The organism is Rhodohalobacter sp. SW132, from assembly GCF_003390325.1.
GTDB lineage: Bacteria > Bacteroidota > Rhodothermia > Balneolales > Balneolaceae > SW132.
In genome coordinates this window covers 1-57,671 of record NZ_QUOK01000006.1, presented here as the reverse complement: position 1 = coordinate 57,671, position 57,671 = coordinate 1, and the positions used below count along the sequence as shown (strand labels likewise).

At 45.5% G+C, this 57,671-nt stretch carries 42 protein-coding genes (1 of these 42 running past the window's edge); 24 read left to right on the top strand and 18 right to left on the bottom strand.

What is annotated here, in order from left to right; all coding sequences use genetic code 11:
* On the top strand, window positions 1-753 hold the 3' portion of the coding sequence (locus DYD21_RS12430; protein WP_116037258.1) for a CRTAC1 family protein. It extends 987 nt beyond the left edge of the window; the window shows 753 of its 1,740 coding nt (coding positions 988-1,740); its start codon lies beyond the left edge, outside the window; its stop codon occupies window positions 751-753.
* Window positions 754-1,033: 280 nt separating this feature from the next.
* On the opposite strand, the gene DYD21_RS12425 is transcribed toward DYD21_RS12430, so the two are convergent.
* The 3 genes from DYD21_RS12425 to DYD21_RS12415 form a co-directional block, all read right to left on the bottom strand.
* Window positions 1,034-4,708, bottom strand: coding sequence for an FG-GAP-like repeat-containing protein (locus DYD21_RS12425; RefSeq protein ID WP_116037255.1), 3,675 nt, complete (start codon window positions 4,706-4,708; stop codon window positions 1,034-1,036).
* 241 nt (window positions 4,709-4,949) lie between these two features.
* Window positions 4,950-6,764 (bottom strand): RagB/SusD family nutrient uptake outer membrane protein, encoded by a 1,815-nt coding sequence (locus tag DYD21_RS12420; protein ID WP_158551623.1) that lies wholly within the window; start codon window positions 6,762-6,764, stop codon window positions 4,950-4,952.
* 105 nt (window positions 6,765-6,869) lie between these two features.
* A complete protein-coding gene (locus DYD21_RS12415) occupies window positions 6,870-9,986 on the bottom strand; it encodes a TonB-dependent receptor (RefSeq protein WP_116037250.1) in 3,117 nt (1,038 codons plus the stop codon).
* Window positions 9,987-10,801: 815 nt separating this feature from the next.
* On the opposite strand from DYD21_RS12415, the gene DYD21_RS12410 reads away from it, so the two are divergent.
* The 9 genes from DYD21_RS12410 (at window position 10,802) to DYD21_RS12370 (ending at window position 24,264) form a co-directional block, all read left to right on the top strand.
* Window positions 10,802-11,836, top strand: coding sequence for an SUMF1/EgtB/PvdO family nonheme iron enzyme (locus DYD21_RS12410; RefSeq protein ID WP_116037247.1), 1,035 nt, complete (start codon window positions 10,802-10,804; stop codon window positions 11,834-11,836).
* 123 nt (window positions 11,837-11,959) lie between these two features.
* A complete protein-coding gene (locus tag DYD21_RS12405) occupies window positions 11,960-13,300 on the top strand; it encodes a Gfo/Idh/MocA family protein (protein ID WP_116037245.1) in 1,341 nt (446 codons plus the stop codon).
* Window positions 13,301-13,533: 233 nt separating this feature from the next.
* Window positions 13,534-14,556 carry a LacI family DNA-binding transcriptional regulator gene (locus DYD21_RS12400; protein ID WP_116037242.1) on the top strand — a complete coding sequence of 341 codons (1,023 nt, stop codon included), beginning with the start codon at window positions 13,534-13,536 and terminating at the stop codon, window positions 14,554-14,556.
* 423 nt (window positions 14,557-14,979) lie between these two features.
* Window positions 14,980-17,118, top strand: coding sequence for a glycosyl hydrolase 53 family protein (locus DYD21_RS12395; protein ID WP_116037239.1), 2,139 nt, complete (start codon window positions 14,980-14,982; stop codon window positions 17,116-17,118).
* Between the two features lie 27 nt (window positions 17,119-17,145).
* Window positions 17,146-19,248, top strand: coding sequence for a right-handed parallel beta-helix repeat-containing protein (locus DYD21_RS12390; protein ID WP_116037237.1), 2,103 nt, complete (start codon window positions 17,146-17,148; stop codon window positions 19,246-19,248).
* A 208-nt stretch (window positions 19,249-19,456) separates the two neighbouring features.
* Window positions 19,457-21,076: a solute:sodium symporter family transporter gene (locus DYD21_RS12385; protein ID WP_116037234.1), complete on the top strand. Its 1,620-nt coding sequence runs from the start codon at window positions 19,457-19,459 to the stop codon at window positions 21,074-21,076.
* A gap of 70 nt (window positions 21,077-21,146) precedes the next feature.
* Window positions 21,147-22,325, top strand: a complete 1,179-nt coding sequence (galK, locus tag DYD21_RS12380) for a galactokinase (protein WP_116037232.1) — start codon at window positions 21,147-21,149, stop codon at window positions 22,323-22,325.
* Between the two features lie 5 nt (window positions 22,326-22,330).
* Window positions 22,331-23,389 carry a UDP-glucose--hexose-1-phosphate uridylyltransferase gene (locus tag DYD21_RS12375; RefSeq protein WP_370051360.1) on the top strand — a complete coding sequence of 353 codons (1,059 nt, stop codon included), beginning with the start codon at window positions 22,331-22,333 and terminating at the stop codon, window positions 23,387-23,389.
* Window positions 23,390-23,400: 11 nt separating this feature from the next.
* The gene (locus DYD21_RS12370) at window positions 23,401-24,264 is read left to right on the top strand and encodes a DUF1080 domain-containing protein (protein WP_116037226.1); all 864 of its coding nucleotides are present in this window, start codon (window positions 23,401-23,403) and stop codon (window positions 24,262-24,264) included.
* Between the two features lie 572 nt (window positions 24,265-24,836).
* Here the strand turns inward: DYD21_RS12370 and DYD21_RS12365 are convergent.
* The 8 genes from DYD21_RS12365 to DYD21_RS12330 all read right to left on the bottom strand — a co-directional run bounded on the left by DYD21_RS12365 (window position 24,837) and on the right by DYD21_RS12330 (window position 35,725).
* A complete protein-coding gene (locus DYD21_RS12365; RefSeq protein ID WP_158551620.1) occupies window positions 24,837-27,629 on the bottom strand; it encodes a TonB-dependent receptor in 2,793 nt (930 codons plus the stop codon).
* Between the two features lie 441 nt (window positions 27,630-28,070).
* Window positions 28,071-28,589: a hypothetical protein gene (locus tag DYD21_RS12360; protein WP_116037220.1), complete on the bottom strand. Its 519-nt coding sequence runs from the start codon at window positions 28,587-28,589 to the stop codon at window positions 28,071-28,073.
* A 33-nt stretch (window positions 28,590-28,622) separates the two neighbouring features.
* Window positions 28,623-29,036, bottom strand: a complete 414-nt coding sequence (locus DYD21_RS12355) for a DUF1761 domain-containing protein (RefSeq protein ID WP_116037218.1) — start codon at window positions 29,034-29,036, stop codon at window positions 28,623-28,625.
* An 82-nt stretch (window positions 29,037-29,118) separates the two neighbouring features.
* Window positions 29,119-30,225 (bottom strand): aminopeptidase, encoded by a 1,107-nt coding sequence (locus tag DYD21_RS12350; RefSeq protein WP_116037216.1) that lies wholly within the window; start codon window positions 30,223-30,225, stop codon window positions 29,119-29,121.
* A 171-nt stretch (window positions 30,226-30,396) separates the two neighbouring features.
* Complete coding sequence (locus DYD21_RS12345; protein WP_158551617.1) at window positions 30,397-31,566, bottom strand: porin; 1,170 nt, start codon at window positions 31,564-31,566, stop codon at window positions 30,397-30,399.
* A 180-nt stretch (window positions 31,567-31,746) separates the two neighbouring features.
* Window positions 31,747-32,514, bottom strand: coding sequence for an MIP/aquaporin family protein (locus DYD21_RS12340; RefSeq protein WP_116037211.1), 768 nt, complete (start codon window positions 32,512-32,514; stop codon window positions 31,747-31,749).
* A 91-nt stretch (window positions 32,515-32,605) separates the two neighbouring features.
* The gene (glpK, locus tag DYD21_RS12335; protein WP_116037208.1) at window positions 32,606-34,102 is read right to left on the bottom strand and encodes a glycerol kinase GlpK; all 1,497 of its coding nucleotides are present in this window, start codon (window positions 34,100-34,102) and stop codon (window positions 32,606-32,608) included.
* A gap of 45 nt (window positions 34,103-34,147) precedes the next feature.
* Window positions 34,148-35,725, bottom strand: coding sequence for a glycerol-3-phosphate dehydrogenase/oxidase (locus DYD21_RS12330; RefSeq protein ID WP_199535534.1), 1,578 nt, complete (start codon window positions 35,723-35,725; stop codon window positions 34,148-34,150).
* Between the two features lie 239 nt (window positions 35,726-35,964).
* On the opposite strand from DYD21_RS12330, the gene DYD21_RS12325 reads away from it, so the two are divergent.
* Window positions 35,965-36,732 (top strand): DeoR/GlpR family DNA-binding transcription regulator, encoded by a 768-nt coding sequence (locus DYD21_RS12325; RefSeq protein ID WP_116037203.1) that lies wholly within the window; start codon window positions 35,965-35,967, stop codon window positions 36,730-36,732.
* 65 nt (window positions 36,733-36,797) lie between these two features.
* Here DYD21_RS12325 and DYD21_RS12320 read toward each other — a convergent pair whose 3' ends face one another.
* Window positions 36,798-37,505, bottom strand: a complete 708-nt coding sequence (locus tag DYD21_RS12320; protein WP_116037201.1) for a metal-dependent hydrolase — start codon at window positions 37,503-37,505, stop codon at window positions 36,798-36,800.
* A 179-nt stretch (window positions 37,506-37,684) separates the two neighbouring features.
* Here DYD21_RS12320 and DYD21_RS12315 point away from each other — a divergent pair, with 179 nt between their 5' ends.
* From DYD21_RS12315 to mtnA, 4 genes are all read left to right on the top strand, one after another.
* Window positions 37,685-38,362, top strand: coding sequence for an L-threonylcarbamoyladenylate synthase (locus DYD21_RS12315; protein ID WP_116037198.1), 678 nt, complete (start codon window positions 37,685-37,687; stop codon window positions 38,360-38,362).
* 59 nt (window positions 38,363-38,421) lie between these two features.
* Entirely contained in the window at window positions 38,422-38,811 is a 390-nt protein-coding gene (gene ytxJ, locus DYD21_RS12310; RefSeq protein WP_116037196.1) for a bacillithiol system redox-active protein YtxJ, read from the top strand.
* Window positions 38,812-38,923: 112 nt separating this feature from the next.
* The gene (locus DYD21_RS12305) at window positions 38,924-39,472 is read left to right on the top strand and encodes a PH domain-containing protein (RefSeq protein ID WP_116037193.1); all 549 of its coding nucleotides are present in this window, start codon (window positions 38,924-38,926) and stop codon (window positions 39,470-39,472) included.
* 19 nt (window positions 39,473-39,491) lie between these two features.
* Window positions 39,492-40,562, top strand: a complete 1,071-nt coding sequence (gene mtnA / locus DYD21_RS12300; protein WP_116037190.1) for an S-methyl-5-thioribose-1-phosphate isomerase — start codon at window positions 39,492-39,494, stop codon at window positions 40,560-40,562.
* Between the two features lie 676 nt (window positions 40,563-41,238).
* Here mtnA and glmM read toward each other — a convergent pair.
* Window positions 41,239-42,585, bottom strand: a complete 1,347-nt coding sequence (gene glmM / locus DYD21_RS12295; protein WP_116037187.1) for a phosphoglucosamine mutase — start codon at window positions 42,583-42,585, stop codon at window positions 41,239-41,241.
* Window positions 42,586-42,858: 273 nt separating this feature from the next.
* On the opposite strand from glmM, the gene ccsA reads away from it, so the two are divergent.
* From ccsA to DYD21_RS12255, 8 genes are all read left to right on the top strand, one after another.
* Complete coding sequence (ccsA, locus tag DYD21_RS12290; protein ID WP_233505540.1) at window positions 42,859-43,518, top strand: cytochrome c biogenesis protein CcsA; 660 nt, start codon at window positions 42,859-42,861, stop codon at window positions 43,516-43,518.
* Entirely contained in the window at window positions 43,515-43,778 is a 264-nt protein-coding gene (locus DYD21_RS12285) for a CcmD family protein (RefSeq protein WP_116037184.1), read from the top strand. The genes ccsA and DYD21_RS12285 overlap by 4 nt, the downstream gene beginning before the upstream one ends.
* Entirely contained in the window at window positions 43,775-44,170 is a 396-nt protein-coding gene (locus DYD21_RS12280; protein ID WP_116037181.1) for a cytochrome c maturation protein CcmE, read from the top strand. The genes DYD21_RS12285 and DYD21_RS12280 overlap by 4 nt, the downstream gene beginning before the upstream one ends.
* Window positions 44,171-44,175: 5 nt before the next feature.
* Window positions 44,176-46,686: a heme lyase CcmF/NrfE family subunit gene (locus DYD21_RS12275; protein ID WP_116037179.1), complete on the top strand. Its 2,511-nt coding sequence runs from the start codon at window positions 44,176-44,178 to the stop codon at window positions 46,684-46,686.
* A 53-nt stretch (window positions 46,687-46,739) separates the two neighbouring features.
* Window positions 46,740-47,408 (top strand): hypothetical protein, encoded by a 669-nt coding sequence (locus DYD21_RS12270; RefSeq protein ID WP_147303578.1) that lies wholly within the window; start codon window positions 46,740-46,742, stop codon window positions 47,406-47,408.
* 1 nt (window position 47,409) lies between these two features.
* On the top strand, window positions 47,410-48,159 hold the full coding sequence (truA, locus tag DYD21_RS12265) for a tRNA pseudouridine(38-40) synthase TruA (protein WP_116037173.1): 750 nt from the start codon (window positions 47,410-47,412) through the stop codon (window positions 48,157-48,159).
* A gap of 6 nt (window positions 48,160-48,165) precedes the next feature.
* Window positions 48,166-48,873, top strand: coding sequence for an alpha/beta hydrolase (locus DYD21_RS12260; protein ID WP_116037170.1), 708 nt, complete (start codon window positions 48,166-48,168; stop codon window positions 48,871-48,873).
* A 73-nt stretch (window positions 48,874-48,946) separates the two neighbouring features.
* Window positions 48,947-49,681: a response regulator transcription factor gene (locus tag DYD21_RS12255; protein WP_233505539.1), complete on the top strand. Its 735-nt coding sequence runs from the start codon at window positions 48,947-48,949 to the stop codon at window positions 49,679-49,681.
* 1,034 nt (window positions 49,682-50,715) lie between these two features.
* Here the strand turns inward: DYD21_RS12255 and DYD21_RS12250 are convergent.
* The 5 genes from DYD21_RS12250 to DYD21_RS12230 all read right to left on the bottom strand — a co-directional run bounded on the left by DYD21_RS12250 (window position 50,716) and on the right by DYD21_RS12230 (window position 55,359).
* Window positions 50,716-51,690, bottom strand: coding sequence for a M23 family metallopeptidase (locus DYD21_RS12250; RefSeq protein ID WP_116037168.1), 975 nt, complete (start codon window positions 51,688-51,690; stop codon window positions 50,716-50,718).
* 96 nt (window positions 51,691-51,786) lie between these two features.
* Window positions 51,787-52,815 (bottom strand): HPr(Ser) kinase/phosphatase, encoded by a 1,029-nt coding sequence (gene hprK, locus DYD21_RS12245; RefSeq protein WP_116037165.1) that lies wholly within the window; start codon window positions 52,813-52,815, stop codon window positions 51,787-51,789.
* An 8-nt stretch (window positions 52,816-52,823) separates the two neighbouring features.
* On the bottom strand, window positions 52,824-53,123 hold the full coding sequence (gene hpf / locus DYD21_RS12240; protein ID WP_116037162.1) for a ribosome hibernation-promoting factor, HPF/YfiA family: 300 nt from the start codon (window positions 53,121-53,123) through the stop codon (window positions 52,824-52,826).
* A gap of 18 nt (window positions 53,124-53,141) precedes the next feature.
* Window positions 53,142-54,059, bottom strand: a complete 918-nt coding sequence (locus tag DYD21_RS12235) for a tyrosine recombinase (protein ID WP_116037160.1) — start codon at window positions 54,057-54,059, stop codon at window positions 53,142-53,144.
* A gap of 112 nt (window positions 54,060-54,171) precedes the next feature.
* Entirely contained in the window at window positions 54,172-55,359 is a 1,188-nt protein-coding gene (locus DYD21_RS12230; protein ID WP_158551614.1) for a glycosyltransferase family 2 protein, read from the bottom strand.
* Between the two features lie 86 nt (window positions 55,360-55,445).
* Between DYD21_RS12230 and DYD21_RS12225 the strand changes: the two genes are divergently transcribed.
* The gene (locus DYD21_RS12225; protein ID WP_116037155.1) at window positions 55,446-56,513 is read left to right on the top strand and encodes a hypothetical protein; all 1,068 of its coding nucleotides are present in this window, start codon (window positions 55,446-55,448) and stop codon (window positions 56,511-56,513) included.
* The last annotated feature ends 1,158 nt before the right edge of the window (window positions 56,514-57,671 follow it).

Genomic DNA, 57,671 nt, shown 5'->3' with positions numbered 1-57,671 from the left:
TTCAATAATAACGGTCTTTTAGACCTTGTAACAACAAATCTGGAAGGCGATATGGTTTCGCTGTTTCGAAATTATGGTTACTACCGTTTCGACCATGTAACCACATCAACCGGACTAATACCAAGTGGCTGGGGATCCGGATGGGGGGTGCTTTTTGCGGATCTCGACTTTGACGGCCATCAGGACCTGGTAATCGCAAATGGAGCTTTACTTGAAGCCATTCATAAAGAGAAAGAGAATGAAAATATTTTTTTCCGAAATGATGGAAACGGAAGGTTCAGAAATGTAAGCGATGAAGTTGTACAATTTTCCAACAATGAATATTCCCGTGGAATGGCACTGATTGATGTAAAAAATAATGGGCTACCTGACCTTGTTATTTCTAATATCAATGGTTCAAAACCTCAGCTGCTCATCAATAGAACAGAAAACAGCAATAACAGAATCAGGCTAAATCTGGAGGGCGGGAAATCTAACAGAGATGCGATTGGAACCAGGGTTTATGTGGAAAGAGAGGATGGATTGATTATGAATCAGATTGTGAAAGCCGGGAACTCGTATCAGAGTACAAGCAGCAAATCACTTTTTTTCGGGTTGGGAGAAACAGGCATCAGCGAATTACGAATTCAGTGGCCATCCGGCCGAACGGATGTATTTTCAGATGTGCCAGTGAACCGGATTATTCACATTACAGAGGCAGCTGAAGACGATGAACAATCAACTTTAGATATTCGGGATTTTAATGTGATGTGAACTCATCTGAAGTCATGCCGTGCCCCGACACGGCATCTCCCATTTGAGTTCGGCCGGTGGATTTTGCCACTGGCTGAATGGATTCTGTGTGCTGAGATGGAAGATCGCGGATCGGTGTCCGTGATGACCGTGGATGGCTGGGTGCTATTTGAAGTCATACCGAGCCCCGACACGGTATCTCCCATTTGAGTCCGGCCTGTGGATTCTCCTATCGGTTGAACGTTCTGCGTGCTGAGATGGAAAATCGCGGATCGGGGTCCGTGATGACGGTCATCAAAACCTACTCATCATACCGAATTTCATACTCAAGCACACCGCGCTCGATGATAATCGTCTCACTTCTTCCATCAAACCAGTTCACCTCAAGAGATTCGGGCATTCCGCCGATTCCCATCACCTGAGTAAAGCTGTTTTGGGATCTGTACCCGGACCCGGCCTGTAAAGTTCTAAGCGGTCCTTTTGACCCGTTTTCGTAGGTGATGCGGATTGAGGAACCAACCGCATCCCTGTTTGTGTCCGGACCGATGAGGGTTACCCGAATCCCTGATGAAGGAGTCCGGTTTTCGAATAGCCGGGTTTCACCGCTGTTTTGGGTTACCACAAGATCGGTCTTACCGTTTCTGTTAAAGTCGGAAATGGCGGCACCACGCTGTTCACCATATACTTTTATTCCGCTTTCCCGGCCCGGCTTGGGAATAAATTGTCCCTCTCCATTACCCATCAGAATAAGCCCGCGGCCTGCATCCTGTCGCGCGATCTCAGGGGGGTATTCGAACGAGTTCTGACTGATAAACAGATCTTCATTTCCATCGTTATCAAAATCGGCAACAATAACGGAATAACCGTTGGAGAATTGAGCTTTTGACGGAAGGGGATGAGCTTCAAATCCATCACCGGTATTGATAAATACCATATGTTCAACCGTGTTGATTTCCTTATAGGGTACATTGGCAAAATCCATATCAAAAATTTTATCAACCGTGGATTCTGAGAACTCGGTGTGGCTTTGTACATTTTGCAGAATGGTTCGTACCGAACGAAAATCGAGTAGTTTCCGCCGCGGCACGTATCCGTTCATCTCTTCGTGATAGTAAGCATCCACGATATCAAGTTGGTTGTTGAGGTTTAAATCTTCATAGTAGAGCCGGATCGGGTGATCGGTATTTGTTCTGTAAGGAGTATTCCGTCCGATATTCACAGCTACAAAATCGGTCAGACCGTTATTTGTGAAATCTCCCGATGCGATTCCATTCCACCAGCCTGTGTAACGATTGAGCCCCATTGCGTTTGTGATCTCTCTGAATTGTCCGTTTCGGTTTTCATATAGTTTGATGGAGCCCCATTCCGTGCTTACTAACAGGTCCTGGTATCCATTTTGGGTGAAATCAGCGAACAGTGCGCTGCTAACCAGGCCGGCATCCGCTAAACGTTCCGAATTGGCTTCATCCAGCGTCAGTTCACCGTTTCGGTTTGTAAACAACCTGGAGGATGCGTTTCTGGGGTATCCGCCAGGCAGAAAACTTCCGCCCACAAAAAGATCTACATATCCGTTTCCGGAATAATCTGCGGCGGCAAGAGGGCCGGTAGTGGAGAGGACTCCGGGAATGGAATCTGTGACGGCTTCCCCACCATCCCGGAATTGAAAACGGTAAGCAGATGGCACACCGGGATTTCCCTGTTCATAATTTGCACTCCCAACCATCACATTCCGCTGATCATTTTCACTCCACGCAATCACAGCGGTTTGATCACCGGGAGCTTCCCGGGAGGTTGGATCTGTTTGAATGGGTGAAAAATCTCCATCCCCGCTGTTTTCAAACACAGAGAGTGAACCGCCGCGACCGCTTGTGATCAGCAGATCATCAAACCCATTTCCGGTGACATCAAACCACGCGGCACCGGGACCCTGGCGGCTGAGCTGTTTTGGCAGCAATGGCTGAACTCTCTGAAAATCGTTATAGGAGCTTTCATGATGAATGTGATTAATCCGGTCGGATATATCGGCAAAAAGCGGCGTAGCAGGTTGATAAGTGTTTTCCGGCTCCGTAGTCTCCACGGCGGTTGCCTCCTGATCAATTTCATACAAACGGTTTGGCTGAACATTGTTGATGATACTCTGAGTCCCATCCCGCCAGGTAACCGTAATCGTGTGATCGGGGTTTGATTCATCTGCGGCAAAGACCACCTGTTTTTGAGAATCAGAGAGGTAAATGCTGCCTGATACCATCTCTTTTTGCTGGATGACGGGACCGCCCGATAGCTCTATCTTGGCGCCGATTCCAGCCGTATTTGGACTTTTTCCCGCCAGACGAACGGCAATTCTGGGATTGTTTGTCCGGTTTTCGTAGATCACGGCTTCATTATTAAACCGGTTAAAAATCAGGTCGAGTGTTCCGTTGTTGTTCAGATCCGCCGCAGCCATTCCCATGGAGATATCATCTATAGTGAATCCCCAATCCCGGCTGACGTCCGAAAAGGTCATATCACCATTATTCTGAAAGAGCTGATTGCCCAGGTTCAGCACCGGGAACTGCATAAATTCACCCTCTTCGAACAATCTGTCGCCCATCTGCTGGTATCGCTGATGAATCTCCTGTTGGGCATCCATATCAAGATAATCGCGGTAGAAGCCGGTTGCCACGATGAGGTCTTCATACCCGTTCAGGTTTACATCCATAAAAAGGGTAGCCCACGACCATTCCGTCGCTTCCAGCCCGCTGTAGTAGGGGATCTGGGCGAATGTTGTGTCTCCGCGATTCAGGTAGACAGAGTTGTGGTTGTGATGTGTGCTGCCGTGGTATTCGCCCATGTAATCGGAATATTGACGAATTCTCCTGGAGTGATCGCCGCTGAGCATTTCAGTTACAACAAAATCGGGGAGTCCGTTTTTATTCAGATCGGTAAAATCCATACCCATGGATGAATAACTTTGGTTTTTAATCGCATCAGGCGGCACTGTCTGAAAGGTGCCATCGCCGTTATTCAGCCAGAAGCGGTCAGGAGTCCAGAAATCGTTGGTGATATAGAGATCCGGGGCGCCGTTTCCGGTGATGTCGCGAAAAGCGGGGGTGAATCCCCAATCCTGGAGCAAGCCGGCTTCACCTTCATCATTCAGGATGAAGTACTCATCAGGGTTTGCTTTTTCAAATGAGCCATCTCCGCGATTGATATAGAGTTCATCATAAGCGCCTGATTCCTGGCGAAATTCCTGGCCATCGATTTCAATAAACTGGTAGAATTCTTCAAATTCCGGCAGGACGGTCATCCGGCCATCTTGCTCAATGGCGGTGTTTTCCATGGAAAGATCATCCGGTCCATAGAGATCGCGGACTGATTCAAGCCTGTAATTTGCGATATATAGATCCAGCAGGCCGTTACCGTTGATGTCCGCCAGGGCCATGGAGTGGGCACCATTACTTTCGCCCAATCCGCTGTTTTCATTTATTTCAAATCGTCCTTCACCATTATTCAGATAGAGAACGTTACCGTCAGACAGCGAAGTGATCAGAATATCGAGGAAGCCGTTACCGTTTACATCAGCCATGGCGACTCCGGTGGAATTAAATCCTTCATGTGCAACGCCAGCTTGTTCTGTGATGTCTTCAAATGAATATCCACCCCGGTTTTCAAACAGCCTGTTCGAACCGGTCAGGCTTGCAAAATAAATATCGGGATAACCGTTCCCTGTCACATCACCTACAGCGACTCCGGAACCGTTGGAGTAGTGGCGGTTTTGCTGTATAAGATCGTCGGGTACATCCAGCCGGAAATTAATGCCTGTTTTGCCGGACGAGAGTTCTCTGAAGCCTGTATCCCCGAAAAATGAGGTTTGAAGTTCAGCCCACCTGTATCCCTCTTCTTCAACCCAGTTCAATTCTCCGTCTGATGAACAGGCGGATAAGATCAAAAGCATCAGAAGTGATAAAATGGATATTGCAATGTGTCTTAGAGGCATAGATCAGTTTCGGTTCGTATGTCAGGTAAAACAGATATCACCAGCACCAATATGGTAAGGAGATAAGATTCCGGTATTGAGAATATGAAATCGTACGCAAGGATAGGAAAAAATTTGTAAATCCATCTCATAAAAAAAGGTGATTCTGAGTATGCAGAACATACCCAAAATCACCCATATTTTCATTGATTTGAATCGCTGAACAGATCTGCTCTATTCAACGAATTTCAATCGGTTGCTATTAATAGTTTGGATTTTGTATCAGTGCCGGGTTTCGGTTCATTTCATCCCGCTGAATGGGCAGCAGGTAGGTTGCCGGATTCCAGCTGCGAGTCCAAACCGGGCGAACGCCAATGTTTGGGTTCCCCGCTGCAAATTCAACTTCTGATGGTACATCTTCACCGGATGGTGGTTGAACATATTCATAGTTGTACATACCATTTCGCGGTGCGTCAGGATCATATTGATACTCGGCGTGCAGGTAGATTCCGTACGCATCCCGGTCTTCCACTTCTGGTGCAATCATCCAGCGCCGTACGTCGAAGAAGCGGTGATCCTCAAAAGCGAGTTCCACGCGCCGTTCGTTTCTGTACCGCTGTACCAGGTCTTCACCGGAATCGGTGATGTCCGGCATTCCTGCCCGCTGACGAATCTGGTTTATTGCCCAGCGTGCCTCTGCTTCATCATTCAGGTTCATCTGAGCTTCCGCATAATTCAGCAGAACTTCTGCGTACCGGATGAAATGCCATGGAACTTCCTGTTCATTGTTCCAGTGTTCCACATTTGGATCGATGAACTTGTTCAGCAGGTAACCTGTACGTGATCCGTTCCAGTCTTCAATCGAACTGCGACGTGAGTCGAGGCCTGCACGCTGATCGGGACATTGGTCAGAACCGGTGCAGCGAATCGTCAGGAAGGTTTCAATTCTTCCCTGCGGATCCGTAGAACGCGGTCCTTCAGGGCGTTCTCTCCACTGGTATCCGTTGTACATTACGGTTGCTTCAAATCGCGGATCACGATTTACATATGGATCTTCTGCATGGTCAGGGTTTGACCAGTCGAACTGCTCCCCATCGATAGTTTCAAAATCATCAACAAGTGCCTGCTGCGGAGTACTGCCGCCCCAGAGGAAATAACCGTTGGGACCAGCCCACTGCCCTACATTAATCCATGCCCAGTTACCGTCAGGTGCTATAGGATCATATTCTTCCAAGTGATAAAACGTGAGTATCGCTTCAGAGCCACCGCCCTGCAGCCAGATATCCTGGAAGTTCTGGGTTGGATCGGGATTCTGATCATAGAGGCTGTATGGGCCTTCGTTAATGATCTCTTGCGCAACATCTCTGGCTTGTTCCCAAAGCTGTTGCTGACGTCCTGCATCTGTAAATCCAATCAGTTCGGGATTACTGTAACCGCCGGCCCATTCGCCTGTGTTGTGAAACTGGTCACTGGCGGCGTGGGTAAGAACCCTTAATCTAAGTGCTTCTGCAGCACCTCTGCTGGCGCGGCCTTGCTGGCGGGGTTGCCAATCCAGCCGGCTGGCGGCTTCATCTAAATCTGAAAGGATAAAATTGAGAACATCATCGTAAGAATCTCTTGGGAGTTCCATGTCGGAATCAAGTCCAAAGACTTCATCCACAATAGGGACTCCGCCGAAGAGCCTTAGAAGATCAACGTACTTGTATGCCCGGAGAAAATGCACTTCCCCGATCAATTGCTCTGCAAGCTGCTGATCTTCAAACAGGTCTGGATCGAAATTCTGGAAAAACAGGTTGGCTTTTCTAACAGCCCCGTATGCATGTTCCCACATGTAGTTACCGGATCCCGGAGGTCCAGTACCCCATGCAGTACCCCAGGTAGTATTATAAACGTTAGATGGATTTATGATTCCCTGGGCTGCATCAGAAGACCCAATATGAGTATACACGGCTTCATCCGTATTTACGGCCATCATCACTTCACTATACCCGTGTGGAAGGGTACTGTACATGTCGTTGATAAATGCCTGGGTCATTCCGGGATCTTCCCATACAGCGGCATCAGAAGGTTGATCCAAAGGATCGAGGTTTAAGACAGAATCGCATGCTGTGTACATAAACAACATGACAATTATGACAAGTGGATATAACGTATGTCTATTCATCTTCATAATTTCTATTGTTTAAAATGTTACCGATAAACCGGCACGAAGTGACCGTCGTTGCGGGTAATACTGTCCGGCACCGGAGGCGGCCTCGGGATCAAGATCTTCAAGCCCGGTGAACGTAAGCAGATTTAAGCCGGTAATGCTGAACTTGGTTCGCTGCAGTCCCAGTCTCGACGAGAGTGAAGCAGGCAGAGTATAGGCAACTTCAAGCGATTTCAGACGAATGTAGTCTGTATTTCGCAGGAAGTACGTATTGCTGTTTGATGACCAATACTCATCACTTCGGTTCCATGTTCTTGGATGATCGTTGGTGGGATTATCCGGTGTCCACCGGTTTTCAGCAAAACTTTGCCGGAAGTTTCCGATTTCACCCGATTCGGTCTGGGTATACACCGCAGCCCCTGCAGCTCCCTGCCAGAAAGTTGAAATATCCCAGTTGCGATAGTTCAGAGCGAGATTCAGGCCCCCGGTCCATTTTGGAAAGGGTGTGCGGTCTGAGCGAATCATGTCGTCGGAATTGATTACGCCGTCTCCGTTCACATCTTCAAAGATCAGATCTCCTGGCTGAGCGCCATCCCAGCTTGGGTAGTCTTCGATTTCCTGTTCATCCTGGAATACACCGATCACCTGGTAATAGAGCCCGGTATTCATCGGCATTCCTTCGTTTCGCTGCCAGTCTGGAACTCCATCCGGTTCATCAAAAAACAGGATTTCATTTTCTGCATAACTGAGTGTAAATGATGCGGTCAGGAATGTGTTATCTGTGATATCCTGCAGGTACGTCATCGTACCGTCGAAGCCGTAGCTTTTCACTTCACCGATGTTTTCATCGGGCAGGTCAAAACCGGCCATGAGTGGAAGGGCGGCATCTCGCTGCCACAAGATTCCTTCTCTTCGATAATCGAAGTAGTCAAGTTCAAACTCTAACCGGTTATCAAAAATGGTCATATTAATACCGGTATTGAACTGGTTTGCAACCTCCCACGTGATATTCGGATTTGGGATTCGCGCTTCGCTGAGTGAAGACTCAATCGATCCGTCAAAGATGTATCCGTTTCCAAATGAATACGTTCCGAGGAATTGGTACGGATCTACCTGGTCGTTACCAGTTTGTCCATAAGACGCACGAATGGTGAGGTTATCGAAGAAGTTGGACGTCAGATCCTGGAAGAAGTCTTCGTTCGATAATCTCCAACCCAGTGATACCGATGGGAAGAAACCATAACGATCGCCCTCGGGAAAGATATAGGATCCGTCTAAGCGGCCAACAACTTCCAGCAGGTAGGTTTCATCATAATCGTAGTTCAAACGACTAAAGAAGTTTTGTCGCGCACCGTGCCAGGAGTTCCCCCAGTTGTTGCGGTTTTCAGATGCGCCAAGATCAAGTTGCGGGAATTCTGGGGAGAGATACCCTTCTCTGTAAGCTCCCACATTCTGCCCGTTAAAGGTCTCGCGCTCTGTACCCAGCATAAATGCAAAATTATGTGCTGCAATATTTTGCTGATAATTCCCAACAAGGTTGAAGGTAATATCCTGCTGATTTTGTCTTTGCCGTGTAAGCTCAGGAGTTCCGGGCCCACGCTGACCAGGACTCAAAACAGGATCTCCGTTTTCGTCACGAGTACCATCCCATGTATTCAAAATCCAGGGAGTTGCCCATTGTTCATTCTCATTGAAGTGTCTGTCAAAAGTGAAATTACTTCTGAAAGATAAGCCTTCAATTGCGGGGATCTCGGCGTTAACGTAAACGCTGCTCTGCAGGTAATAATCATCAATATCGTGATAACCGGTTGCATTGGTTGCCGATACTACGGGATTTGTTCCGTTTTCAACATCCGGACCGGGACTGCCGTCAGGCCATCGTGCCGGTTCGTGAGGTTTTCCGCGCATCAGGAAGCGGAACTGGGCACCGGCTGACTGGGTTGGGAAGTTTCTGTCCTCATATCGCCCTGCAAGATCGGCACCAATTCGAATATGATCCGTTACGTCAATATCGAGATTACTGCGGAATTCACCCTGGTTATAGCGGGTGGCGCTGTTTCGATAGTAAGCATCTTCGGTAAGGCCCCTGGCCGATACACGGTATCGAACCGATTCGGTACCGCCGCTAACGGCAATGGTTGCCTCTGTTTCATTTGAAAAACGTTTCAGGCCTTCATCAAACCAGTCTGTATCGTGATATTCCCATGGATCCTGATCTCCAATGTTTCTGTATCGGTCAATCTCTGCCTCTGAACGCCGAGGTGAATCACCGCGGTACATGTCGATCTCGTTCAGCATGGTAAGGTAGGTTGGTGCATTTGCCATGTTTGGGATAACCGTTGGCTGGTTAAATCCCTGGGTTGCATTAACCGTAACCTGCGGGGCACCGGATCGGCCTCTTTTTGTGGTAATCAGAATAACCCCGTTAGCAGCCCTGGATCCGTAAATTGCTGCCGAAGCATCCTTCAGAATACTGATATTTTCCACATCATTAGGGTTGATTCTGTCAAGACCACCCTGTCGCGCGGGAACTCCGTCGATCACAATCAGCGGATCATTATTACCGAGTGTGGCGTTACCCCGAATACGGATTTGAGATCCATCAAAACCCGGTTCACCAGCTGTGTTAAGTCCGGCCAGGCCAGATACTCGTCCTGCGAGCGTATTAGACAAGTTTGACGTTGGGACAGCTTCAATCTGATCGCCGGATACAGCACTAACAGATCCACTGATGGTTTCGCGTTGGCGCACGGTTCCATAACCGGTAACGACAACTTCCTGTCCAACCACCTCTTCGGTAAGCAGTTCAACATCGATTTCCGTTCTGCCATCGATATCCACGGTCTGTGTCTGATAGCCGATATAGGAAAAACGCAGAGATTCATCCAGATTTGGAACCGTGATGGTGTAGTCCCCTTCCAGATTAGTTGTGGTTCCAACATCGCTTCCTACAAGAAGGATATTCACACTTGGTAGTGTCTCGCCGGTGGCTGCATCTGTGACAGTTCCGGTAATTTCGTATTGTTGTTCCTGGGCATATACCATGCCGGTGAACATCAGAAGACCAAGCGCTATTACTGATAAGCGAAAAGCCCGGAAGGCAAAGCGCTTACATCGTATGTGTTTGGTTTGATAGTCTAAATGTTGCATAAATCTATCTTCGGGTTTTTGTTATGATGAAAACATAAAAGAGTGCAGTGGTTCGAGAGCTAATTAATGATGGATTCAACAAGCGCTTCCATCCCGAACAAGTACACTGTGTTTAGTTCAGAATTGCATACGCGAAAATATTAGCTTGATATCGATAACATTTGCGGGCATGCATTCCATAAGCGGATTAATGGGAATCTGATGATATAAAATTGCAGTTTATAAATAAAAATTCAATAAGCTGATAATCAATATCTAAAATCATGATTCGACAGAAAGCTAAAAAGAACAGAGTTAATTTCAAGTATTAAATCTGAAACCTGGGCATTGGGCATCAATCATTCCTGTTAATTATACCACTAAATTAATGAGTATGAGGTTGGATTAAACAGGCGATTCATGCTTAAAAATACAGTATTTCTCCTATTTTCAATTCTTTAAGAGCCACACAGATTTAGATCCTACTGATGAATCTTGTCCTTTTGTAAAAACATATTTACTGTTAACGGATTTTAAAGAGTTTCCTTAATTAATAAATTATATTTACTGTAACATGTTTTATATGTTTGTTCTGGCCGCGGATGATTGAAGAAACCATGTTTTTCATTTTATGGCACCGATTACATTGAGTGCCGTCCGTGAAATAGCTTCATATTGTAATGTAATGAATGGTATGCCGCTGCGTATTGATTGTTTTTTTCAGTAAAATCAGACTGATCAGTTGCAATAGGTTTTATTATTATTTTTATTGATTAGGGCAAAATTATCCCTTCGGCAGAACTGCAAGAATTAGAAATACAGAAGTAACAAGCACTTTGGAGTATCCGGTTATCAAAAAAATATATGTTCCCGTATCGTCAGTTATTGTTGTTTTTACGCTCTTTATTGTCGGGTTTTATCCTTTTCAAACCGATGATTTAAACTCATTTACTGACTACACTATCGAAATACCGGGTTCTGAAGTTGAACTCAACATGGTAGCGGTTCCGGGTGGAACATTTTCGATGGGGAGCCCTCAAGACGAACCCGGGCGATCCGAAAACGAAGGACCTCGTCGTGAGATAACGGTTGATTCTTTCTGGATGGGAAAACATGAAATTAGCTGGAGTCAGTACGATCTGTTTGCCAATGAGGTGATCAGCCGGCTTGAAGAGGAACTTGCAGATGGATCGGGCAGAGGCATCGAAATCGAGGCAGATGCAATCTCCACACCAACACCGCCTTATGTGGATATGACATTCGGTATGGGCCGGGATGGGTATCCCGCAATCAGTATGACACACTATGCGGCGATTATGTACGCTAAATGGCTGACAGCAAAAACCGGAGACTTTTACCGGCTGCCAACAGAGGCCGAATGGGAATATGCCTGCAGGGCCGGCACCGAGACGGCATATCACTTTGGGAATTCAACGGATGAAATAGACCGCTATGTGTGGCACTCGGGTAACAGCGACCGCAGTTATAACCGGGTGGCTACAAAGGAATCGAATGCTTTTGGTTTGTATGATATGTCAGGCAACCTGGCCGAGTGGACCATGGATCAATATTATGAAGATTATTTTGAACGACTGGAAGAAGACCCCGCAGATAATCCCTGGTTCAGACCAACTGAACTTTATCCGCGATCTGTACGGGGCGGTTCCTGGCAGGATGATGTGGAAGATCAGCGATGCGCCAAACGGAGGGGATCGCAGGAGCGGTGGAAAATGCTTGATCCACAGATGCCTAAAAGTTTATGGTGGCACACAAGTGCACAATTTGTAGGGTTTCGGCTGGTACGACCGGTGGAAACTCCTCCGGCTGAAGTTATTGAACAGTACTGGATTGAAGAAATGCAGGATTTTTAAAACTGCGTAAGGAAAAATAAAATCTGCTATAATATAAATGGTATATAATTGGCACAGATCGCCAAATCCATCTAATAGATTTTTTAAATAACGTTACTCACAACACTGAATCGGAACACGATTATGAATAAACCAGACAAACCAATAAAAACAGCTATATCTCGCAGAGAATTCTGCAAAAATGCGTCAATGGCGGTAGGAGGAGGGCTGATATTGGGCTCGCTACCGGTTGGAGCGAGTGCATTTGCGGCTGCAAGCAGTGAATTAAAAGTAGCTGTTATAGGTTGCGGTGGACGCGGAACCGGAGCGGCTAACCAGGCACTTCAGGCTGATGAAGGCGTGAAAATCGTTGCACTCGCGGATGCATTCAGAAACCGTGTGGACGATTGCTACAACACACTTTCTCAGCGATACGGTGATACGGGCCGGCTTGATGTACCCGAAGAGCATAAGTTCACTGGGTTTGATGCCTATCAGAATGCAATAGATCTGGCTGACGTGGTGATTCTGGCAGCACCTCCCGGTTTTCGGCCTAAACATTTTGAAGCTGCTGTAAAGGCAGGAAAACATGTATTTATGGAGAAACCGGTTGCTACTGATGTGCCGGGAGTCCACCAAGTTCTGGATGCCGGCCGCGAAGCAAAGCGGAAAAACCTGAACGTGGTTGTGGGTCTTCAGCGAAGGTATCAAACCAACTACCACGAAGCGCTGAAGCGGATTCAAAACCAGGAGATCGGCCGGATTATATCAGGTCAGGTTTACTGGAACAGTGGCGGTGTATGGGTAAATGAAAGAGAAGCCGATCAATCTGAGATAGAGTACCAAATGCGAAACTGGTACTATTTTAACTGGCTCTGCGGAGATCATATCCTCGAACAGCATATTCACAATATTGATGTGGCAAACTGGTTTATTGGTGAATACCCCGTAAAAGCACAGGGAATGGGCGGCCGGGAAGTGCGAACCGGCAAAGATCATGGTGAAATCTTTGATCACCATTTTGTTGAGTATACGTATCCCAGTGGTGCGGTTATATCCAGCCAGTGCCGGCATAAGCCCAACTGCATGAACCGTGTGGATGAAGTTTTCCAGGGGACAACCGGAACCATTCACACCGATGGCAGCCATAAAACGGTGATCCGGGATTGGAATGGAAATATTCATTACGATCACGATGGCAGCAACGATCCCAATCCATATCAGCAGGAACACGATGACCTTTTCGCAGCAATTCGCAATGGAAATGTTATCGATGACACTGATTTTGGTGCAAAAAGTACACTGGCTGCAATTATGGGCCGAATGGCAACCTACTCAGGTCAGGAGATTGGGTGGGATGAAGCCTTTCAATCAGACCTCAAAATTGTACCGGACGAACAGGGCTGGGACATGACACCCCCGGTACTTCCGAATGATGACGGGTATTATCCCGTGCCGGTTCCGGGAGAAACAAGAGTAATTTGATTTCAAAATATAAAGCAGACTGCAGTACGGGTGGCGTTCATCCGTGCTGCAGCATTTTATTTTGATATAGCGAACGCGGGTGCGCGTCGCCGGGTTTGAGACATCATATTTTATAAGACTATTTTTTAATTGGACCCATACGTTGTGGTTTCAATCTGGAGGGGAGCTGCAACACTTTATTCTGCCCACAGGATTGTAGTTAATGAACGCACTGAAATGAATCGGAGGACGAATTGGGGTCAAATGTTACGTTAAAACAGATCGCTGAAGTACTTGGCATTTCCGCAATGACGGTGTCTCGTGCACTCAATAATCACAATAATGTGGATGAGCGCACACGAAAGCGGGTAGTTGAAACGGCTCGCAGTATGGGCTACACGCCAAACCATGTAGCTAAGAGCCTGGTTTCGCAGAAGACATTCACCATCGGTGTGATTATCCCCGAAATATCGCATGTATTTTTTGCTCAGGTTATCAGCGGAATTGATGACATTACTTTTCAGCAGGATTATCAGCTGATTTTAACCAATTCAGCCGAAACGTTTGAGAGGGAAAAGAAAGCACTGCACACTCTTCGATCAAAACGGGTTGATGGCATCTTAGTCTCCTGTTCTGAAACCACCGGGGATTTTTCCCACTTCCAGGAAGTGATTGACAGCGGTTTGCCCCTTGTTTTTTTTGACCGGTGTATTGACGGAATCGGGGCGAGTACCGTAAGTGTGAATGACAGAGCTGCATCTAAACGAATGACGCAACATTTGATTGATCACGGATACAAGCGAATTGCATGTTTACATGGCCCGGATGTATCCATCGGGAAAGAAAGGCTTGAAGGGTATCTCGAAGCACTGGCTGATAATGATTTTCCTGTATATGAAAGCCTGATGGCCGAAAGTGGTTATCTTGAAAAAGGCGGTTACCGGGCAATGGAAAAACTGCTGCAGCTACCAAAAGATCAATGGCCGGATGCCATTGTTGCCGTAAACGACCCTGTAGCCATTGGAGCGCTGGAGTGCATGAAAGAACATTCGATCTCCGTTCCGGATGAGATTGCAATTACAGGTTTTTCTGACGATATCCGGTCCCGCCTGCTGGAGTGTCCTCTTACTTCCGTTAAACAGCCGGCGGAAGAGATTGGGCGAGAAGCGGCAAAAAAACTTATCAAAACGATTCAAAACAGCGATGAACGGCCGGAAAAAATTGAGCTCAAAACGGAATTGATGATCCGGAAATCGTGTGGCTGTAATTCAAATTAGATTCAATCATAAATGGTTTAATTCCCGGCCCGCTAAGTCGGAAAGGGTGAAAGTCCCCCTTCGAAGGGGGAAGCGAACGGAGAGAGCTGGGGGATAACTCTCTGAGTTCGGAAGTGTCCATTTGTAGTTGTTAAGCATAAAAGGTCATCCCCCATTGGCCCCTTATCGAGGGGGGCACTTCAAAATAAACTCCATATTGATCAAAAAGTTAAAGGATCCAAGTTGATACCTCGTAGGCTCTGTCCCAGGGTAGTTCAATTAAAACAGGAAGTTGAAGGGATACATTTGGAAGTTATTCAATCAGTACCTACATTTTTGATGTTAACGATAACACACTGATTGTCGCATTCGCATGAAAATCCATCAGAAAAACTACATCTGAAGTGTGAAAAATCACACAGAACAGAGCTGAGGATAAATTCTATGAATACACTGTTACGCTACGCCGGACTTTTACTGCTGTTCAAACTGCTGATGCTGAATTCGATTTCTGCACAGGATCAGCCTTTCTATTTCGGAGCCGATCTCTCCTATGTAAACCAGATGGAAGATTGTGGGGCAGAATATCAATTCCAGGGTGAGCCAACCGACCCTTTTAAAATATTTGCCGATGAAGGCACAAATCTTGTTCGTGTTCGGTTGTGGGTTGATCCATCCCGGTGGCAGGAGCCGCTAGATCAGCCGGAAGGAGTAAAACCGTACTACAGCGATCTCGAAGATGTGAAAAAAACAATTGAAAGGGCTCAGGCTGAAGGGATGGAGGTGATGCTTGGTTTTCACTATTCCGATTTCTGGGCCGATCCCGGCCGTCAGCTCATTCCGCGCAGATGGCTTGACGTTGCTGAAAATCCGGAAGCGCTTACGGATTCAGTGTATCACTACACAAAGCGTGTTCTGGAAGAGCTCGACAGCAACGGCCTGATGCCGGAATTCGTCAAAGTTGGAAATGAGAACAATCCCGGGATCATGATTCATATCCCGGAAGAGGATAGCTTCGAAACCGCCGGTACAGTTTCTTCAGCCGACGACTGGCAGCGTCATGCCGATATTTTCAACGCAGGAATTTCGGCCGTTCGTGAAGTGGGTGAAACGGCATCTATCAACCCGAAAATTACTCTGCATTGGTCGAATTTAGATGGACTTGAATGGTGGTACAAAAACCTAATCTCTCACGGTGTTACTGATTTTGATGTGATGGGTTTCTCCTATTACTATGCATGGCATGAAGGTAGCATCGCGGAGCTCGAGTCTGCCGTTGAAACGATGGTTGAAGAGTTCCCCGGTTACGATGTGATGGCTGTTGAAACAGGTTATTTGTGGTCTGACCAATACGGAGGAATTATCAACGAGGCCGATCCGGAATACCTGCCTGTGATTCCGGAAAAACAGCTGGAATATATGGTTGACTACTCGCGCGCCGTGATGCGTGCCGGCGGAACCGGGGTGGTTTTCTGGGAGCCGGCCTGGGTGGATACTCCCTGCCGCACACCCTGGGGTATAGGTTCCTCACATACGCACGTTGCGTTTTTTGATCCTGAAACCACAAATTTCATGGAGAATGGGGCCGGTAAATGGCCCAACAGCCGATTTTATGAAAACCCGCATGACCCCAAAGTTACGTTTATAGTTAATATGTCAGGCGTGGACGTTTCGGATGAAGGAGTGTTTGTAACCGGTGATTTTACGGGGGGTGACGATTGGGAACTTGTCCAAATGGCGGATGAAGGTGAAGGCATCTACAGCTACTTCACTTATCTGCCCGAAGGGAGTGAAGGCGCTTTCTATTTTCTGAATGGTGAGGATTGGGATTCCCGCGAAACCGTACCTGATGCGTGCGCTGACCGGTGGGATACCGATCGGGAGTATATCGTCGGTGATTCAGATATGGTTTTCGATTATAAATGGGCAAGCTGCGATCCGGCGTATGCCACCACAGAAGTGAACGTCACGTTTCGGGTAGATATGGCCGACTCAGGTGTCGATTTTTCTGGCGGTGTGTACATAACCGGCGATCTGACCGATTGGGATATCATGCAGATGAACAGTGATGGTGAAGATATTTATTCGTACGACCTGGAGATGAGCTCCGGCGATGAAGGAGCCTATTATTACCTGACGACAGATACATGGGATAATTATATGGATTACCGGGAAACCGTACCCGAGGAGTGTGCTGACTGGTATGGATCCGACAGGGGATATGTAATTCCGGATGAAGATGTGGAGTTTGCCTACAAATGGGGAACCTGCCAGGAGATTCAGCTGGAGACGAATTTGGCTGAAAGAACGGAGAAACCCGGAGACTTTGAACTCTTCCAAAACTATCCTAATCCGTTTAATCCCACAACTCAGATCTCCTTCCGGATTCCAGAATCGGCGGTTGTTTCACTCAGACTTTTTGATATGACCGGACGCGAAGTAAAAGAAATTACGACTGGTTTAAAGTCCGGCGGCTATCACCACATAGAGCTGGATGCGGGGAATTTATCGAGCGGTATCTACCTCTACCAACTTCAGGCAGGTGAACAGACTCAAACCAGGAAATTAACGCTGATCAAATAACAATAATAAAAATAACAGGAGCATAACATGTCTAAAATGATACAAATAATGATCGTTGCATTATGGTTCTTAGGATTTAACAGCGCTCTGCTTGCACTCGATGTTGCAGGGGCAGATGACGCGATCGTGGAAGACCAGGTTGAAGTTGAGACAATTGCTGAGCTGAAAGCATATGAAAACCCTGAAGACCAGTTGAGGGTAGAAGTAAAAGGATACTGGGAATCCGATGATGGCGGCGGCGGTTTTTTTACGTTTGAGGCTGAAAATACACAAGATGGTGATGGCGGGATGATCATCGCCTCCGATGTTACCAACGAGGGAAGATGGATCCGGGATATGGAAGATGATACCATAGATATACGGTGGTACGGCGCCCGGAGTGAAATTGAAGAGGATCAGGCAGATTATATATTAGATGCCATTGGATACTTTTTTGATCTTGAACAAATGGGTACAGTATTCATCCCGGAAGGGACGTTCTATATCTCTCAGCAACTGGGTTTCTGGGAAGGGGTCAGCATCAAAGGCGAGGGGATGGACAGATCGGTGATCATAAATACCGGTCATGAGGGATATACCCGCAGTTCGCTGTTTGCCCATTCTCACCATTATTCCGATGACCGGACCTTAGGTATGGAGCTGTCAGATCTAAAAATTGATGTTAATATGTATGAACTCGGTGAATGGATCGGAGCGATATGGATAGAAGAGCCTTTCAGAGATCTTACCATTGATCACGTTCATGTGACCAATTCCGGGGGCAACATCATTCGTCTTGCCAAAAGCTCCCGCATTTCCAACTCCATTTTTGATAACATGGATGGCCGGGGACTTTCCACAGGCTGGGAAAATATGCCGGATCTGAGATTCCGCGATAATGTAATCATAGATAATAAATTTATACGGTCGGCCGATTCACCTACCGGACCCGGTATCAATCTTTCCAGGGCTGTGGATAACGTGTTCAGTGGAAATGAGTTGATTAATGAAAATCCACCGGGAGATACGTATGGGGGCATCCGTCTGCCTAATGACAGCCAGAATAACCTGGTAGAAAATAATTATGTGAAAAATTTCCCGCGGGGCATCTGGCTTTTGAGCGGATCACAGAATAATGAGGTGAAGGGTAATACTGTTGTTGATTCCTGGATCGTCGGGATGTTTATCAACAGCAGTCATGAAAGCCAGATCCCCACCAGTGGGAACATCCTGGCTGATAATATTGTCCGTCAGGAAAATCCACAGATCAGTCATACCACGGATTTGATTCGTATCCATGAGGATTTTGAAGAGACAATCATCGATAATGTGATATCAGGCAATGAAGTTGCCATATCTGAAACCTATGAACAGACTTATCGTGCGCATGTTGAATCAGAATATCCAGGTAACAGTTCACTTGAGGAAGGACTGGTCTGGCTCACAAACGGCGCCCAAATTGAAGGACGTAATGATGTCTATGATAATTTTGTAACTACGATAACTACGGCGGAACCTGAAGAAGGAGTACAGGCTACCTTCAAAGTGGATATGGCCGATTCCGGAGTAGATTATGAAGGTGGAGTTTATATTACCGGGCACCTGAACGACTGGGAAATTGCGGAAATGGAGCACCTTCGTGATGAGATATACACTTACGAAATAACCTTATTTCCCGGCGATGAAGGAGCCTATTATTATCTGACGACAGATACATGGGACAACTACATGGATTACCGGGAAACCGTACCGGAAGAGTGTGCTGACTGGTACGATTCAGACCGCGGATATGTAATTCCCGACGAAGATGTAGTGTTTGCCTACATTTGGGGAACCTGCCAGGAGATCGGGCTTGAAACGTCTTTGAATCAACCGGCGGAATCACCGCGGCAATTTACACTTCATCAAAATTTCCCCAACCCATTTAATCCGACGACACAGATCTCCTACCAGATCCCTGAATCAGAATTTATAACGCTCACAGTATTTGATATGGCAGGCAGAGAGGTAAAGGAGCTGGTGAATCAGCGACAGGCGGCAGGATTATACCAGGTTGAATTCAACGCAAGCAGCCTGTCTAGCGGGATATATTTTTACCGGTTGCAGGCGGGTGCTTTCTCACAAACTAAAAAACTGACCCTGATAAAGTAGAAATCATCACTATTTCAACTTTTTTGAATTGGAAACATGAACCGTATGTAGTATTCTGCTCCGTGAAAACAGGTCGCTTTGCTATATATTTTCCAGGTAAGATCAGCTAACAGATCTATCAATAAAAAGTGTGGTTCAATGGAAATTTCCGGTTAAATAAATATCCAGACCCTATGAAAACTAACTTCTTACTACATTCATAAAAAGCATGGAAAATTTTATCATTATCAGCAGTTTTCTGTTCTTTATTCTGTTTGTTGCTGTATTTACCTGGTGGTGGGTGCGTGATCAGGATATCTCAAGCCTCGATGGTTATTATCTTGCGGGCCGAAGACTCAGTTTTCCATTTATTGCCGGTTCACTGCTTTTAACCAACTTGTCTACCGAGCAGATGGTTGGCCTGAACGGCTCTGCGTTTATTGATGGCTTGAGCGTGATGGCATGGGAGGTTCTTGCTGTTTTGGCTCTCGTATTGATGGCGCTCTATTTTCTGCCCCGGTTCTTAAAAAGCGGTATCGCCACCGTTCCTCAGTTTCTGGGGATTCGTTTTGATCACGGTACACAGGTGATCTCAAACCTAATATTCCTGGGTGCATATGTTGCCATACTGCTCCCGATTATTTTATATACCGGCGCAACTGCTCTCGTTGGAATGCTTGATATACAAGCGTTAACCGGAATTGACTCATATACAGGCGTAATCTGGGTAACGGTGTGGGTTGTAGGGCTGATCGGTACGGCTTACGCTCTTTTTGGCGGGCTCAGCTCCATTGCGGTATCCGACCTACTGAACGGTATCGGGTTGTTGATTGGCGGTTTGGCCATTACCTATTTTGGGCTCCAGGCGGTCAGTGGCGGTGAAGGCGTGTTTCAGGGATGGCAAACACTGAATGAAGCAAACCCGGAACGTTTCAACTCGATCGGCGGACCGGAGCAACAGGTTCCGTTTTCAACACTGTTTACCGGTGTGCTCCTCTTGAATGTTTTCTATTGGTGTACCAATCAGCAGATTATTCAGCGAACATTTGGTGCCAGCAGCCTGGAAGAAGGGCAAAAAGGTGTACTTCTCACCGGTTTGCTAAAGCTGTTAGGCCCGCTCTACCTTGTTATTCCCGGAATCATCGCTTTTTATCTTTACGCTGACACAGGAATTGATGCGGATAGCGCCTACGGCGTGCTTGTACGGGATGTGCTGCCGTCACCGATGACCGGATTATTTGCGGGAGTGATGGTGGGTGCAATACTCAGTTCATTTAACTCTGCACTTAATGCCAGCTCAACCCTTTTTGGATATGGTTTCTATAAAGCTGTGTGGAAAAAAGACGCTTCGGATGCGCAGATTGTGAAAGCCGGAAAAGGATTTGGATGGATCGTCGCATTTTCTGCAATGATCATCGCGCCGATGCTGATCGGACAGGAAAGCATTTTCCAATATCTGCAGCAGATGAACGGGATTTACTTTATTCCCATACTGGCAGTGATTTTTGTCGGGATGGTCGGAAAAAGAATCCCGCCGGTTGCGGCAAAATGGGCACTGGTTCTTGGCTGCAGCACAATAGCAATAGGATATTTCGTTCCGCCGTTCAGCGGCTGGGTGGCCCAGATTACCGAATTTCATTTCCTCGGTCTTGCATTTGTGCTGCTGGTTGGACTGATGGTTGGCATCGGTTACTTCAAACCGCTGGATGAAAAGTGGGAGCAAGAATACACAGAGGATGTGGATATGACGCCCTGGAAATATTCCGTACACGCCAGCGTGTTTCTGGTGATCGTCGTTCTGCTGATCTACGCTTATTTCGCAGATTTTTCAATTTTATATGATTCATAACCCAGCTGAAAAATGGCTTAACCCAAATCACCCCAAGCAGCCGGGGACAATCCAGCCCTGAGATTTTCAGATGCATTTAAACTCAAAAAACATAGAAGAAGAGTTCAGAAACCGGTTCGACAGTGAGCCGGTTGTAGTAGAATCACCGGCCCGTGTAAACCTGATAGGTGAGCATACCGATTACAACGACGGTTTTGTACTCCCCGCTGCAATCGACAAGAAAATTATCCTTGCAATGGCACCAAACGGGCTCAACTCTATCCGGATGTTCGCTGTGGATATGGATCACCCTTATTTTGAAGCCAAATTCCCGGGACCGTTCCAGAAATCGGGCAGGGGATGGCCTGATTATATTCTTGGCGTTGTTGATCAGCTTGAAAAAAGATCTTTTTCTATAGGCGGATTCGACTGCCTTTTTGGAGGTGATATTCCCATCGGGGCGGGACTCTCATCCTCCGCTGCATTGGAAGGCGGTATTTTAACCGGTTTGAATGAACTCTTCAGTCTTGATTTGTCGACCCTGGAGATGGCAAAAGTGGGTCAGCAGGCTGAAAATCAATTTGTTGGAGTTCAATGCGGGATTATGGATCAGTTTGCAAATCTTCACGGGATGGAAAACAGTGTTATCCGCCTCGATTGCAGATCGCTTGAATATTCCCATTATCCATTCAAGCGGGAGGATATCTGTATTCTGTTGTGCGATACCAAAATCCGGCGCGAACTGGCCTCATCAGAATATAATGTGCGGCGGCAGCAATGCGAGGAGGGCGCAAGTATACTGCGTGAATTTGACCCTTCCATCAGAAATCTAAGAGATGTGAGCCACTCACTTCTCGAAAACTATCGCGACAAATTATCCGGCGTGGTTTACAACCGGTGCCGATATGTTCTGGATGAAAACCAAAGAGTTCTGGACGCCTGCAACCATCTTCTTGCGGATGAAATTGAACCGTTCGGCGAACTGATGTACCGTTCCCATGAAGGTCTGAGAGATCTATATGAAGTGAGCTGCAGGGAACTCGATTTGCTTGTAGAATCGACAATTGAACTGGACGAAGTGTACGGCAGCCGGATGATGGGCGGCGGCTTTGGCGGATGTACCATCAACCTTGTAGATGAGCACGCTCTCGATCGGGTGAAAGAGCATATCAGAAAAGAGTATAAAAAGAAGGTTGAAACCACTGTAGAGTTTTATGTGGCAAAAATCGGTGAGGGAGCAGCCCTGATCGGTAAAAAACAAATGGGGTGAGCTAAATAATGTCGATTAATTTTAACGAACAACCGCACCGGCGGCGAAACATCCTGACCGGGGAGTGGGTCCAGGTTTCTGCAAAGCGAAATCAACGTCCGTGGCAGGGGCAGCAGGAAGATATCGCCTTTCCCGATAAACCGAAATATGATGAGACGTGTTATCTCTGTCCCGGCAACGAAAGGGCGGGGGGAGTAAAAAATCCTGAGTACAGCACCACGTTTGCATTTACCAACGATTTCAGCGCTCTTCTCCCTGAAACAGATTCCGTGGAGATGAACGAGAAGGACCTGCTGGTAGCAAGCACTGAAAAAGGAATCTGCAGGGTGATCTGTTTCTCCCCCCGGCATGATAAAACCTTGCCGGAAATGGAGGTCGATCACATCCGAAAAGTTGTGGATCTTTGGGTGGATGAATACCACGAGCTGGGCTCAAAACCATTTATCAACTACGTTCAGATTTTTGAGAATAAAGGGGAAATGATGGGATGCAGTAATCCGCATCCCCACGGTCAGATTTGGGCGCAGGAAACGATTCCTGAAGAGCCTGCCAAAGAGTTGCGCCAGCAGTCATACTACTATCAAAAACATGGCACTACACTGCTGGGTGATTACCTGGAGCTTGAACTGGAGGAGAAAGATCGGATCGTCACACAAAATGATCATTTCGTGGTCGTCGTGCCATTTTGGGCGTTCTGGCCATTTGAAACGCTGCTGGTGAGCCGCCGGCCGTTCGGCAGGTTTACAGATATGACCGATGATGAAAAGTCATCCCTGGCAGATATCATCAAAAAAATTACCACCAAATACGATAATATTTTTAATATTTCATTCCCTTATTCGGCCGGTTTTCACCCTGCGCCAACGGATGGAGAGGAGCATCCGGAGTGGCATTTTCACATGCACTTTTATCCGCCGCTGCTTCGATCTGCCACGGTGAAAAAATTCAGGGTCGGCTACGAAATGCTCGGCAATTCACAGCGTGATATTACTGCGGAAACGGCAGCAGAGCTTCTTCGTCAAAAATCGTATACTCACTACATAGAAACCAATCACAACCACTAAATAAGAATGTTATGTTTATATCTACCAGCAAATTACAACTGAAATTTCTGCTTTTTGCGGGCCTGATTTTGTCATTGATGGTCTCCTGTACTGATACGTCATCCAACAATTTATCAGATAACAGCAATGCCGATTCAGAGGAATGGGTAGAGCTCTTTAACGGTGAAAATCTCGACGGATGGGATTTTAAAATTACCGGATATGAGCTAAATGAAAATTACGCGAATACCTTCCGGGTTGAAGACGGTCTGATGAAGGTTCGTTATGACGAATATGATCAGTTTGAGGGGCAGTTTGGCCACATCTTTTATGAAGAACCGTTTTCATACTACAGGCTTATCGTGGAATACCGGTTTGTGGGAGAACAGGCGCCAAATGGGCCCGGTTGGGCGTTTATGAATAATGGAATTATGTTTCATTCACAGTCTGCGGAGAGTATGGAATTAGACCAGGACTTTCCCGACTCTATTGAGTTTCAGTTACTGGGTGGTGACGGGGAAGAAGATCGACCAAACGGAAGTATCTGCACTCCGGGAACTCATGTTGTGGTGGATGGTGAACTGGTAACGGATCACTGCATTGGAGCAGACGGCCCAACACAACATGGAGATCAGTGGGTTACAGCCGAACTTGTGGCACACGGAAGTGAGAAAATCCAGCATATTGTAAATGATGAAGTGATTTTTGAATACTCGAGACCACAGCTTGATAACGGTCAGCGAATCAGCGGCGGTTATTTTGCACTGCAGGGTGAGAGCCATCCCACCGATATCCGGTCAGTCCGTGTACTGAACCTGGAAGGGTGTATGGATGAGAACGCATCCAACTACAAAGATTACTACGTGAAGCATGATCCGTATAGTTGCGAGGATTGAAATCTGTATGTAACGCGGAGTTGCTGACCCGCGCATCAATTTGATTAGTATGAAGTTCCCTTGCTGGTATATGGAGCGGTTGAGTATCACGAACTGCGTGATGATGAACTGTAGAATTATTGAGGGTTCCGGCATTTGCCGGTACCGTTTCACCAACTGGCAGGTACGTGTAGCGCGTCGTCGCTGCCTCGCGTATCAAGATGTGCAACTCTGGCTTGTTTGTTCAGCAACAAATTTCATCCATAAAAAAAGCCCCGGGAGTGATCCGCGGGGCTTTTTAATTCATAAGTTGTTTAATTCCCCGACCCTCTGGGTCGGAAAAAGATAAAAGTCCCCCTTTGAAGGGGGGAAGCGAACGGAGTGAGCTGGGGGATGATCCAGTAGGCGTTGATTCAAGTAAATTAACAATTTTTATGGTCTCAAAACTCTACAAATCATCCCCCATTGCCCCCTTCAAAGGGGGACACTCCAAAAGTAAGCTTTGTATTGACCAAAAAGTTAAGGGTTCTTATTTGATACCTCGCGGGCTCTGCCCCGAGGTAGTTCAATGTAATTTGTAATGGATTTTATGATCAGAAATTCAGCGTTACTCTCGAATAGAGATAGCGTCCGCCAAATCCTGAAGGGGAGAAACCTGAGTACTGAAAGATTCCGTTAAAGCTACTTCCCTGGAACGTTTTATCGGGATATTGGTCAAGTATATTATTGGCGCCAAGTGTGAGTCGGACGTTTTCGGAAAAGCTATATCCAAATTCAACATCCGTTGAAAAAAGGCTGCTGTACACTTGATCTTCATTCGGATCTGTTCTTCGAACTTCAATCTCACCATACCGGACTGCCCGGACCATCAATCCCCAGGGACCGGTTGTGTAATTAGCCATAAAATTGATGTTTGAACTCGGCTGTCCAACTTCAAACCGTCCAATCTCAACTCTGCCAAACAGGGGCTCATCAGTGAGGCCTTCAAGATTTGCAGGCGTTTCAATTTCATCCGGGTTGGTGATTTCAGTCTCGTTGTAGTTTAATCCTACCGTAAATCTAAGCTGAGAATCAGGATTGATGTTAAATCCATAACGTGCCGTAACATCAATACCATTGGTTTCGGTATCTACAGCATTCGTGAAGAAACGTCCACCGGTTGCGTTGATGCCCTGTCCCTGCAGGAAATTGGCAATTCCCTCACCAGTAAAGTTCTCCGTGAATACCACACGGTCTTCAATCGTAATTCTGTAGGCATCGGCTGACAGCGAAAAGTTGCCGCGCTCGAATGTAAATCCACCACTGAGGTTCACAGATGTCTCTGCTTCCAGGTCTTCCGCACCCAGCGCACGTGCAGCCGGAGAGGTTACCGGGAAAGTTCCAACCTCGAACGGTGTGCCATCAATAAATACCGTGGCAATAGATGAGAAATACGATTGGGCAAGAGATGGAGCCCTGAATCCTGTGCTGGCTGCACCCCGGAGAGCAAAACCGTCAAACAGTTCATAGCGGGTAGCTATCTTCCCGGTGGCCACATTTCCAAAATCACTGTAGCTTTCGAGGCGGCCGGCAATTCCGAGTGTCCAGGGTGTGGTAATATTGGTCTCCAGGTCGATATACAGAGCACCGGAGTATCGGGCTTCGTTTTGTTCATTTGCAGGTGAGAACCCCGGAAATACCTGGGAACCGGTTGCTGCCGGACTTCCTTCATTCGGACCATCCTGGATCGGTACACCGCCATCGGTATAGGATTCGGCATCGCCCCGGATCAACCGATAGAGTTCATACCGATACTCGGCACCCATGGCGATACTCAATTCCTCGGCAAACCCGATATCTACGGTTCGTACCAAATCGAAATTGGTAGTAGCCTGATCAAAAGAAAGTGTTCCGGCATGGAAACGAGTCGGGCTTCCAACCCCCATGGATGTATTCACCGTATTTTTTACACCGTATCGAATTGCGTTGTGGCCGTAGGTTTGGCTCAAATCGTAATTCCATGAGCCTGTGCGTCCTTTAAAACCGGCTCCAACAGATCCGTCATATATATCGGAACTGATGAGAGGTAAAAATCCGTCCGGGTAGTAGGCTCGAAGTGTCCGGTCATCCAGGCCTCGTCTGTAGAATCCGCCGGTTTCACCTTCACGGAAACTGGCACCGCCAAAAGCATAAAAGCGGGAATTGTCAGTGATGTCCATTTCGCCATTAAAGAATCCGCTAATATCGAGCAATTCGCCCTGGCCGTATCTGTGGTTGTTACGGTCGAAAGTTTCCTCTCGCGGATCAGGGCTTCCATCAGCGAGTTCAAAATAGTTCGGTCTTGGATCCAATCCTGAACGGTTTGTACGCCCGCGGTCGCGATACTGACCTGCAACGTAAAGTGACCCGTTGTTGGGCAGTTCAAATCCATATCCGACATGCAGATTTGTGGTTTTACCATCAAGTCTCCACACATCTTCAACTCCGGGATAGTAAGGCGAATCCTGAAAACCAGCCGTTGATTCACCGGGAGCCAGCGCCTGGTTTGGGGCATATCCGCGCTCTTCATAGCTGACATGCTGACCATAACTCAGTGATGCATCAAGACCCTGCCTGTCTTTCAAAATAATGTTGATTACTCCGGCTATAGCGTCCGATCCATATTGTGCAGCCGCTCCATCCCGCAGGACTTCAATTCTTTCGATCATATTCGCGGGGATGGCATTCAGGTCAACTCCTGTTGAACCACGGCCAACGGAACCGTTTACATGTAAAATGGCTGATGTATGTCTTCTTTTACCATTAACCAATACGAGGGTTTGATCAGGTCCAAGTCCCCGGAGTGTGGCGGGTCGAACGTGGTCTGTACCATCTGTAATCGATGATTCAGGTGAATTAAATGACGGTATCAGCGACCGTATAATCTGAGTAGTTTGTGTAAAACCCGAAGCCTGTACTTCCTGAGCAGAAATCACATCAACAGGAACAGGAGATTGCGTGATGGTTCGTCCTTCACGCCGGGTTCCAAGCACCACTACTTCATCTGTGCCAACCACACTGCTTTGCATGGTAATATCAACCGTTACAACCTGGCCAGCGGCAATCGTAATGGCCTCACGTGTGGTTTGAAATCCTAAAAAGCTAACCTGTAGTGTGTAATCACCCGGCGAGGCAGTAAGCTCATATTCTCCATCAGGGTTCGTAGAGGTTCCTATCTGCGTTCCCTGAAGCAAAACATTTGCTCCGGGAAGAGGGTTATTTTCGGTATCATACACAACCCCCTGAACAGTACCTGTATTTTGAGCATGAAGCTGTGGTATGGCAAGCAGCAAAAGTATCACTACCGAAATTGTAGTTTCCAGAAGTTTAAGAAGAGCTGATTTTAAAATTGGTATTCGTGTTTCCATATACATTTGTGTTCGTTACGGTTAATGTCGAAACGTGATGGAGTATTCCATCTTAAAATATTTATCAAAAGCTTAATTATAATGACGTTACGAGTTAACAAAATAAAGCTGGTGTACAATTCCAATAAAAAATACTTTTATGATACAGTATGCATTTTTGTGTTAAAGTATAGAGTCATGAATTCTATTTAGTTGACCTGTAAGCGGTTTTTTGATATAGGGGCAATGTTTTTGCACATGATTACATGCATTTATTCATGTGCCGATCAGCTGATAATTTAGCGTTCTGCTGATAATTATTTGGTAGATGAACCAAGATTACGACAAGAAAGAGGCGGGAATTGAGAGTAAATCAATAATATGGGCCGAAAATGTTGCCATTCTTACGAACTGATGCTTTGCAGGTGAAAAGGGTGCAAGTGAGATTAGAAATCGATTTACCTATTTTAGCTGATCTCTTTTCTCCAGTGCATTTTGCAGGCCGCCCCGGGTTTTCTGATCAGATCTGCCAGAGCGTTGACCCTGATTTCCATCTGTCCGGGCGGTATTTTTTAATGATTCATTCTCATACTCATACTCATCCGAATGACTGTCGAGCTGATCCAGCTTGTGTTCGGAAATTGCAAGCGAGAGTGAACTTTTTAGGGATTTGAGCTTTTCCCTGTGGGTCCGTGAAACTTTTAATTTTATTCGGTTTCCCTTTACAGCAGGAAATTTGTCAAGCGCTTTCAGGCTTCTTACATCTATAAATAACTTATAACTGAACCAGCCGCTCTTCATTTCAACTGATTCAATATCAGAGAGTTGAAAGGTAACCTGCCGGGCTTCGGATTTAAAATATTTGAATAGCTCATCAATCGTCTGGTATTCAATCTGAAGAGTTCTGTTTTCGAACTTTATAATCCCGGAGGTACTGCCTAACCCGGCATAGACGGATGTTTTTTTAAAAGGTAAAATCAAATCAGTGAGGTTCTATTCTGAATTATTGCGATATCACACCCACCAGCCAAGAATCAATCCCGAAAGAGTGAGGCCTATTACATGATAACCGTTATCGATAAAATGGAGCTTTATTGGTGTATCAGAAAAAATTCCGGTCGTACCTGCAAGTGTAAAAAGAATACCGGCACCAGCGCCAAATCCGGCTATGATTCCGTGCACTGGAGTGTGAATATTCATTCCAGTAAAAAAGATAGCCAGAGATGCAACGGCTATAAACTGAAGCAAAAAAGAGTAGAGAAAAATCACCGGATTGGGATCACCGATATCTTCTTCGTTCAGGTTTCGCAATTTCATCCAGATGCTGGCAAACAAAACCGGGCTGTACCAGAGAGCACCGAGAATAAAGTAGAGTAACGTGGCGGTAAGTACTGCAAGCCAGTTAACGGAAAAGAGCAGGTCTTCCATAACTGATTGGGTTCGTGAATGTTATTCACCCTATTTACAGAACCGGCAGTAGAAATGCAACAGCATCTGGAATCAGAAGTTATTATTCATGCAACAGTTCCCCGGGATTCAGCACTTTCAGCTCGTCTTTCACAAATTCCCGTCCTTTTCTTATTAACTCACCATCAAAGTAGACATCTGCTCCAATGCACACAAGATCCCAGTGAATGGCGCTCTCATTGCCGTTAGGAGCAATTTCATAATCTTTACCAAGAGTGAGGTGGTTTGACCCGGTAATCTTTTCATCAAACAGAATATCGTACATCGGGTTTTTGATGATCGGGTTCAGGCCAAAACTGAATTCACCAAACCGGCGCGCGCCCTCATCGGTGGCAAGAATTTCTTCAAGCGCGCTGTTATTGGATGAATCGAAATCAGTAACAACCCCATTTTCCACCACAAGCTTAACAAATTCGAACGGTTTTCCCTGGTAAACGGAAGGGGCGTAGGTGATGTGGCCGTTCACAGAATCCAGAATCGGTGAGCTGAAGAGTTCGCCATCCGGGATGTTTCGTTTCCCGTAGCACGGTATCCAGTTCTGGCCTTTCACGGAAAATTCAATGTCGGTGCCTTCTCCTTTCAGGTGAATTTTATCTGTAGCCCTTAGCATCTTTTCGAGCGGCTTCATTGCCTCTTTCAGCTTGTTGTAGTCGAACAGGCATGAATCGTAATAAAAATCACGGAAGCGTTCGGTGGACATTTTTGCGTTCATCGCAAAGGCAGCGGAAGGATAGCGCAGAACGGCCCAGTTGGTATGATTAACCCGCTCTTCAAAATGTACAGGATTCAGAAAATGGTCGGAATAGGCTTTGTTTGCAGTTTTAGAGACCGATGAATTCTCATAAATATTTTCTGATGCTCGAATCCCGATAAACGCGTCCATCTGTTTCATCAAAGGCAGCTGATCGGTTTCAGCCTGACTTTTCCAATACTCTTCGTCACCGCTTTCCAGCATCATCCGGTTTATTTCGGGATCTTCGATTTTTAAAAACGGGTGAGCGCCGATCTCCCGGACCTGCTGAGCGAGTGCCCGAACGAGACCCACAGCATTCAGCCCGATACATTGAATCAGGATTTTTTGCCCTTTTTTAAGTTCTACACTGTGGGTTAACAGTTGATTGGCAAGCCGGCTGTCGTTTTCGGTGTACATGAACGTCTGTTTATTTTTGATATTTAGCCTTTATTCATTGGTCCTGAAATTAAGAAAAGAAGAGGAGTTTTCTGATTCACATTCAAATTAGCTCCGGAATAGGAAAACCACGCCCAAATACCTTCGAAAGGAGATAGGGACGTGGTTTGGGAAAGTCGAAAGAACGTACAGTTAAAACGTAATCTGAGTTCCGAGTATGAGAGCAGAATAGTTGGCTTGTGACTCCGACTCAAAAGTCTGTACCTCAGCCATAAGCGTTAAAATATCAGTCACGGAATATCTTGCAAATCCCATCAGTAATTTGTTGGTGACTTCGTTGGATGATCCTACATCGGTGGTGATGGAATCCTGGCTTCCTTCCCCATAGCTTGCACCGAGCAGGAAACGTCCTGTTTTGTATGTTGCTTCGGTATACCACTGGGTTCCGTCGACATCGGCCTGGTCCAGCGGATCACCTCCTGATATGTTGATTCCTATCAGCCCGTCAGCTCCAATACTGTTGGTCTCTGAGTATGATCCCGTAAGCGTTAAACCTGCAATAGTAAATTGCGCTCCAGTATCCCATCCGGAAAAATTGTAAGTAAAATCATCTTCCAAAACATCAACCTGCTGATGCAATCCTCCGGCCCATACCTGAAGTGAGCCGATACCTAAATCACGCCTGTAATCGACTTGTGCTTCTAATCTGGGAGATGGAGTTTCGATACCTGAATTGGCCCCGCCGGGTTTTTCGGGATTAAAAAGGCCACCTTTTAAAGTAAATCCATTCAGATTTGGTGTGGTGTAAATAATTCGCGGATTAAAGTTTGCATACGTATACCCGCTCCCAATCCGGCCAAGAGTTGCATCTGCAGCATCCGGACCTGCAAACCTTCCAACGCCCATTCCGCTGCCTTCATCGCCAATAGAACTACTGTTGAATACCCCGAATCCTTTACCGGCATTGATGGTGCCAAAAGATCCGGATATCTGAATTTCAGCAATTCGCCCTTCGAACAGGCCTGAATTTTGAACGCCCGGTCCGTGGAGGTGATGATTAATTTGAAAAATTGCAGAGACATCCAATCCGTTTTGTGTAGGGGCATCCACGGTAAAGGTTACATTTGCAGGATTGAAGCCAGACATTACTCGGGTTGCAAACTGATCCTGGCCGTCAGAACTGAAATTTTCGTGACTTGACAGAACCGTAAATACTGGTAATGCCCCGTTAACGTTTAAATCCCACCCTGTATCCGTAGTAAATGAGGTTCCATTTTGGGCCGTTACGGGATGCGGGTTAAACAGAATGGTTACAAGTATCAGCGCGAATAGATATGTGAGAAGAATTTTTGTACATTTCATAATGTATTTCACCAAGTTTATGGTATTTCTGTATTTAGCTTGATTAAAGGCAGGCATTTTCTAATGTGTTGGTAGCGCAGAGAAAATGCCGGTATGGGAATATTTATGAATAGGTGAAACAGGATAGATGATGGGTCTCAACACCCATCATCTTATTCCTATACCACCCTTCTATAATATTCAGGATAGCATAAGAAAGAGTCCTGCTGCAATGAGTGCACCAATAATTGGTCCTACGACAGGAACCCATGAGTAAGCCCAGTCGTTATCCCTTTTTCCGGGAATCGGCAAAATTGCATGCATGATTCGGGGGCCTAAATCCCGTGCCGGATTAATCGCATAACCGGTGGGTCCGCCCAGTGAAAGTCCAATTCCGAGAACCAATAGTCCTACAGGTAGTGCCGAAAGTGAACCGAGACCAAATCCAATCTCCTCTCCGTTCAACACAATGGTTTCAAGCATTTTTCCATCAGCATCTAAAAATCCGGGTGAGACAAGATAAAGGACTCCAAAAACGAGCATAATCGTGCCGATAGCTTCCGTCATAACGTTGCTTGGATATTTTCGAATTGCGGGTGCGGTACAGTGAACAGCCAGAATCAGGTCGGCATTCTCCTCTTTTGCAAAGTGATCTTTATAGGCAAGCCATACCAATAATGCTCCAATTGCGGCACCAATCATCTGTGCAGCTATATAAAACGGAACTTCGCCCCATTCGAAAAGTCCGGCGCCAGCTAAACCAATGGTTACTGCCGGGTTGATGTGGGCGCCGCTAAACTGACCTACCACGTAGACCGCCGTAAACACGGCAATACCCCAACCCCATGTGATGACAATCCATCCGCCGCCCTGACCTTTACTGTCACTGAGTAGCACGTTGGCTACAACGCCATTACCCAATAACATTAGTATAGCGGTTCCAACGATTTCTGCAATATATGGGCTCATAATATCATACTCCTTTCATTAAGTTTTTGTTTGTTTTTGAAGAAAGCAGCAGAAAAGAAACATTCTGCTGCCATGATTTTGATTCGTGATATTACCTGTCGTCTGCCCAGGCGATAGCGGCTTTTACGGCTCGTTTCCAGCCTTTGGTCAGCTCATTTACTTTAGATGTTTCCATTTTGGGTTCGAATTCCTTTTCTACTTTCCATTGTTTGCGTATCTCTTCGATATCACTCCAGAATCCGGTTGCGAGACCGGCCAGGTAGGCAGCGCCAAGTGCCGTGGTTTCCGTAATTTCGGGACGTACGGTTGGCACGCGAAGCAGATCACTCTGAAATTGCATCAGCGTGTTGTTCACGGTGGCTCCGCCATCAACCCGAAGTTCCTTGATGTCGATGCCAGAATCTGCATTCATTGCGGTAAGAAGATCGGTTACCTGGTAGGCAATTGATTCCTGGGCAGCCCGCGCCAGATGGGCCCGGTTGGTTCCCCGTGTAATTCCTACCATAATTCCCCTTGCGTGCTGTTTCCAGTGAGGGGCACCCAGTCCTGCAAACGCAGGTACAAGATAGACGCCGTCGGAATCATCTACTTTATTGGCAAAGTATTCGATGTCCTTTGCTTCCTGAATAATGCTCATCTCATCCCGCAGCCATTGAACAACAGCTCCTGCAATAAAGACGGATCCCTCGAGTGCGTAGGTTGTCTTGCCATTCACTTTCCAGGCGACTGTTGTGAGGAGGTTATTTTCAGATTTGATCGGTTTATCACCGATATTCATCAGCATAAAGCAACCGGTGCCATACGTATTTTTAACCATCCCTTTTTCGGTACACATCTGACCGAAAAGTGCGGCTTGCTGATCACCTGCAATTCCGGCAATCGGCACCTTGCTGGCAAAAAGTGTGGTCTTGGTTTTGCCATACACTTCGCTTGACTGCTTCACTTCCGGCAATAGGCTTTTCGGGATATCCAGCAGCTCCAGGAGTTCATCATCCCACTCCATGGTGTTTATATTATAGAGCAGAGTCCGAGAGGCGTTGGTAACATCTGTAACGTGAATTTCTCCCTGGGTAAAGTTCCAAATCAGCCACGAGTCGATCGTTCCAAAGGCGAGCTCTCCTTTCTCGGCGCGCTCACGAGCTCCGTCTACGTTATCAAGAATCCATTTTACCTTTGTACCGGAAAAATAGGCATCGAGCACAAGACCGGTTTTTTCCTGGATCAGATCGGCATGACCCTGTTCTTTCAATTCATCACAGTAGTCGGATGTCCGTCGATCCTGCCAGACTATTGCATTATAGACCGGTTTCCCGGTTTCCCGATCCCAGATCACGGTCGTTTCCCTTTGATTGGTAATACCGATACCCGAAAGCGCTTTTCCGTTAATTCCTGCAGAAGCCACCGCCTCGGCTGCAACACCGGCCTGGGTTGACCAGATCTCTTGTGCATCGTGCTCAACCCAGCCGGGCTTTGGGTAAATTTGCCGGAACTCTTTTTGAGCGATCGATTTAATCGAACCATTTTTGTCAAACAGCATTGCCCTGGAACTGGTTGTGCCTTGATCGAGTGCTAAAATGTATTTATTCATGAGTTTGATTGGTTTGTGAATTATTGATTGGTTAAAAGTATTGACTTACGGCTCGTATCGGACCAGCAGATAGCGATTGGCGAGCTTCATAAATTCTTTAATCTGATTTATTTTCCACTGTTCGTCTCTTTTTAGCTCATTTTGCATCAGTTCGGCTACTTGAGGTGCCATGTCGATGGCTGAACGGGCATCTAAAAAGAGGATTCGAATTCGCCTTGCCAGAAAATCTTCAATCGTACGGGCCATTTCATTTCTGGCTGCCCACACGGCTTCTGCTTTTCTAAAAGGGTACTCAGGATGAAGTTTCTCGCCAAGTTCCGGTTTCTCGCGAATGAGGGCTTCAATTTTTTCCTGATCTGTACCGTAAAAGTAGTGTGGATTCTGAAAATCAACATTATCAGAAGCGCCATGAATTTTTAAATCTTCAGAAGTACTTTTCGTTTTTGGCAGGGACCCAATTTTGATCACCTCATTCACAGTGTCCTGGCCCATTTTTCTGAATGTGGTCCACTTTCCTCCAGTGACGGTGATCAAGCCGGAGTCTGAAACCATAATTTTGTGACTTCGCGAAATCTCTTTTGTTTTGGTTGACCCGCCCTGGGGCGCCGCGAGAGGCCGTAATCCTGCAAAAACACTCAATACATCTTCACGGGTGGGGGATTTGGTGAGATATTTTTTGGCAGTTCGAAGGATGAATTCAATCTCTTCCTCAAGAGCAGTTGGTTCAAGGCTGTGTTTTTCAAGAGGGGTATCCGTGGTACCAACAACAACTTTGTTATGCCAGGGTACAGCAAACAATACACGTCCGTCATCTGTTTTTGGGATCATGATCGCGTCGTTACCGGGGAGGAAATCTTTTTCAAATACAAGGTGAACACCCTGGCTGGGACGCACAATATTTTTATGATCTTTTTTATCCATCGACAGGATCTCATCTACAAAAACACCGGTAGCGTTGATAACCGATTTGCCATGAATGGTATGACTGTTACCCGTCTCATGATCCAGTACCTCAACACCTTTTACTGTTCCATTCTGTTTTACCAGCCCCTTCACTTCACAGTAATTGAGTACAGCGCCGCCCTTTTCAGTGATGGTTTGAGCGACATTAATGGTTAGTCTTGAGTCATCAAACTGGCCGTCGTGATAGATCACACCGCCTTTCAGGCCTTCACTGTTAATTGTGGAAATCCTGGAAATTGTCTCTTTTTTTGATATCCCCCGCGATTTTCCAAGACTGAGTTTTCCGGAGAGGAGGTCGTATACTTTCAAGCCAACGGTGTAGAAAAATTTATCCCACCAGGAATAATTGGGTATCACAAAAATCTCGTTTTGCACAAGATGAGGCGCATTTTTTTGCAGCAGTCCGCGTTCCCGGAGTGCTTCCCGCACAAGGTCAATATTTCCCTGGGCAAGATAACGCACACCGCCATGCACTAGTTTTGTGCTGCGGCTGGAAGTGCCTTTTGAAAAATCTGCTTGCTCAACCACAAGCGTTTTGAATCCCCGGCTTACCCCGTCGAGTGCAACACCGAGACCAGTGGCACCTCCGCCGATGACAATTAAGTCCCACTCTTCAGCTGAACCGCTTTCAATTTGATTGACTACAGATTCTCTTTTCATTTTTTTCACCATTTTGTTAGGCGTATTATGCAATTGTTTCACTTATAAAATAAACAAAATAAAACGAAATCAAAACGAAACAACAAAAAAGTAAGGATTCCCATTAACGTCAACTGAGACGGTGTCGTTATACATCATTGATGCAGAACAGTTTATGAAGTTACGTTTTGTTTCATTATTCAAAGTTTTGGTTTATTTTTTGTATGAAGTTATTTTAACTGGAAACAAAAGCATTTTCTATGACACTATCAGAAAGGCACGAAAAAATTTTAAATAAAATTGAGCAGTTTGGAAAAGTATCCGTTCAGCAACTGAGTACGGAGTTGTCTGTATCTGAAGTGACGATTCGAAAAGATCTTCGGATGCTGGAGGATAAAAACTTACTGTTTCGTACACATGGCGGGGCAACCCGTTCAAATCCATACAGAGGAGATCGGCATGTGCATGAAAAAGAAAAAATACAGGCAAAAGAAAAGCAGGCCATTGCAAATGAAGCGGTGAAACTCATCGGGGAGAACGATTCGATTATTCTTGCATCCGGAACAACAATTCTGGCACTTGCCAGGGAAATACAACCCATAAGTAATTTAAATATAATCACATCAGCTCTGAATGTATCGCTTGAGCTTTCAGCGAAAGAGAATGTGGATATAACGCAGCTTGGAGGTCAGCTTCGGTCAAGCTCGAGTTCTGTTGTTGGAAAGTATGCAGAGCAATTTCTCGAAAATATAACCTGCGGTATTCTCTTTCTCGGTGTGGATGGTATCGATCTGGATTTTGGTCTTACCACAACAAACCTCGGTGAGGCGAGCCTGAACCGGCGTTTTATAGAGGTCGCACAATACACCGTAGTTCTTGCAGACAGTACAAAATTTGGTAAAAGAGGATTTAGCAGAATTTGCACACTTGATTGTGTACAACATGTTGTCACCGATGAGGGGACAGATCCTATAACCATAAAAAAACTGGAAGAGAATGGGGTTCGTGTAACGGTGAGTGAACTATAGAAAAACCCCGCCGTAACGTATGCGGGGCTTTCTGAAGTTAATTTACTGAATTGATACTTCTTTCTTTAATTCCCTAAAAACTGTTCTCCGGCTTTCGGAATTTTCACGTCAGCATCGGAGTACTCTTCGGTAAACGACTTAAACTCTTCCGGATCACCGGTAAGTACAGGGAATGTTCCGTAGTGAATCGGTACGGCAATATCGGGATTCAGCATTTCACAGCATATCGCGGCTTCCTGCGGTCCCATCGTATAATAATCTCCCATCGGTACAGCCACAACATGCGGACGATAAATTTCCCGATACAGCTCAAGATCGCTGAAGATATTTGTATCACCCATATGGTAGAAGGCGATATCATCATCAAAAGAGAGGAGCAGCCCGCCGGCTTCACCCGCATAATCGCCCTGGTAGGATGAGCTGTGATTGGCATTCACCAGGGTTACAGAGAAATCTTCAAAATCTACACTGCCCCCTTTATTGAACTCAATTCTCTGCTCTTCGTCCAGGCCATGTTTTTTTAGCAGGTGCGACAGTTCAACCTGGGCGACTACTTTGCAGCCCGTTTTTTTGGCGATATCCAGTGTATCCCCCACATGATCTTCGTGACCGTGTGTGAGCAGGATGATATCCACATCGTCCGGATTTTTGAACTCATCGGGTGTAGTGGGATTCTGTGATAAAAATGGGTCGATATAGATTACTGTTCCATTTTGTGATTCTAATCTGAAGGCAGAATGCCCAAGCCACCAGGCCTTTATATTCGTATCCATGAATCTCCTATGTTTATTTATAATTAATTATCAGATTTATGTAACAGATTTTAAAAACTTATCGTTGACAAACACTAAAATGAATGGTATAAATAGTGTAGTACAAAAAAAATCTGTACAGCTATTAGATAAGTTTTTTGGTACACTTCCAACATAACAAAAACTAAACCTAAGATTCTATGTCTGAACGAGTTAAGATCAATCCCGAAAGTCCAAAAAGAAAACAAATATTTGATCTTGTGGATATATTGCTTGATGAAGGAGTAGTAATGATACCCACCGACAGCCAGTATGCTCTTGTCTGCGATTATCAAAATAAAAGCGGGATGGACAGGATTCGTCAGATTCGCCAGATGGGAAAGAAGGATCACCTGTCGGTGATGTGTCACAGTCTTGAACACGTATCAACGTTTGCAAACCTTTCTGATGACAATTTTAAATTAATCAAACGTCTGATTCCCGGTCCATATACATTTATCCTGCCCGCAACGCGCGAAGTTCCCCGGCTTTTAACCCACCCTAAAAAGCGAACTGTTGGGATTCGTGTGCCCAATTACCCCATCTGTTTGCAAACGATCCAGGAACTCGGCCGCCCCGTGATGGCCATCACAGCGAAACTGCCCAATGTTGAAAATGGACAGCCGGACGGTAACGACCGTGAACTCTATCTCAGCCGTTTTGATAATCTTGTTGATCTTGTTGTTGATCATCAGCAGGAACTTTCAGGGCAGGACACTACGATTCTTGATCTTACCGGAGATGTACCGGAACTGAAACGTATCGGACTTGGAATGAAACTCCTGCGTGAAGCGGTAGCTCTGCAGGGTTTTACACTTGATGAAGAGGTTCCTGCGTAAATAATCGCCTTTCATTAATTCTGTAAATCTAATTTTATCAATATCTTCAATATGGCTATATGAAATCAATCCGTTCGTGGTTTAGTGGCACGGATACGCCTGAAAACAGTCACTGGTCTGCCCTTAAGACGAATGAATCTGTGGATGAACTCATCGGAAACCGTGAGAAACCGCAGATTATTTACAAGCATAGTTACAGGTGTGCAGTGTCGATATTTTCCAAACGAAGCCTGGAAACGGGTTTGGATGATCTGGCCGGGATTGCCGATCTTCATTTAGTGGATGTGGTATCGTTGCGTCCGGTATCAGCTTACATTACTGAAAAAACCGGGATCCGGCATGAATCCCCTCAGGTGATATTGCTCCACAACGGTGCGCCGTTTTGGAGTGCATCACACGGAAATGTTAAGCTGAAAAATCTGCAGGATGCACTTGATGAGCTGTTGTAAGGCTCCGGAATCGGGCGGAAGATAAAGCGCTGCAAATATTAATCTGTGTAACAAGTGATGAGAAAATGCGGTATAATCGTTTCACTTTTTTCGAAACTTTTAGAATCAGATTATGACGTCACGCCAGGGAAAAGCAACACGAATTTATGAAGCTCAATTCGAGCCGAGGATCAAAACGTATATCAATATCTGTGTGATCGCGGGGTTAGCAGCCACAGTATTTGGAATTATTTTGATACCGGTCTGGCTGATAGCCGGCCGCGCCTACCTGAATAAATATTTTGAAGGTCTTCACTGTGAATTAACAACCCGCGCTCTCCATTTCAAAAAAGGAGTTTTGTTTACCACAGAGCGAACCATACCGCTGGATAAAATTCAGGATCTGGCATTCAAGGAAGGCCCGGTTTTACGTTACTTTGGGTTAAGTTCACTTCAAATTGAAACAGCTGGCCAAAGTGCTGCAAATGCTGTGGATATGAAGCTGACTGGTATTATCGATTCCGAAGGTTTCAGAAAAAAGGTGATGGATCAGCGGGATGAAGTCACTTTTCACCACGCTTCAGCCCCGGTTGAGGATTCGAAGACTGGTCATTCTCTCGAACCCTTATTGTCAGAGATTTCCGAGACTCTAAAGCGAATTGAATCGAATCAGCGTTTATAATCTATAAAACGTAGTATAAATGAGCAGTTCAGAAAACGTATTTGAATCGATACGGTGGGATGGCGAATCCCTGGTAATTATCGATCAAACCAAATTGCCCGGAGAGGAGAATTATCTCGAGTTGAAAACGGCTGAGGATGTGCGAAACGCCATCCGGAGATTAAGTGTACGGGGTGCCCCGGCAATTGGAATTTCGGGGGCATACGGTTTTTATCTCGGTATTAAAGATTTGGAAACTGAGATAGACAATCAATTCTTAAAAGCGTGCCGAAGGGTAGCTGACTCACTAAACTCTGCCAGGCCAACAGCGGTAAATTTGTCGTGGGCGCTAAATAAGCTGATGGATCAGGTTGAACGAGGCGTGCGTGACGGGCAAAATACTGATGAAATTAAGAAAAGTGTTCTGGCTGATGCCGTTCAGATCCATGATGAGGACCGCGAACTTTGCAGATCGATCGGAGAAAAAGGACTGCAGCTTTTTGATCAGCCGAAACGGGTACTCACACATTGCAATACAGGCGGTCTTGCCACCGGTCAGTTTGGCACGGCGCTCTCCTGCATTACGCACGCTCACAATGCAGGAAATATAAATCAGGTGTGGGTTGATGAGACTCGTCCGCTTCTGCAGGGCGCACGGCTGACAACCTGGGAGTTGAGAAAAGCCGGAGTACCGCACTCCCTGATTGTGGATTCTGCGGCTGGATTTTTAATGCAAAGGGGAGAGGTAGACCTGGTTATTCTGGGCGCTGACCGAATTTCGCGAAATGGCGATACGGCAAACAAAATCGGAACGTACACGCTGGCTGTTCTGGCGAAAGAGAACGGCATCCCGTTTTATGTGGCGGCACCCTATTCTACGTTTGACCTTTCTCTTGCGTCGGGAGATGATATCGAAATAGAATTACGTGATGAGGAGGAAGTCACTGCACTAAACGGGCATCCGATTTCTCCGGGTCAGACCAGCGCCTACAACCCTGCATTTGATATCACCCCGCACCGATATATATCCGGCATAATCACCGAGAGAGGAATTATATATCCCGATTTTGAAAAAAATGTGGTTAGGATGATGAATCGTGCACCCGCTTGATCTATCAAAAATTACCTGGTGAATAATCCGCGTTGATTTTTAAAATCGCAGATTTACACAAAGTATCACACAGAGTTTCGCTGAGTTGTGAAATTTGGACAGAAGTCTTTCAGCGGAACTCAGCGATTTTTAAGCGTCTGGAATTCCTACGTAACTCGGTTCGCTGAACCGAGAAGTCCAGAAGTCGTAACAGCTACACACTCTTTTGAGATGTTATCGCGAACCCTGTTCCCTAATCTCCCGTCTTCGCATAAAACAACCGTATCTCACTTGCGGAGTTTAACGTTTCGAACCAGAATGGGAGATGCTGGATCGGGTTGCAACATGACCGGGAGCCTTTATAACTTCATAAACAGCACAAGAATTTTTCATCAACAAACTTTCCTGTAGATCCATCTACTTTAAAAAAATGCTTTTAACCTGAGTTCGATTAATAATGTCATACCTAATGTTAAAAAGCGGGTGATCCTGTCCAAAAGAGCGTACAACAAGGCATATTATCTTCAGTTACTGTCATACCGGACTTTGATCCGGTATCTCCTGTATTAGGGATAGGAGATCCCGTATCAAGTACGGGATGACGCTCTTTTGGACAGGATCACCCGCTTTTTTAAATTAATTTTAGAATCGAACTCAGGCTTTTGCCAGCTTCAAAAATATTTTGAACAGCAATGATTTACCGAATCACATCCAGAACTTTGTCTGCCAGTGAACGGGCATCCTCTTCGCTTTTTCCTTCACTGTAAACTCGCACAATCGGCTCCGTATTCGATTTTCGGAAGTGAACCCAACCTTCGCTGAAGTCTATCTTCACACCGTCAAGTGTATTTACCTCTTCATTTTTAAATGTTTCGGCAACTTTTTCAAGCAGTTCATCGGCATCCATTCCCAGATCGGAAAGCTGGATTTTTTGTTTCACCATCTTGTAGTCGGGCAGCGAATCGCGATAGGCAGAGGCTTTAATTTTTCGCTCTGCCAGCAGCTGAAGAATCATTGCTGTGCCGACAAGCGCATCGCGGCCGGCATGGAGATCAGGATTGATCACACCGCCATTGCCTTCGCCGCTGATTACGGCCTCTTTTTCCTGCATCACTTTCACAACATTGATTTCGCCCACAGAAGCGCGGTGACAGGTCTGTCCATGTTTTTCGGAAATATCATCTGCAGCTCGTGATGAGGAGAGGTTGGTTGCGGTATCGCCCGGATTTTTTTCAAGCATAAAATCAAACGCAGCAACCTGTGTGTACTCTTCTCCAAAAAGTTTTCCGTTTTCATCAACGAGCGCAAGCCGGTCGCCATCGGGATCTGTAACCACTCCGAGATCGCAATCATTATCGCGCACAAAATTGCAGATCTCTTCAAGATGTTCGGGCAGCGGCTCCGGGTTGTGAGGGAAAATACCGGTTGGTTCGCAGTGGAGTTTGTGCACAGAAACACCAAGCGCCTCAAGCAATTGAGGAAGGGCTTCTGATCCGGCACCGTTTACAGCATCAACAGCAACAGTGAATTTACTCTTTTTAATAGTCTCTGAATCAATATAGGGGAGTGCGAGAATTTTCTGAATATGGGAGTCAATCAACTCCGTATCGGTGATAATCCTCCCGATCTGGTCATACGGTTTGTAATTGAACTCCCCGTTTTCTGCAATTTCGATCACCTTTTTTCCCTGTTCCGGGTCGAGAAATTCACTTTTCTCGTTCAGCATTTTCAGGGCATTCCATTGGGCCGGATTATGGCTCGCTGTTATAATCAAACCACCCTGCGCCGCATGTTTCAGCACTCCCATGGCAACAGTTGGAGTGGGTACGATACCGGTTTTTATAACATCACATCCAACACTCTGGAGTGTTGCACAGACGAGATCTTCGCAGATTTGGCCGGTTACTCTTGAATCTCTTCCCACGACAACCGTACCGCCGTCAAGCCAGGTGCCGTAAGCGGCCGTAAATCGGATGATGTTTTCCGGAGTAAGGTGTGAGCCGAAAATTCCGCGAATTCCGGATACTGAAATCATTAATGCCATAAATATTCAGGTCTTGCAATTATTGATGAAAAATTCAGTTACAGAACAGAAGTCAGTTTAATACATGCGCAGAGATTAAGAACCTATCCAAAGAAAACAAAATTTTGATTTCATAATTCATCTGCGGATGGCCGTCGGATAACCGCGTTTTACTAAACTTTTGATGAATTCCCAATTCTAAAAGGAACTGTTTAATTCATATCGAATTCACACATTTTAAGTTCATTTTGGGTATATTAATCAGCTAACAACGATCACATAAATCTCTCTGCTTTGCAAGTCTGGAAGTATATCGTAGCCGTTTGGATGACATTGGTCATCACAGTCGGATTCTTAATATCCATACCACACATTCCAATTCTGGAAGAAACGGCCCGGAATTTATTTCTGCATGTACCGATGTGGTTTACGATGATGATTGCTTTTGGAATGGCTTTCGTTTTCAGTATTCGATATTTGAATAGTGAGGATCTGAAGTGGGATCGAAAAGCAGAAACAGCAACTGCAGTCGGGCTTACATTTGGTATCTGCGGACTCCTGACCGGAGCACTCTGGGCACGTTTTACCTGGGGAACCTGGTGGACGTTTGCAGAGCCCCGTATGAATCTTTCTGCACTCTCAATGCTTATTTTTGTGGCCTATTTTATTTTGCGTTCCGCATTTAACAACAATGTAAAAAAGGCGAAAATCTCGGCTGTGTACAATATTTTTGGAGTTACAACCGTACCTTTCCTCTTATACATCATCCCAAGGCAGCTTCCAAGTCTGCACCCCGGGGCAGAAGGTAATCCGGCATTCAGCGACATGACCGCACCCGAGCTTCGGCTTATATTTTACCCGGCAGTTATCGGTTTTATCGGGCTGGCAATCTGGATGATGGACATTATGAACAGATATAAAAAAATTAAAGACCGCACGACCGCTCAGGTATGAAAACAGCAGCATCAGCAGTAAAAGATTTACAGGAATCGTCCGTTGATACACTCACGTCGAGTTACTCAGATCAATGGACTGCCATGGAAAACACAGAGCAGGCATCTGCATTTGTGCAATTCATGAGTTCAAATGATCTCATTTTTGTTGTGCTGGGAGTCAGCCTGATCATTTGGTTCGTACTGCTCTTTTTCATGATAAGAGTAGATAAAAAAGTAGCTAAACTCGAAAAAACGTTAGAACAAGATTCTGAAAAATGAACATTAAGCTATATTTGGGAATAGGGGCTATTGTACTGTTTACATCTCTTTTGATGTATAACTTTGGTAATAGTATCGATACATACGTTAATTTTATTGAAGCGGAACATCGTCCGTCATCTCATGTGGTTGGCGTTTGGGATGATTCCGAGGAATGGGGCTTCTCCCGTGAGAGGATGCAATTTTCATTTCATATGAAAGATGAAGATGGAAATGTGCGCCGTGTTGTATATCCGCGGCCAAAACCGAATAATTTCGAGCAGGCCACTCAATTGGTGGTAATTGGCGAGATGCGGAACAACACGTTCTATGCAAATGACATGCTGATGAAGTGCCCGTCTAAGTACAACGATGCCAGTGAGATAGAATTTACAAGCGCTGAAGAAGGTTAAGATTTATGACAGGTACAATCGGGCACATTTTTCTTGCGGCGTCGTTTATTGCTTCAATTGCCGCAATGATCGCCTATTCCTACGCGGCATACAGCAACAACAAAAAAATTGAGCGTGTTTCAAACTGGCTTTGGGGAACTAAGGGAGTCACCCTGCTGATCTCCTCAGGTATTCTTATCTACCTGATTATGACCCATCAGTTTCAATACTATTATGTATGGAACTATACCAGCCTCGATTTGGAGACTCAATATCTCTTTTCTGCTTTTTATGGCGGACAGGAGGGGAGTTTTATGCTCTGGATTATATGCTCCTTTGTCGTTGGAATCGGGCTGATAAAGTGGACACGAACCCCATATAAAGCTCCGGTGATGGCGGTGATGGCTCTCACACAGGTTTTTCTCCTCTCCATGGTGGTTGGATGGAACTTTTTTGGAATCAACATCGGTGCATCTCCCTTCAGAACGATCGCAATGGAAATGCCCAACGCACCATTTATCCAGGCTAATCCGGATTTTGTTCCAGCTGACGGTTCCGGTCTGAATGATCTGCTGAAAAGTCCCTGGATGATGATTCACCCGCCGATTATTTTTGTCGGCTTTGCTATGATGACGGTTCCTTTTGCGTTTGCAATCGCATCACTCTGGACAAAAACCTATCACGAATGGATTAAACCTGCGTTACCGTGGACTCTCGCAGCAAACCTTTCACTGCTTACTGCAATTTTTCTTGGCGGATACTGGGCATATGAAACTCTCTCGTTTGGCGGATACTGGGCCTGGGATCCCGTAGAAAATGCATCCCTGGTGCCGTGGCTGATCGGAACTGCGGGAATTCACGCCATGATTATCCAGAGGAAAAGCTCAAGGGCGCACAAAGCCTCAATATTTTTATCCATTCTGGCCTACATTGCGATTGTATATCAAACCTTTTTAACGCGTTCAGGCGTACTGGGTGAACAATCTGTGCACAGTTTTGTGGATCTTGGGTTGTACGGTCAACTTTTGCTATTCATCTTAGTGATGACATTCCTCGGAATCGGTTTTTATCTCTACCGGTACAGAGAGCTGCCAAGCCCTGAAAAAGAGTCTACGGTTTTGAGCCGCGAGTTCATGACGTTTACCGGGTCAATGCTGCTATTGATTATGGGGCTTGTAATTATATTTGGAACCAGTTCACCAATCATCGGGCGATTTTTCGTTGATAATCCCACACCTCCGGAAATTTCGTTCTACAATAACTGGAGCATGCCTATTGCCATTATCATGGCGTTCTTCACTGTGATTGGCCAGCATCTTTTCTGGAAAAGATATACATGGGAATCCCTTGCCGGAATTTTAGTCGTCCCGCTGCTTCTTACGTCCATCGCCTCAATACTTTCGATAATTCTGGGTGATGTAAGAAACATCTATTATATGGTATTTATTTTTGCGGCCTGGTTTGCCGTGTTTGGTAACGGTGCAATACTGTTTGATCTGTTAAAACGAAAGCCGAAACTGATCGGGGGCTCATTAAACCATATCGGTTTTGGTGTGCTGCTGCTCGGGATAATCGCATCATCTGTATATACCGAACCGCTGCTCGATCAGCGCGCTGCAGACTACAATGCAAGAATAGCCCAGGGTGATGTGTATGATGAAGAAGGATTCCCGGTCACTCAGCCGGTGGAGATGTTTGAGCTGGAGATTGATCGTCCAAAACTGATAAACGAACGCTGGATGGTTACCTATGAAGGGTATGAAGTATCCGATTCTCCCCGCCCCGGGCAGCAATCATACCGGGTCAGGTTCGAGCCTGTAGACGGTGGAAGTCCTTTTTATATGGACCCGGTGGTTTACCCGATGCTTACAACCTCGTCCAGGGATAACATCGAGTGGTCGGTAGATCCGCATGTACGAAGCGGCTTGCTTAGCGATATTTACTTTTATGTAGCCGGCAGCCGGTATGTAGCAAATGAAAATGAGCGGGTTGAACGCCAGAATCAATTGCTGCCTGTCTCAGGAAATGAGGAGCCGCAAGACGATACACAGAAAGTAGAACTTACGCGAGGGGAAACCGTCGAAGCGGGTGATTTTTCTTTATCTTTTGTTGATTTCAGGCCGGCATCAGAAGAGCATCTGCCCGATAATACACAGGTTGGAATTCGTGCGCTCATACGTGTAGAAAACATTTCGAGCGGGCGCGCCTACGAAGTTGAACCGCTTTTTGCTGTATATACAGAAGAGGGCAGGAGTTTTACCTATTCACCCGGTCTGGCGATTGATGCGTGGGAGATGGAAGTACAGTTTTCACGGTTGATTCCCGAGGATGAATCGATCGAACTGACGATCAACGGAACCCTTGAAGATTTCGAAGAAGACTGGATTCTCGTAGTCGCAGAAATCAAACCGTTTGTATCGGTCGTATGGCTCGGGACATTTCTGCTGATGGGCGGGTTTACCATTTCGATTTTCCGACACTGGTCTCGGGAGAAGAAAACACAGGAGAACTATTCGGATGATGAATCTGAAGAATAATATTCGTACAATTCATCTGATAAACTATAATTAATATATACCTTGGCTAAATTTTGAAGACGATTCAACAATCCCGCAGATCCTTTTCTACAGCGATTATTTTGCTTGCGGGACTGTTGGTTTGGATACCCATCCAGGCGGAGGCGCAGCCTGATCCGCGCGGTTCTTTTCTTCGATCTCTTGCTGTTCCGGGCTGGGGGCATTATTACAACGACAGTGACAACTGGCTGAGAGGCCAGGTACATCTCGGAGCAGAATTGGTTCTGATCGGAAGTTATTTTGGATTTACAGCCCGCGCAGGAAATCTTGAGGATCAGTATTTAACATTTGCCAATCACAAGGCAGGTGTTGCCATTCATGATCGCTCCCGTGCATTCCGACTGGCACTGGGACAACACGATAATCTCGCCGAATACAACGATTTTCAGCTGCGGAGCCGGAATTGGGACCAACTCTTTGCAGATTCACCCGAAAACCGGTGGGAGTGGAAGACTCCCGAAGATCGTCAGCGATACCAGGAACTGCGTGAAAAGAGCGACAATGCCAGAAACCAGCTTCCCGCTATTGCAGCACTCATGGTGGTTAACCGTGCCGTAAGTGCAGTCAGCGCCTACCGAAGGGCCCGGAACATGGCGAGTAGTCCCGAACTTGTGTTCACACCGGTGCATCCAATTGGCAGCGGAGATACCGGGATCGTTGCAAATCTTTCTTTTCGCTTTTAAGATGCAACGCTGGAAGCTAACCTTTGAATACGACGGAACTAAATTTAGCGGCTGGCAAAAACAGCCCAGGGGTCGAACCGTTGAGCAGGTTATCGAGGAGGCACTTTCAACTCTTTTTCAGTTTGATGTGGATATTGCCGGCCAGGGCCGAACAGATGCCGGAGTACATGCCATGGCTCAGACCGCCCACGCCGATCTTCCCGATGAAACTGAGAGAAACCGCTTCATCCATGCCATGCGCGGACTTCTTCCTCCTGATGTAGCCATGACGGATGCCGTTCTGGCTGATCCCGGTTTCCATGCCCGATTTCATGCACTGTCCAGATCATATCTTTATCGGATCATGGAGAGAAAATCACCGCTGCGAAGGCATTATTCATGGAATTGCGGATACGAAATCGAAAGGAATGTTCTCAAAAAACTTGCTGGTAAAGTATTGGGGGCACATGATTTCAGGAATTTCTGTATCCCTCCTGAAGTTGAGAATATGACAACTATTTGTACGGTATCGCAGAGCTATTGGTTTGAAAATGACGGAATGCTTTGCTACCGCGTACAAGCGAACCGGTTTTTAAGGCATATGGTCCGACGGCTGACAGGTGCAATGGTGCGAGAAGCAACCGGCAAAGCGGAGACAGGGAAATTTGAAGATTTATTAAGGGGTGAAGAAGTCAGACAAAAAGCCTACTCTGCACCGTCACATGGATTATGCCTTGAATACGTTGAATATCCAGAAAAAATAAAGTTGTAGTTATATATGAAAGAATCTGAGGCTGAATTATTGCAATCAGGAAAAGCAGGGTTTAAAATACAGGTACCCTACCAGCTTCTCGAGACCGGTAAAAAAGAAGCTGAAAAACCACTGATTGTATATCTGCATGGATTTGGAAAGAATATTAAATCATTTAAAACAGAATGTATACCGATGTTGGGCCTCTCTGCCTATCATCTGTTTATTCAGGGGCCTTATCCACTGTACGACCGAAAAGGACAAAAAAAAGTTGAAGATTGGGGCAGAGCATGGTATATGTATGATGGGGAACAGGAACAATTTCGGGTTTCGCTTGATCATGCCTCCAGGTTTATAAGGCAAATTATCCAGCGAACGACGGGTGCTATTTCCAGTAACAGAACTTGTATTATCGGATTTTCTATGGGTGGCTATTTGGCAGGTTATCATGCAATACATAATCCTGAGCAGGTAAATGAGTTGATTATGTATGGTGCAAGGTTTAAATCTGAACTTCTAATTGGAGATTACCGGAAAATTTCTCACCAAAACATTTTAGCTTTGCACGGAATTGACGATAACATGGTAGAACCCGCTCCTCAAAGAAAAGAAATGGAAGTATTGAGGAGTAACGGGGTAGATGCCACTTTCGTTGAAATTGAGGAAACTCACACATTTTCGAATACCGGCATCGAAAGAATAATCGATTGGCTGAGCCATAGGGGCTACAATTAGAAGCCAATATAATTTTAGTCATTTTTTTTTTACATTAGCAAAGTTTAATAAGTCCATCATCTGATATACTCTTATGACTGCATCAACAGACGATAAAAAAGCAATGAGTATCCTTGTCGTAGAAGACGATCCAACGGTTCGTACTCTGGTCAAGGCAATTCTCGAGCACAAAGGAAATACTGTATCCATTGCTGAAACAGCAGAAGAAGGTGAAAGACTCGCGTTTTCAGATGAGTTTGACATGATCGTGCTGGATCTTCGGCTTCCTGATGGCAACGGGTACGATGTCTGCGCTAAAATACGTGAGCAGGGCATTGTTACACCGGTACTTGTACTCTCCGCTGAACACGAAACGGATGTGAAGATCAAGGTGCTGAATGTGGGCGCAGATGATTATCTCACAAAGCCGTTCAACAGCGAAGAGTTGATGGCAAGGATTGATGCGATCGCCCGCAGAAGCTCCAAAGAGCTTGAAAAGGAGCTTTCATGCGGAGACGTGAAGGTTGACCTTATCAACCGGGAGATGAGGATCCAGGGAACAAATGTGCCGCTGACCAACAACGAGTTCAATCTTCTGGTTTACTTTATGAAGAATCGCGATAAAGTTATTTCCCAGGAAGAACTCGCGCAAAACGTGTGGGATATCCATTTTGATACACAGACCAACTACATTAATGTGTACATCAGCTATCTGCGCAAGAAAATCCGCGAACATTCTGAATATGAATATATAGAAACGATTCGAAAGCGCGGTTTTATGTTCAATTCTCATTCCAGCACCAAGAATAAAAAAGAACAGACCGCCTGATAGCGCGCTGAATTCCAGAGAGCTATCGATACGATTCCTTGCCAGAAAATATTTTAAAAAGTCCGTCCGGATTACTTTCCGAACGGACTTTTTTATTTGAACCCTGATTCAACAAGTCCCATCAAACAGTGTTGAATCATGAATCTATTTTCTGGAATGACGCGGAGTCAAAGGTATATACTCAGTTGCCAGCCATCGGATGAGTGAATATTAAAATTGATCCGGTTCCTTAACCCCTCGATTTTCGATTGTCATCCGATGACCTGTATAATAGTGCAGCCGTGATACGGCAATGGGTTAATCATACATTCTGTGGCAATCTCTTCTTTATCATGATAAGCCCGTTAGTTACGAACAATGTTCATCAGCCTGCGAGTCTGGATCACTTACAATTAGGCCGAACATCTCAGTAAGTCTCGTGACGGTGTCTCTCAGAAATGGTGAAGTTAAATGTGGCAGTGGAAACGTTCGTCGTCCTGCAGGCCTGATACGATTTAAAAAATGGCAAAAACAGTCCAACAAAGGCCTTAGTTAAGTTAATTCGTCAACAATTACTGTCATGCCACGCCCCGGCGTGGCATCTCCTGCCTTTGCTAAGGACAGTAGATCGCGTATCTTCCAACAGGATCCCATCGGGGAAGTGCGAGATGAAACGTTTCGATGGACTGTTTTGTGATATCCGTCAAATGTAAGAACCGAGAACAGATTACAGGTGTTTAGCAATTCTTTTCCGCTGCATTTAAACCTTGGGTAAACGAAATTAAGGTATAAATTTCTTGACAGTAATCGCTGCACCCGAATCTGCGGAATCCTGTGTAATCCTTATCAACTCAGAATAATGTATACACATTACTGTAGTTCGACGGGTAACATGAATCTCAAAAATATTGCGGAATAGCCGGGTTAGTTTTCGTGCCTGGAGAGGCGATAACAGAGTGCTGTACAATCAAAAATAAAAAAGGTGAAATCAGCACTATGGCCGGTTTCACCTTTTTTTATTTTAAGATTATTGTCTCAGTACAACGAAAAGATTATTAATCCATCGAGGTTGGATTTGTACGTGCAATTTCCTGGTACATCAGGTACTCTTCCGGTGTTACGTCCGCGAAGAGGTAGTTAAGCGGATCCACAGGCTGACCATTCACATGAACTTCGTAGTGAAGGTGAGGGCCATTTGTGAGGCCTGTATTGCCGGAATATGCAACAATATCTCCCCTTTTTACCTCAGATCCCACACGTATACCATCGGCAAAACCTGAGAGGTGAGCATATTTAGTTTCAATTCCAAATCCGTGATCGATAACCAGGAGGTTCCCAAAGTTGCCGCGTCGTGAAGCATATTTTACAACTCCATCGCCTGTGGCAAAAAGATCTGTTCCTATCTCGGCGCGAAAATCAACGCCTGCGTGCATTCTTTTATATTTGAAAACGGGGTGGATCCGCATGCCAAATCCACTAAGCAGAATTCCATCAAGCGGACGAATAGCGGGTACGTGGCGGAGCCGTTCCTGGTTATTATTGTAAAATTCACGGATTTCATCAAAAGACATCTGCTGAACATTTATACGGCGCTCAAGATTGTCGAGTCGCGACGCGGTCCACTTTAAAATTTCAGAGGTGTCTTCACTGTAGAGATCAAATTCCGAATAGATGTCTGCACCACCGGTACCGGGATGACGTTTTTCATCCGGTATCGGATCCATACCGAGTACGGATCGGTACATTTCGTTATCCATTTCGGCAATTCCCTGAACTTTATCTTCAAGGGTGAGAATGGAAGTTTTAGTGGTTTCAAGCTGACTCACAAGAATACGGTTTTCAGCCAGAAGGGCAAGTTCAGCCGGAGTTCCAATATTTTTTGAAAGTGCGGCAAGTCCCACACAGGCAAAAACGACACTGCTGATAAGCCAGATAGAAAAAGTATGAAGGTAGCGCTCTTTCTTACCGTATGTCACCGGTACGAAACGGCACTGGTCTTCATCATAGACATAGTGATCTTGGGTAGACATAAGTTTATGTTTTTAAAAAATCGTAAGCCAACTTTAAAAGTGAGATTAGTATCTCCCTGTATACAGGAGTAATTCGAACGTCATTTGTTACTAAATTTATTCGAAATCACCTTCAAAGTATTCAACGGCCCTGTTAGGCATCTCGGGGCCATCTTTTTTCCTGGCAATATGTGAATGAACTTTATTTTGAAATTCTTCAGCTGCATCATAGCCGTAATGCTTAAGCAGATAGTTCATAGCTATTACTTCTGCAATTACAGTGATGTTCTTACCAGGTGTTATCGGCAATTTGATGAGAGGTATTAAGGTGTCTAATATTTCATCCTGATCATTATCCAGGCCGGTACGCTCAACATTTTGAGAATCTTCCCAAAGATTGAGCTCAAGAATAACTTCAAGACGCTTTTGGTAGCGTATGGAACGAATTCCGAACATCGACATGACATTGATGATGCCCAGTCCCCGAATCTCCATAAAATGTTTATTCATTTCGGTTGCGGAAGCGATCAGTATGTTGCTCTTTTTTGTAAGCATGACCACGTCATCGGATACAAGACGATGGCCGCGTTCCACCAGATCAAGCGCCACTTCGCTTTTTCCGATACCTGATTTACCACTGATGAGAATCCCGATGCCGTACACATCAACCATTGTTCCGTGAATCATGGTTTGAACGGCAAAGTAGTCCTCCAGGAAATCACGCAGAAGAAACATGAATTTTGAGGTTTTAACCGGCGTATATGCGATTGGAATGTCCCTGTCGCGCGCGATCTGTAGAAGGGAATCGGGCAGTTTATTGCCGGCAGTACAAATAAAGATAGGAACGTCAAATGAGGTAACTTTTTTAAAAGAATCGACCTGTTCACTTTCCGAAAGGTTTTCGAGATACCTGGATTCAGTATTCCCGATAATCTGAACTTTTTGATAGGTAAACAGGTCGATATACCCGGCCAGGGCCAATCCGGGACGGTGCAGATCTACATCTCGAATAAAGATCTGGTCTGCTCTGTTTTCACCGCTTTGCAGTTTTAGCTCAACCCTTAATTTCTTTCGAAATTTATCGATGAGTGATGCTACAGCGATTTTTTCTTTGCCCGGAATGGGTTTCTGGTTCTGAAATGACATAGAGGAGCTTAGTTTCGCTCGAAATGTTTGGTTTTATATTTTCGGATACGACGTATCGCCGTTTCCACAGCACTGTTCATCGCCTGCTCATAGGAGGGAGCTTCTTCTGAAATATTCAGCAGCGTTTTAGGAACCTTTACATTCAGCTCGGCGCGGTAAGGATTATCATCATCCTGGCCTGGCTGTAATACAATATCGCAAACGATGATTTTGTCAAAGAACTGCTCCAGTTTTTCAACGGCGTCAAGGCTAAACTGTTGAAGATCTCTGCTCGCATCAAAATGGCGTGCTGTGAATGTCGTTTTCATAGACTTTTACGGTTTAAGTTAATGTTCTGCCCTTGGATGGGCTTGTTTATAAATATTCTTTAAATGCTCTACGCTGGTATGTGTATAAATCTGAGTAGCAGATAAATTTGTGTGGCCCAGAAGTTCTTTAATAACACGTATATCAGCACCGGCATCGAGCAGGTGTGTTGCAAAACTGTGCCTTAGAACATGAGGGCTTTTTTGAGATACTTCACTTACTCTTTCAATAAACGATTTTACCACCCTCTGAACAAATCGGGCGTAAATTCGCTGGCCGCCCGGGGCCAGATAAACTGCTATTTTTGCATCGCCGTCTGTGCGGCTACCATATAATACCGTGCGGTGTTCAAGATGTTTCTTTAAACTGTGTAAAGCATGCGTTCCAAGAGGTACAATTCGCTGTTTATTTCCTTTACCAAGAACTTTGATTTGACTTCTATGCAGATCAACATCTGCCAGATTCAGCTGTGTAAGTTCACTGAGGCGGATTCCGGTTCCAAAAAGCAACTCAAGAATCGATCGGTTCTGAATTTCAGATGAAGAATCGCCCGAGGCAAGCTCCATCATGGATTCAATATCCACCGGTTTGATGGTCTGTGGCAGCCGTTTTTCCTGTTTGGGAATGATCAATAAATGTGCAGGATTTTTTTCAATATGACCGCGTTTAAAACAATATTTAAAAAATGAACGGACTGAGGCTACTTTTCGCGCGATAGTGCTTCTGGCTAATCCGTTACCGGAAAGCTCGCCCAGCCACAGTCGTATATCAAGTCGGGTGACAGAGCCCGGGTCAGGTTCTTCGCCATTGTTTTCATCCTGGTTCTCCAGAAAATCGGAGAATTGTTCCAGATCAGTTTGATAGGATATAATAGTATGATGCGATGAATTACGCTCAACTTCAAGATAGCGAAGAAATTTTTCAATGATCTTTCTCATACATCAAATATGTTACAATTCAATGAAAAATACCATCTGTTTACAAATCTAAAATGAATATTTATCAGAATACAGCAGATTATTTTTTTTATAACAAATGGAGACCGGATGTTCAAACATCACGCCCTTTCCACTTTACCTTTCGGCCTGTGAAATGATCCATCAGCGAAACAATTCCCAGTCTCTGGAACCACAACACGGCTAACGGGTGCAAAAATCCATAGAGCGGGTTCCAGTTAAACCAGACCGATAGTATAAACCGGTGCAGCAGAATGATTGAAACGGAGGCAACGCTCATAAACAGCAGTGCCGGAAATGCAATAACAAGTGAATAAGGCAGGAGAAAAAATGGCAGTACAAACACAATTAGGTGGATGAGCCCCATTATGATAAATAGTGGCACAGAGCGGCCAAATCCGGGAAAGAAATTTTTACGTAACCCGTTAAATATCTCGTTTTCCGACCGGTACATTCTGCAGCGTATAGATCCTACACCTTCGAACATCCGCAGCTTTAGCCCATTTCTTTTGGCTCGTTTGGCAAGTTCAACGTCTTCAACAATTTGTTTTTTTACCGATTCATGACCTCCTGTTTTTTCATAGCCTGCAGAAGTGAAAGCGATACACTGACCACAAGCTGCGGCAAAGAGAGGGTCGGTTTTCTTTTGCAAAAAAGATGGAATCCATCGGGGAGAGCGGTATACGTAAATTGAGGGGAGAAGAGTGAGAAGTGCGTAATAAATTAGCGGCACAATAGTTTTTTCCCAGAATGTGAGAGTAATCTGTTCGGGCCAAACGGTCAACATATCAAGTTTATGCCTGGAAAATGCCGATGCAACGGAGGTGAGCATTCCGGGTTTTAATTGGGTATCGGCATCCAGGAACAGATATATGTCTCCGCTTGCCTCTTTTCCCAGCTGGTGGCAGGCCCACGGTTTTCCAAGCCAATTTTTTGGTTTTTCAGCAGCCTCTACTGATCGTATTCTGCCGGGATATTCTGCCGAAACCTTTTCAATTTTTTGAGCAGTAGCATCTGTGGAATGATCATCCAGTACCAGCAGTTCAATATTCGGATATTCCTGCTCACAGACGGATGTAAGCAATGAGACGATATTTCGCTCCTCATTTCTGGCTGGAATACAGACCGATAGTTTTGGCCAGAAATCTGAGTGGATCGAATCAGACTGTTCAAACCGCAGCGATGTGAATTCCAGACGGTTCCGAAGTAAGATAAAGGAAGTAACCAGCAAGTAGGCAAGTGAAAAAGCACTTAACCAGAAAAGGGTGGAAGGATCGGTCAAAATTGTGAGTATCAGGTGTGAAACAGTTCGTTATGTTGTAATTTGTTTGACGCAACGAATATGAAAAACGTACCATTCGTGACCATATGCAAATTTTATCAGACACAGATCTCGATGTCCGCAGTAAAAAAATCAATCCCGGAAGTTATGAATGGTGGTATTTTGATGCAGTATCCAGCGACGAAGTGTACTCTATTGTAGTGATATTTTATGATGGAAACCCGTTTTCCCGCCGTTATTTAGATGCCCTCCAGAATGACAAGTATCCTCTTGCAGAACAATATCCCGCGATCAGCCTGTCGGTTTACCGGGATGGGAAGCCTGTATTTTACTCTTTTGAAGAAGTGAAACCAGGTGAGGCTGATTTTTCAGCCAGAAAGCCTGAGGGACATGTGAAAAAGAATACGTTTCAGCGGGAGATAGCAGGTCAAAAATTGTGCTATAGACTTTCGCTGGATCAAACCGTTCCGAATGGTGATCAACTGAAAGGAGAACTGGTGTTTGAATCGATTCTAAACCCGATTCAGATTCAAAAAAGTCAAAATACAAGGGACCAGGGCCACCGGTGGAATCTGGTGCAGCCACAGGCAAAAGTTCAGGGGACGTTACAGATTCGCGGATTTAAAGAAGAAACAATCAGCTTTTCCGGACTCGGATATCACGATCATAACACAGGAAACGAACCGCTGCGGGATAGCTTCGAAGATTGGTACTGGGGCCGGCTTCATTTTGGCGACCGAACTCTGATTTATTACCTGATGAATGAAAATGACGAATACCACTCAAATGGGTGGATTATTGGGCCGGGCGGGGAGATTCTGTTTCTCGATGATGGTATTGAAACGGACGATTTTTCTGTGAACCTGTTTGGATTGAAATCTGCACGGAAAATCGAAAAAAAGCATGGAGATATTCGATTTCTAATCCAGAAAAACAGCATTATTGATGATGGTCCATTTTACCAGCGTTTTTTCAGCCGGCTGATGCTGCAGATGGATGATTCGATTTACCAGGGTTCGGGTATCAGTGAGTACATTTCACCGGCTCGTATTCATAATAAACTTTTCCGGCCGCTGGTAAACATGCGGATTCAGTATCCTGATCAAGAGCATTGGGTTCAAAAAAGTCCCCGTTTGTACCGATGGACCTGGTAAAACAGAAGCCCTAATGAAACAAAACATGAAACAAAACATGAAACAAAAACATGGTATTTCTCAGGGTTTTGAAATCGGGATTGGCGTTTGGTCCTGAAGGGGTTTATTTCTGGTGCAGCTTGACTTGGACAGAAATACCATGTTTGAGGATTGGGAGTGATGCTGGGATGAAACATGGTATTTCTCAGGATTTTGAAACAGTGATTGGCGTTTGGTCCTGAAGGGGTTTATTTCTGGCGCAGCTTGATGTGGACAGAAATACCATGTTTGAGGGTTGGGAGTGATGCTGGGATGAAACATGGTATTTCTCAGGGTTTTGAAATAGTGATTGGTTTTTGGTCCTGAAGGGGTTTGTTTCCGGCGCAGCTTGACGTGGACAGAAATACCATGTTTAGGGGTTGGGATTGATGTTGAGGTGAAACATGGTATTTCTCAGGGCTTTGAAATTGTGATTGGTGTCTGGTTCTGAAGGGGGTTTGTTTCTGGCGCAGCTTGAAGTGAATAGAAATACCATGTTTGAGGATTGGGACTGATGCTGGGATGAAACATGGTATTTCTCAGGATTTTGAAACAGTGATTGCGTATAGTCCTAGAGGGGTTTATTTCTGGCGCAGCCTGACGTGGACAGAAATACCATGTTTGGGGATTGGGAGTGATGCTGGGATGAAACATGGTATTTCTCAGGGCTCTGAAACATTGGTTGGTGTTTAGTTCTGAAGGGGGTTGTTTCTGGTGCGGCTTGAAGTGGACAGAAATACCATGTTTAGAGGTTGGGAGTGATGCCGGGGTAAAACATGGTATTTCTCAAGGCTTTGAAATTGTGATTGGTGTCTGGTTCTGAAGGGGGTTGTTTCTGGTGCAGCCTGACGTGCACAGAAATACCATGTTTGAGGGTTAGGATTGATGTTGGGGTAAAACATGGTATTTCTCAGGGCTTGGAAGCAGTGATTGGCGTTTGGTCCTGAAGGGGTTTATTTCTGGTGCAGCTTGATGTGGACAGAAATACCATGTTTGATTGTGGCTTTAATCAAAGGTGTCAATGGTAGTGTTCAGCGAAGTGTGTCATTGTTTGCTGACGGGGGCTAGCCCCCGTCAGCAATTCTTTCTATCGGCGGCATCCGATCTGGGAATATCAGGTACAGTTGCTGCAGGGTTAAC

Bases quoted from the DNA above. Each gene is read 5' to 3' on its own strand.
- DYD21_RS12425 (WP_116037255.1), bottom strand. From the start codon at position 4,708: ATGCCTCTAAGACACATTGCAATATCCATTTTATCACTTCTGATGCTT.
- DYD21_RS12415 (WP_116037250.1), bottom strand. From the start codon at position 9,986: ATGCAACATTTAGACTATCAAACCAAACACATACGATGTAAGCGCTTT.
- DYD21_RS12405 (WP_116037245.1), top strand. From the start codon at position 11,960: ATGAATAAACCAGACAAACCAATAAAAACAGCTATATCTCGCAGAGAA.
- DYD21_RS12395 (WP_116037239.1), top strand. From the start codon at position 14,980: ATGAATACACTGTTACGCTACGCCGGACTTTTACTGCTGTTCAAACTG.
- DYD21_RS12390 (WP_116037237.1), top strand. From the start codon at position 17,146: ATGTCTAAAATGATACAAATAATGATCGTTGCATTATGGTTCTTAGGA.
- DYD21_RS12385 (WP_116037234.1), top strand. From the start codon at position 19,457: ATGGAAAATTTTATCATTATCAGCAGTTTTCTGTTCTTTATTCTGTTT.
- galK (WP_116037232.1), top strand. From the start codon at position 21,147: ATGCATTTAAACTCAAAAAACATAGAAGAAGAGTTCAGAAACCGGTTC.
- DYD21_RS12370 (WP_116037226.1), top strand. From the start codon at position 23,401: ATGTTTATATCTACCAGCAAATTACAACTGAAATTTCTGCTTTTTGCG.
- DYD21_RS12365 (WP_158551620.1), bottom strand. From the start codon at position 27,629: ATGGAAACACGAATACCAATTTTAAAATCAGCTCTTCTTAAACTTCTG.
- DYD21_RS12355 (WP_116037218.1), bottom strand. From the start codon at position 29,036: ATGGAAGACCTGCTCTTTTCCGTTAACTGGCTTGCAGTACTTACCGCC.
- DYD21_RS12350 (WP_116037216.1), bottom strand. From the start codon at position 30,225: ATGTACACCGAAAACGACAGCCGGCTTGCCAATCAACTGTTAACCCAC.
- DYD21_RS12345 (WP_158551617.1), bottom strand. From the start codon at position 31,566: ATGAAATGTACAAAAATTCTTCTCACATATCTATTCGCGCTGATACTT.
- DYD21_RS12340 (WP_116037211.1), bottom strand. From the start codon at position 32,514: ATGAGCCCATATATTGCAGAAATCGTTGGAACCGCTATACTAATGTTA.
- glpK (WP_116037208.1), bottom strand. From the start codon at position 34,102: ATGAATAAATACATTTTAGCACTCGATCAAGGCACAACCAGTTCCAGG.
- DYD21_RS12330 (WP_199535534.1), bottom strand. From the start codon at position 35,725: ATGAAAAGAGAATCTGTAGTCAATCAAATTGAAAGCGGTTCAGCTGAA.
- DYD21_RS12325 (WP_116037203.1), top strand. From the start codon at position 35,965: ATGACACTATCAGAAAGGCACGAAAAAATTTTAAATAAAATTGAGCAG.
- DYD21_RS12320 (WP_116037201.1), bottom strand. From the start codon at position 37,505: ATGGATACGAATATAAAGGCCTGGTGGCTTGGGCATTCTGCCTTCAGA.
- DYD21_RS12315 (WP_116037198.1), top strand. From the start codon at position 37,685: ATGTCTGAACGAGTTAAGATCAATCCCGAAAGTCCAAAAAGAAAACAA.
- ytxJ (WP_116037196.1), top strand. From the start codon at position 38,422: ATGAAATCAATCCGTTCGTGGTTTAGTGGCACGGATACGCCTGAAAAC.
- DYD21_RS12305 (WP_116037193.1), top strand. From the start codon at position 38,924: ATGACGTCACGCCAGGGAAAAGCAACACGAATTTATGAAGCTCAATTC.
- mtnA (WP_116037190.1), top strand. From the start codon at position 39,492: ATGAGCAGTTCAGAAAACGTATTTGAATCGATACGGTGGGATGGCGAA.
- glmM (WP_116037187.1), bottom strand. From the start codon at position 42,585: ATGGCATTAATGATTTCAGTATCCGGAATTCGCGGAATTTTCGGCTCA.
- DYD21_RS12285 (WP_116037184.1), top strand. From the start codon at position 43,515: ATGAAAACAGCAGCATCAGCAGTAAAAGATTTACAGGAATCGTCCGTT.
- DYD21_RS12280 (WP_116037181.1), top strand. From the start codon at position 43,775: ATGAACATTAAGCTATATTTGGGAATAGGGGCTATTGTACTGTTTACA.
- DYD21_RS12275 (WP_116037179.1), top strand. From the start codon at position 44,176: ATGACAGGTACAATCGGGCACATTTTTCTTGCGGCGTCGTTTATTGCT.
- truA (WP_116037173.1), top strand. From the start codon at position 47,410: ATGCAACGCTGGAAGCTAACCTTTGAATACGACGGAACTAAATTTAGC.
- DYD21_RS12260 (WP_116037170.1), top strand. From the start codon at position 48,166: ATGAAAGAATCTGAGGCTGAATTATTGCAATCAGGAAAAGCAGGGTTT.
- DYD21_RS12255 (WP_233505539.1), top strand. From the start codon at position 48,947: ATGACTGCATCAACAGACGATAAAAAAGCAATGAGTATCCTTGTCGTA.
- DYD21_RS12250 (WP_116037168.1), bottom strand. From the start codon at position 51,690: ATGTCTACCCAAGATCACTATGTCTATGATGAAGACCAGTGCCGTTTC.
- hprK (WP_116037165.1), bottom strand. From the start codon at position 52,815: ATGTCATTTCAGAACCAGAAACCCATTCCGGGCAAAGAAAAAATCGCT.
- hpf (WP_116037162.1), bottom strand. From the start codon at position 53,123: ATGAAAACGACATTCACAGCACGCCATTTTGATGCGAGCAGAGATCTT.
- DYD21_RS12235 (WP_116037160.1), bottom strand. From the start codon at position 54,059: ATGAGAAAGATCATTGAAAAATTTCTTCGCTATCTTGAAGTTGAGCGT.
- DYD21_RS12225 (WP_116037155.1), top strand. From the start codon at position 55,446: ATGCAAATTTTATCAGACACAGATCTCGATGTCCGCAGTAAAAAAATC.